This window comes from Blautia faecis (assembly GCF_020554845.1).
Lineage (GTDB): Bacteria > Bacillota > Clostridia > Lachnospirales > Lachnospiraceae > Blautia_A > Blautia_A faecis.
Genome location: NZ_JAJCIA010000014.1, coordinates 1 through 57,671 on the forward strand (window position 1 = coordinate 1; position 57,671 = coordinate 57,671).

Consider the following 57,671-nt stretch of genomic DNA (forward strand, 5'->3'; position numbering starts at 1 on the left):
CTATCCCCTCAAGATTGAGGGGCAGGGGAGTTGAAGTGTCGAAGACACTTTTTTATGGACTTGGAAGATTATAAATCGGAACTGGAAGAGAGGGAATGAATTCAAGCCAGAGTGCAGTATAGCAGGTGAAAGATGAGAAGCGAAGGAAAAAGTGTCAGCATTGAGAAGTGTTAACAGGTATATATTGGAAGAATTCAGCCAGGGGAACTCTGGCTGATATAAAAACACATCTGCAGAAATAGTGACTGAAGAAATTTTGAGTAGTGGAATTGGGAAGAAGTATTTAGATACTATAATAAAGAGATTAGCTGGCTTGTATACTAACAGAGAGGACATAGTAAACAGATTTGCGTTATTATCAGGGATTGTAGGGAGATTCCGAAGAGCTTTTGTTCAGATGATGAAACAATAGGATTGGTACAGGAAATATATGGAACAAAAGTTAATAAAGGGATTTGTTGCGTTTTCTGCTATAATAATCTGCCAGCAAAGAATGTGTTGTCTGAATATGTTTGTGATTATAAGAAACGAGCAGGGTTATTTCAAAGATCTGCAGATTTAGAGTAGTTCTTTTTTTCTGAGAGAAAAATTAAAAATCGTTTTTGGTTCTTCTGGAGAGTGATTATAGCGTTTGGGAAACATCCGGAGAAACCATTACCTCAGGGTGTCGGTAAAGTTCTTTATCAAAGAGGGCTTTGAGATGCCCTTTCTTTTTTATGCAAATCTTTTCTCTTGTCTACATATATAAACCTAAGAAAAAGCTTGACGTTTAAATGTTACAAGTGTAATATTTAAGAAAATATGAAAAAAAGGAGAAATAAAACTATATGAGAAAAAAGAAAAGAAAAAAACACACGAAGATTATTACAAAAATAGTTTTATTTAGCGGTATATTGATTGGTGGTGGAATCGGTATTGTAACAATAATGAATTGTAATGTTCCTGAAAAAAGACTAATGGAATATATGAAATATATTGAAAAAGGGGAATATGAGCAAATGTATGCCATGCTGGATCAGAAAAAAAGCAGCATGAACAGTAAGGAAGAATTTATAGAACGAAATTCTAAAATATATGAAGGCATTGAGATGTCTGATCTGTCCATAACCGATATTACAGTAAAAAGACAAGAAAACGGAAATGCGGCAGTTTCCTATACAACAAATATGCAGACTGCTGCAGGAAATGTAGAATTTACCAACGATGCGGTATTTTCACATGATTGGACAGGATATCATTTAATCTGGCAGGATCAGTTGATTTTTCCAGAGTTATCTGCAACGGATAAAGTTCAGGTAACGTCAGAAGAGGCAAAGAGAGGAGATATTTTAGACAGAAATGGTCGTCAGTTGGCTGGAGAGGGAACTGCATCTTCGGTAGGAATTGTTCCGGGCAGGATGGAGAACAGAGAAGATACAATAAAAAAACTGGCAGAGTATCTTGGAATTGGAGCAGACGAAATTGAGGATAAGTTAAAAGCCGGTTGGGTAAAAGCAGATTCTTTTGTACCAGTAGCAACAATTCCTAAAATACAAGAGGTCGATCTTTTGACAGCGAATCCGGATAAAACTGTTCTGGAAGAAAAAGAAAAGCAGGACACATTATTGAAGATTCCAGGTATTATGTTATCTGATGTAAAAGTACGAACTTATTATCTAAAAGAAGCTGCCTCTCATCTGGTAGGGTATGTACAGGCGGTTACAGCCGAAGATTTGCAGGAACATAAAGGGGAAGGGTATCGTACAAACAGTGTGATTGGAAAGACTGGACTGGAAACGCTTTATGAAAAAGAACTAAAAGGAACAGATGGGTGTGAAATCTGTATTGTAGATGCAAATGGAAATAAAAAAAGTGTTATTGCATATGAGCCTAGAAAAGATGGAGAAGATATCCATACTACGATTGATGGTGATCTTCAAAGTACTCTTTATGAACAATTTAAAGAAGACAGAGGATGTTCTGTAGCTTTGAATCCTTATACAGGGGAAGTATTGGCGTTGGTAAGTACGCCATCTTATGATAATAATGATTTTGTACGTGGAATGGACAACAGCCAGTGGAGTGCATTAAATGAAAATGAAGACAGGCCTTTATACAATCGCTTTCGCCAGACATGGTGTCCTGGCTCAACTTTTAAACCTGTAATTGCTGCAATTGGATTAAAAGTGGGGGCATTTACTGCAAATGACGATTTTGGAAATGAGGGTCTGGCGTGGCAGAAAGATTCCTCGTGGGGAGATTATACAGTGACTACACTTCATGATTATGAACCTGTGATCTTGAAAAATGCGCTTATTTATTCAGATAATATTTATTTTGCAAAAGCAGCATTAAAAATTGGTGCGGATCAACTGATGCAGTCTCTAAATCAAATAGGATTTAATCAGGAACTTCCATTTGATATTAAAATGTCAGAGTCCCAATATTCTAATATGGACAAGATAGAAACAGAAATCCAGCTTGCTGACAGTGGGTATGGACAGGGACAGATTCTGGTAAATCCTTTGCATCTTGCAAGCATTTATACGGCTTTTCTAAATGATGGAAATATGATAAAGCCATATCTTCACGCGGATGGTGGAAGCACTTCCAGTGAAATCTGGATAAAAGATGCTTTTTCACCACAAATTGTTTCGGAGGTTATGGAGGGGTTAGAGGGTGTAGTGAATAACCCGGAAGGAACTGGTTATGGAGCATGCCGGGAAGACATTAGATTAGCAGGAAAAACCGGAACAGCGGAACTGAAAGCTACAAAAGAAGATACATCTGGAACAGAAATTGGCTGGTTTACAGTTTTTACTACAGATAGAGATACAAAGAATCCTATTTTGCTCATCAGTATGGTAGAGAATGTGAAAGATATTGGAGGAAGCGGTTATGTGGTGGAAAAGGATAAGGCGATACTGGATGAATATCTTGGTAATGAATAATTTTTACCTTTAAATATTACAAATGTAAGAGGAAAATGATATGAAAAAAATTTGGAAAATATTTGTGGGAGTTATTTTTCTTGCTGTCTGTAGTGGATGTGGCATAAAGAAAGAGCAGAAAAAGACAATTGAAGATACGAAAGAAAAAATTTACAGAGAGTGTGAAATGCTAGCAGAAGGCTATCGGAACATATATGAGAATGCTGTGAAAGAAAATGCACTATATGAGCTGAGTACAATACAAAAAAGTATGGATTATTTTGGAAAATATGGATATGCAGTAATTGATTCCTACAATCAGCTGGATATGGTTCAAAGTATTAAAGTAGATGATTTTTTGAAAAAAGCAGAAAAAGAGAAGAATGGAAAAACTACTATATTTCAAGTTATAGCAGGGGATCATTTTATCCGGTATGATCTGAAAACCAAACAGGGGAAAATAGACGTTGAAGTAAGCTCTTTTAAATGGAAAGAGGACACTTGGCAGGAAACATATTATCATGAGTTTAGAGCTAATTCATGGAAATATACAGAAAACGGGCATTTCTTTATAGAAGAATATCATCCGGCAGGATATGATGGACCGTCTGGATATCGGGACTTTCGGGTAGCACCGTTAAATAAAAAATGTCGGGAGTTGAATCGAAAATATATACTTCCTTTTGGATATACACTTAATAAATTGTTTACTTCTAATTGGAGTGAAAAAAATTATGATGGAATAAATTTTTATGATGTTTTTGATCGTTTACTTTCAATGGAAGAAAAAACTGATGAATTTAAGGAAGGAAAGACTTATGAAATCCCAAAAGAATCATTTGAAACGATATTTCAAAAATATTTTAATATAAGCGCAGAGATACTGCAGACAGGAACGGTATTTCACACAGAAATACAGACATATCGGTATCGAACCAGAGGAATCGTATATGATTTTGCTCCCACACCATATATTCCATATCCGGAAGTTGTTTCCTACATAGAAAATCAAGATGGAACAATAACACTGGAAGTAAATGCGGTATGGCCACAAAAAGAATTAGATCAGGCGTTTTGTCATAGCGTAACCATTCGGCTGTTAGATAAAGATAGATTTCAATATGTATCCAATTATGTATCAAGGTCAGAAATAGAGGTTACCTGGTATACAGAAAGATTATCAGACGAAAAGTGGGAGGAATGTTATGGAGATAATTGATATGATTACAAAAAGAAAACTGAAAAAGATGATGAGCGTTTTATTTATTTCGGGATGCTTTTTCATAGGAAATACAAAATGTAAAGGGGCTGATTTAGAATATATTTCACAGGAAACTGCGAATTATGCTGTACAAGAAAGAGGATATGATTTGCCAGTAGATGAAGTCGTGAAAGAAGAAGCTATTGAAGATTGTAAGAATGTTATGAATCAGATGAAAGTCATTTATCAAAAGGCGGATAAAGGGACTTCATCGAATATAGTAGTTTCTGAGACAGTAATGGAAGAAATGCAGGAAGTATTAAAGGAAAAAAATGTCCCCGTTATTACATCAGCACCGTATTCAAATATGGCTAATTATTCTAAAATGGAAGAATTTCTTTTCAGGGCAGAACAGGATCTGACAGGAGATATCGTCTTATATAGGATTAACAGGGATGGTGGGATAGAAAGACTCAAATTCAATTATGATGGGACAGATATGTATTTGCTGGCTGTGAAAGCTGTTTGGGGTATGAATGACAATCCATCTATTGTATATGTTTCGTATACAAGGATAGAAGAATGGAAATATACAGAAAAAGGCTGGTTTGGTTATACGCTATGCGTTCCAAAGTATCCGGAAGTATCAGAAGCGGTTGATGGCAGTTCTATGATAAGAATTAAACCTTTAAGTGATGAATGCAGGGAAGTTTCAAAGAGGTGTGTGTATTTGCTTGGATATCAGGGGAATAATCTTTTATGTTCTGATTGGGATAGATCTGATATGGAAGGGTTAGATTATAATGGTTTATATGAATATTTATATCGAATGAAATACGGGGAGAGATATGAGTTTTCAGGTAACTCAAGTGGAATTCCGGCAGAAGAGTTTGAAAATCTGATAATGGAGTTTTTGCCGATAACAGCAGATCAAATTAAAAAATGGGCAGTATTTGATTCGGAACATCAAACTTATGACTGGGAACGATTAGGCTGTTTAAATTATAGCCCTACTCATTTTGGAACATCTTTACCGGAGGTCGTTGAAATAAGAGATAGCGGAGAGGGAAACAGTGTGTTGGTTGTTGATGCTGTATGTGATACATTTATATGTAATGATGCCGTTATTACAAGTGAGCTGACTGTTAAGTTCAACGATGATAAGAGTTTTAAATATATGGGGAATAAAATTCTGAATAATGGTACGAAAGAAGTTCCCAAATATCAATATAGAATAAAAAGAAAGAACTGATAACAACTATCAGCCCTTTCATATTTGTTAATTCCATATATGTAATTTTTTTAAGATATCAGAAGTGATTTCAAATGCTTTTTTGCCAGTTGCATTAGAATCACTTTGGATATTGGTTGCAAAATAATAGCTGTTATCGGAAGTTTCTACATATCCGATAAACCAGCCGTTGATATCCTGTCCGTTGACACGACCGGTTCCAGTTTTTCCGTAGAAATTACCATTAGGTGTACTGGCAATTTTTATAGCATTTTTAACAGAAAATACATTTTGAGAATTTAGATGGAATTCATTTGTGTTAAATTTTTTTAATAATGTTACTTGCTCTAAAGGCGAGATTTTTAATGAAAAATCGGACCAGTATAAATCCAGATTTGAACTGGTTGTTTGGTTTCCATATTCTATTTTATTCAAAAATTCCTGGACTCTGTTAATTCCGAGCTGCGAATCAATTGCCTGGAAATACCAGTTAACGGAATTTTGCATAGCAGAGTTTAAATCCTGATCAGCTTCCCAGGATGGAAAAGGAAAGGCATCACCATTCCATGTCATGGAAGAGTGTTCTGGTGTGATGATTCCGGATTCCAACCCTAATAATGCATCGTATATTTTGTAGGTAGACTCTGGCGGAATACGTTTGGTGGCTTCTTCAAGATCGTATATTTTCCAGGAATCCAAATTATTGTCATACAAAACAAATGATCCATCATATGTTCCAAATGTTTCGGATATATCTAACAGGGAGATATTTTTGTCTGTATCACTAAAATGATATACGCTTTGAGTAGAGGCATCAACGGATAAAATGGGTGTACATCCAATAAAAACAGCACTAATGACCAGATAAATTATCAATGCTCTCATTTTTTGATAAAGAGTTTCTTTCCTAAAAACGGCGATGTTGAGAATACGTCGTTTCATCTGCCTGAAATTTCCGGACATTCCAACTGCCAGTGGAGAGGAAAAAGAGGATATTTTTTCTGCAAAATTAATCAGTGTAGTTCCATAAGCTTGGTATTCATCAGCAGAAATCATCTGCAATACAGCAGAATCACAGGCTATTTCACGGTCACAGAGAATTTCTTTTAAAGTGTACCAAACAAAAGGGTTAAACCAGTAGAGTATATTACTTATGACCATGAGGAAGCCAATAAATGTATCTTTGTGACGGTAATGCTGTAATTCGTGTAGCAGCATAAAACGCATATCATCAGGATTCAGTTCGGAAATTAAATGGATGGGAATGTAAATTCTGGGATGTATTATTCCGATTAAAACTGGTGATTTTAAAAATGCAGTACTGTAGACTGATACTGGGTGAGAGATTTTAAGTTCCTTTAAACAATTGTAATAAATAGTTTTTACCTGCTGATTTTGAAGCGGGAGAGCAGATCTTTTTATGGAACGTACATAGTTTAATGAATGAAGGGTGAGGACTGACATAATCATAACACCCGTTATCCATATTAGAAAGAGTATGGTATTCAAGCCTCCCAAAAATTGACTACTGATGGAAACTGAAAAATCATTCACCTGGTTTAACAAAATATTTTGTGTATTACTGGTAAGTTCGGATAGCGTGTCGGTACCAGAGTTAAGTCTTGAGTCAGTTTGAAAAAAATGTAACCATGAAAAAAGTTGTGAGCCATGAATCTGTACAGGAAAAAATGGCACGGCAAGTAGTAAAAATAAAAGAAAACAGAGATGGTACTGTGTAGCCGCAGATAAATATTTTTTCAGAAGTTTTTTTGTTCCGATTATTACAAGTGTAAAAATACATATGAAGATATTACTGATTAAAAAGTGGATGATCCAGTTGCTCATTCAAAACCTCCTATTTCTGATGTTTTGATAATAAATGGCGTAAGTTATCAATTTCTGTTGAAGAGAGCTTATCGTCTTCAAGGTAAGAAGCCAGCATAGAAGAAAGATTTCCATTATAATATCGCTTTAAAAAAGAATTGCTTTCCTGGCGTATATATTCATCTTCTTGGACTAATGGAGTATAGACAAATACCCGGCTTTGTTTTTCGTAGGAAAGAGCTTTTTTGGAAACAAGTCTCTTGATAAGAGTTTGAATTGTTTTTGGACTCCAGCTGGTAGTTAGAGTAAGTTTTTCTGTAATTTCATTTGTATTGATGGGAGCATATTTCCATACAATTTTCATAACTTCAAATTCGGCTTCTGAAATTTGGGGTAGTGACATAATAAAATCCTCCTGCTAAATCCTACATATGTAATAAATATATTATATTACTTGTAGAAGAAAAAAGTCAAATGGCAGATGATATATAGAATATAAAATTAATAATGTAGAGGCAATAAAGGTGAAAAAGATAGAAATTATTGAGAGAATCACAGATGCTAATGGAAGCATAAGTGAAAACATATTGACTAGCTGGGAACATAAAAACCAATTCATACCGGAAATTATAAGGTTTGGAGAATTAAAAATATATCTACAGGAACGAATTGTTAAAAAGAATGATAGTGATGTTCATCTTTCAAAATATGAATATGATATTTTACTTCTTTTAGCGAAAAGTCCAGGTAGAATATTTGGAAAAGAAATGGTTTATGATCTGGTATGGAATGAACCTTATTCCGGTGATTATAATGTGGTTATGCGACATATCTGCAATATCAGAGAAAAAATAGAAGATGATCCTGGACAACCATTATATATACAAACAGTACGAGGTGTAGGATATCGGTTTAATGGGAATTTAGGCAGCGAGTGAAATCGCTGCCTATTATTATGGTTTTACAAAGAAGGGAGTTGGTTATGAGAAGATCTTTGTATTTCAGGAGCATCCTGTTTGAGATATTTGGACAGGTTTTGCTGTATCAATTCCAACTCTTTTATTTCTTGCTTAAAGGAAACGTATTGAGTATTTAGTGCTTTCTTTCTGGAAATAAGATCTGAAATTTGCTTTTGTAACTTATTGGAATTAAGATGCTTCAGATCCATGCCATTTTCCTGTAAAATATGTTCAGCACCCGCGAAAAGAATAATTTGAGATTCATATTTACGGAAATAACGATCTGGATCTTTGGAGCTTTTATAATGGTCGTCATAAATTTTATTTTTTTGATATTGTTCGGCATATTTTAGCATTTCTCGAAGATGGTGTATCTGAGACTCGAGAGAAACAACAGAGGTATTTACCTCTTTTTGCTGCATATGTAACAAGGCTATGCGGTCTTCAAGTTCTGAAAAATTATGTAGATTATGTGTGAGCATCTTGTTATATTCAGCAGAGACAATTTTTAAATTTTCTTTATTTGCCCATTTCTGAAGCCCAATGTTTCCTGCTATATTGGGAGCATTGGTATCTATTAATTTGTTATGAACAGAAGGAAAAATAGCTTTCTGACGTTTATTTTCAATGCGTTCTTTGATACGTTCTTTAGTAAAATTTTTTCCTAAAGATTTAGCACTTCCACGCACTGGACGGGACATATCGGGAGAACGAAAGGTAATGTATTTTCTGCTGTTTTCGCCAAATTCTGCGTTTTTTATTTCATATCCTTTAGCTTCCATAAATGCAAGAAATTCTGAGTAAGTGGAAACGATTCGGATTGTCTGGTTGATATCTTTTCGCAGCTGCGCTTTTTTACTGGATTCAGATTTATTTGCAGCCCATTCATTGTATTTCATTCCTTTTTTACCATCTGGCATAATTGTGGACAGGTTATGTTCCTGGCATAAAGTGTCGCTGAGATTTCGTATTTTCCAGTAATTCTTTTTACAGTCATGATAATGAGAAAAAGTGATGTTATCTGCAGAACAGAAAATTAAATGGTTATGTACATGACCTTTATCAGTGTGTGTTGTCAGAACATAGGAGTATTTTCCCTCCAGTAAGCGATCCGCAAGTTCTTTGCCAATTTGATGGGCTTCTTCATAGGAAACTTCACCAGGGGAAAATGCCTGAATCAGATGAAATGCCTTATTTGTATTGTGCGGATCTCTGCAGTCATGTGTATGATCCAAAGTGTATTTAAAGTCAAGAACGGCTGTTTCGGGAGAGCAGGCAAAGGAAGAAATATATAGATTCTGGTCAGTTTTATCTGGATTGCAGATGTATTCTATTGCTTTATCAACGGTTGTTTTGATACCATGGATTTTTGTAACTGCCATATTTTTTCCATTAACTCCTTTATATCGTCCAGGTCCTTTGGGTAAACTGTATTGGTACTGTTTATACGATGGGTGATCTGATTCAAATTGCTGCTGATATTGCCCAGCAGGGTATTCATTTTTCGGATATGAGAGTAGTCTACTTCATATACAAATCCATATAAGATCATTTTCCGTAGAAAGGCAGATTTGCTTTTCATCCTGGAAAGACGATATTTTTCTTCTAAAATGTATTGTTCGTCATCATTCAAATAAAATTGTACGGGATGAATTCTGGTACGTTTGCTCATTGAAATCCTCCAATTCGTTTTTTTCTATAAAAAAGAGTACAAAAAAACTGTCTAACCAGTTCGGCTATGACAGTTATGGTACTTGGTTTTATGTTGGTTTGGACAGATGTATCTGTAAGTTATTTTAACAGGACTGGGTGAAAGCGTCAAATTAAGAAATTATAAAATATGAGAGGGCCAGGGATACTCCCTGATACATTTTGGTAGAATGAACCGGAAAGGGAATTTGACAAAATGAGCCAGTTGTCATGACACTGGCAGTGCTTGCTTCTTTTGGGGTGTAGCCTGCAAAGCAGGCTATGCAAAAGCTATAAAACATAAATGGAACTGTGAGAAGTGGTTGAGAATATAATCCTGATAGCGTATAATCAGAGCAAGAAATCGTAAGTGAGGGATAAATTTGAAACGTGAGGAAATTTTTCAATATGTGAAAGAGCAATATGGAACGGAACCGGAATATTTATGGAAAAAAGATCCTGATTCTGCGGTGCTTCGACATAAAAATGGAAAATGGTATGCTATAATTATGGCAGTGGAAAAGAAAACACTGGGATTAGAAGAAGATGGAAAAATTAATATCCTGGATGTAAAATGTGACCCTGATCTGGTTGGGATGTTAATTCAAACGTATGGATTTTTACCGGGGTATCATATGAATAAGCGACACTGGATTACGATTCTTCTGGATGAATCTGTCAGTGAAGCTAAGACGCTGGATTTTCTGGATATGAGTTATGATTTAATTGAAAGTGGGAAGTAATTAAAATTAAAAAGGAAGCCTTTCAGAAAAATCTCTGATCGGCTCCCAGGTATTCATTCTGGATATGTATAAGTTGATCTTTGCAACAGGATATTTTCCCAATCTCGTTCATGGCGCAGCACTCGGAGAATATGAATCTCTTTTGTTTCTTCCATTATAATATAAAAAATAATAGAGGGCGGAAAAGATCTTTTATGTATGGAATATCCTCTGTACAGAATTTGAGTTCGGGGAAAGGCAGTACTGAACTGGCTTAAATTCTGCATTTGTTCTTTCAGATCAGATTGAAAACGGTCAGCATGTTGCTGGCCGTTTTCTTCTTCAATATAATCTGCAATGTCGGTGACATCGTAAATTGCTTCCCAGGTTAAAATAATTTTATATTCTTGCATTTCTTCGTGCATCCCTTAATTCTGTGATTTTGCGAAAAGCATCTTCCAGTGGCAATTCACGACCAGCTTCCATATCATCAATTCCCCGGTCTAACATGCGGAGAAGATGATTGTTTTCCTGGTTATTATCGGTTGTAGGGACTTTTTTTGTTAATTCCATGAAATCACTCCAATCATACGGTTTATAAATAGTGTATGTTGTTCAGAAGTATCTATCCATAGTTTAGCATAGAATGGGCAGCAATACAATTGAATTATTTTGCAGGAGCGTCCGTCAGACCAAGAAGATTTTCGCAGGAAACATTAAATACTTCGGCCAGTGCGACAACTTCGTAGTCGGGAACGAAACGGTTCAGGAGGAACATTTAAAGCGCGTACCAGTTTTCTGATTTTATGAAAACTGGGAACTCGGCCCCCATTTTCAATTTCCTTTAAATATCGGCTGGACATTTCTGCTTTTTCAGCTAATTCCTTATAAGTCAATTTTTGCTCGTGTCGGGCGTTCTTAAAAAACAATTCCAGTTCTTTATCTGTTTGTTTTGGCATATGATACACCTCCATGTTTAGTGTATAGTTCCCTTTCTTGAAAGAAAATGAACTAATATTTCACTAAAAAAGAGGGTGATATTTCACTTTTTAAAAGACATATAAAATTCTAAATTTCCGTAAAACAGATCCGGAGTATTGGAAAGATTAAGAATTATATTGTCTGGTATCATATCCGTCATTACGTGACGGATTGATTGCTGAAGCACTGCAGACACTTACTGAAAAGAAAAGGAATGTTGTGTTATTATCATATTTTATGGATATGAGTGATGCAGACATTGCCAGAGAAATGAATCTTGTACGCAGCACAATTAATGAGCATCGTAGACGATCACTGGAACTGATGAGAAAAAATATGGAGGAATCTGCAAATGAAAAAAGTAAAAAACAGAAATGCGCATTTGATTTGCTGCCATTCCATGTTATTGAGGCAGCATCAACTGGTGATACTGAGGCAATCCGGGCAGTGTTGAAGCATTATGAAGGGTACATAACAGTTTTGGCTACCAGAAAAATGTTTGACGAATTTGGACAGGTGCATTACTGTGTAGATGAAACTCTGCGTCAACACTTGGAAGCAAAACTGATTACTAAGACCTTGGGATTTGATACGAAATCATATGTAAGGAAAAGTAATCAGTAAAGGGAGTATTTAATATAGATTCCTTTTCCCCTTCAGGAATTTTTGTACCTTGAAAATTGTATATTGTTTTACATACAGGACGTGAAGATATGTAGAGCCACTAGGTAAATCCGCCATGATATATCTGCTCTGTTAATGGAGTAAATACGAGGAAATGCTGAAATATAACATTGAAGTAAAGGTATGGAGCGAGAAGAATTTGACAAAATGTGCAGCAGCTGCACAGGGCGACGAAGCATATCTGTAATAATGATACTTCCAGAAAAGATCTGGTCATATTTAATGACGGTGCAAAACCGATGTGGGCAGAGTACTGAACTGCCACCTGTATTGTAATTTTATCTGCCGATGACAGTATATAAAATTGTAAATTGTCATGGGCAGATAAAAATGTTTTGTCCAAAGAGAAAAGGAGGAGAGAAGAGTGGCGATTAAAATTGAAAAAGGTAAGATTCCAATTTGGGAAAAATATATGCTTACGGTGGATGAAGCAGTGCAATATTTCGGAATAGGTGAAAAGAAAATAAGGATGCTTATTTCGGAACATCTAAATTCAGAATGTTGCTTTACAGTCCAGGTGGGGTGTAAGTCGTTGATTAACCGTAAGAAATTTGAGGCCTTTCTGGATCAGACTACGTCTTTGTAAAAAATATACGAACAATTTAGTGCTTTAAAGTGGAAATGTTAGCCCTGGTATGATATAATTCCTATATCGTGCTAGAGCCTGTTTGAAAAATCATTCCCGCAATCTGCACGCCCCACTTTGCGGGAGATTTCACCCGAATTCGGTTGCCGTAGCCCGCTACGGCGCCCTCATCCGAGCGAAATCTCCCACAAATTGTGACGCACATCTTGCAGAAAGCCTTTTTCAAACACGCTCTAGGAAGAGATGAATAGGAGTGCAAAACCGGCATAGTATGATAAAATAATAGAAAAAAATTAAAAATAATCTGATTATAAGGTTCTTAGGAAGCCTGTTTTCCAGGCTGGTTATTACTAAGAAGTTACTAAATTTGGATAAGAAAATATACGAATTTATGCTGTGATATACAGGAAAATGACAGGATTGAAGATTATCGGAAAATGCCTGTAAACAGCGTAAATACAGCATTTCAAGGAGTTTTAAGCAATGATAAGAGTGTTATTTGTCTGCCACGGCAATATCTGCCGCAGCCCAATTTCTGAATTCGTTATGAAGGATATGGTTACGAAACGAGGTATCAAGGCTAAATTTTACATTGCGTCTGCAGCCACTAGTACAGAGGAAATCTGGAATGGAATCGGGAATCCGGTTTATCCGCCGGCAAAGCGGGAATTGGCAAAGCATGGGATTTCCTGCGAGGGGAAAAGAGCGGTACAGATCACCAAAGCAGATTATGGAAAATATGATTATATTCTGGGAATGGAAGAGAGAAACATTCGGAATATCTTGCGAATTGTAGGAAAGGATCCGGAAGGGAAAGTGAAGCTCTTACTGGATTATTCAGATAATTCCAGAGATATTGCTGATCCGTGGTATACGGGGGATTTTGAATCTACTTATAGAGATGTAGTAGAAGGCTGCGAAGGATTTCTTGCGTATCTGGAGAAAAATGAGAAGATATAGGTTGGAAGAGTATACGCAATATGATAAACGTAATGATGAAATAAAAATAGTAAAAACAAAAAAACAATGCAAAAATGTGCATTTTGAACATTTTCTATTCCCTATTCTAGTGACAATTTTATTCAACAGGGCTACAATAACCTCAATCTAAGAATTTCGCAATGACGATCTAATGCAATAAAAATATCATTAGAAACACGTCTCATAAAATGTCAGAGGCGTGTTTTCTATATGATAAAACTTTAACAAAAATACAAAAAAACGGAAAATTGTGTTGATTTTATCCCTCAGATATGTATAATATAGGATAAGGAAAAGAGGAATCAATCCGGTTCCATTCCTTTGGTTTTGTACCATAGAGGCTGTGACCGCAGGTAATATTCTTTGATATGTATTACGGTGAGATGCGGACTGAAGCTATAAATCTGCATTCGCAGATGAATTCCATTTTAGAGAAAAGAGGTTAAGTGTAAGATGGCAAAAATCGATTTAACAAAGTATGGTATTACCGGAACTACAGAAATTGTTTACAACCCCTCTTATGAAATGTTATTTGAAGAGGAGACCAAACCAGGTCTTGAGGGCTTTGAAAAAGGACGGGTCAGCGAGCTTGGCGCTGTTAACGTTATGACAGGTATTTATACCGGACGTTCTCCTAAAGACAAATATATCGTAATGGATGAGAATTCTAAAGACACCGTATGGTGGACATCTGACGAATATAAGAATGATAACCATCCTGCATCACAGGAAGCATGGGAAGCAGTGAAAGAGATCGCTAAGAAAGAGCTCTCCGACAAGAGACTTTTCGTAGTTGATGCATTCTGCGGTGCTAACAAAGATACCCGTATGGCAATCCGTTTCATCGTTGAGGTTGCTTGGCAGGCACACTTTGTAACAAACATGTTCATCCAGCCTACAGAAGAAGAACTGAAAGACTTCGAGCCAGATTTCGTTGTTTACAACGCTTCCAAGGCTAAAGTAGAGAACTACAAAGAATTAGGTCTTAACTCTGAGACAGCTGTAATGTTCAATATTACAAGCCGCGAGCAGGTTATTGTCAATACATGGTATGGCGGAGAGATGAAGAAAGGTATGTTCTCCATGATGAACTACTATCTACCGCTTAAGGGCATCGCTTCCATGCACTGCTCTGCAAATACAGATATGAATGGTGAGAACACCGCTATCTTCTTCGGCCTTTCAGGAACAGGTAAGACTACACTTTCCACAGATCCTAAGAGACTCCTTATCGGTGACGATGAGCACGGCTGGGACGACAACGGAGTGTTCAACTTCGAGGGCGGTTGCTATGCTAAGGTTATCAACCTTGACAAGGATTCTGAGCCGGATATTTACAATGCAATCAAGAGAAATGCTCTTCTTGAGAACGTTACACTTGACGCAGAAGGAAAGATTGATTTCGCTGATAAGAGCGTTACAGAGAACACTCGTGTATCTTATCCGATCAACCACATTGAGAAAATCGTTCGCCCGATTTCTTCCGCACCGGCTGCTAAGAATGTTATCTTCCTTTCCGCAGATGCATTCGGAGTACTTCCTCCAGTATCTATCCTGACACCAGAGCAGACTCAGTACTACTTCCTGTCTGGATTCACAGCTAAACTTGCTGGTACAGAGCGTGGAATCACAGAGCCTACACCTACATTCTCAGCTTGCTTCGGACAGGCATTCCTTGAACTGCATCCGACAAAATACGCTGAAGAGCTGGTTAAGAAAATGGAGAAGAGCGGAGCAAAAGCATACCTGGTTAATACAGGATGGAATGGAACCGGAAAACGTATCTCCATCAAAGATACTCGTGGTATTATCGATGCAATCCTCAGCGGCGCTATCTTAACAGCACCGACTAAGAAGATTCCATTCTTTAACTTTGAGGTTCCTACAGAGCTTACAGGCGTTGACACAGGTATCCTTGATCCTCGTGACACATACGCTGATGCTTCTGAGTGGGAAGTTAAAGCAAAAGATCTTGCAGATCGTTTCGTTAAGAACTTCAAGAAATATGAAGGAAATGCAGCTGGTAAAGCACTTGTTGCAGCTGGTCCTCAGGCATAATCATTTAAGATTATTTATGGGTCTGCCGTATTTACGGCAGGCCCTTTGTTGTTTATACTGGCAATATTTATAAAATGTTTTCTGTGAATGAAGAAAACAACCACCACAGCTTGTTGCTATTCACGTCCCGCGAGGCGTTTTTTTGGTGAACAAAGTTTAAAGCAAATACGAGAATTACAGCGCGAAATCATGTGAACATGATTTCTGTGCATCGCGAAGCGTGCTGCTGTGAAGGTCGTGAACAGTAATAACAGCTTTTATTGCAAGGGAAAATTGTCGATAGAAAATCCTTTACAAACACATTCATATCTTATATACTATCCATACAGCAACTCAAATGGAAGCCTTATCTATTTCTAAATATCTGCTTCCATCTTTTATTTCAAATACGGATCATTTGCAGTGCACAGCAAGGTCAGTATTCGTTAGGGCATTTCGCCCGTTTTTATCAAGAAAGGAATTATATATGAGCAGAGAGTATGAGGTATTTGTGGAGAGTCTGCGCCAATCTCTAATGGAACGGCTTGGACTTAATGAGAAACAGATTTACTTTGAAGAACGGGACGAAAATGGCATGACACCAAACGGCGACCGGCTGTTTGTAGAGTGCAATGCGTCTTCAGTGGGAAAAGAAGTCTGCGGAATTCACACGGAAGAGCTTTTTGAGGACTATGAGGATGGTGTTTCACTGGAACAGATTGCAAAAACAGTGGAAAGTGAAATACGTAAATTAAAAACAGCTGGATTTTTTGAGAAAACCAAAAATCTGAATAACTACGAAAAGGTGAAAAATGATCTTTTTATCCGGGCACTTAATGTAGAACGCCATGAACGGGAACTGTCGAAGGCAGTATACCGTGTAGTGGGCGATATTGCACTTGTGCTATACATGCAGGTGGGAAATTTGGATGGCCGGATCAGCAGCATGAAAATACGCACGGATAACATAAAAGAATGGGGAAAGGATGAAAAGACAGTTTTTGACGCAGCTCTTCTAAACACGTATTTTATTTCGCCGCCCAGAATTTTTTATTGGGAAAAACTGGTCTACAATCCAGATTATGATGGAGAATGCTTCATGGATCTGAACCATGAATTCTATCTGACAAGGGACAGCATCGGAAGCTGTCTGAGCACTGCAAGAAGGACAAACGGAGCCGTTGCAATATTCTTGCCAGGCGTGGCCAAAAGGCTTGCAGATCTGATGGATGCAGATTTCTATATGGTTTTTACGAGCATTCATGAGGTGATGATCCACAACGCTGATCATTCCTATCCGGAGGATCTTGAAAATGTTTTGAGAGAAACTTTGCGGGAGGCAACTCCGGAAGAAGATTTTCTCACGGACAAAATATACAGATATTGTAGAGAGACCGGAGATTTTCTGATGTATAAAGGCACCGTATTTATTGATTTAAACAAGTTGAAATCTGACAGTGAAGAGAACGGATAAACAGATAGAAACAAGTGTAGTTACGTCATTTTCGGACTTTTTGTACAATGGGTGTTTTCGGCAGAAATTTTGATTGCAAAAAAGAACTGCAGTCAGACTGTAAACCAATCTGCTGCAGTTTCTAAAAACCAAATTATGAATTTCTATCCGAGAATTGCGGAGTCGTTGGAGAACTCTTCTCCGCTGGCTTCCTCAAATTTATCAAGAAGCTGTTTTACGGTAAGCTTTTTCTTTTCTTCTCCTTGGATATCAAGAATGATTTTTCCGTTCATCATCATGATCAGGCGGTTGCCGTGAGCAATGGCGTCCTTCATGTTATGTGTGATCATCAGTGTAGTAAGGTGATCGCGGTTGACAATCCTGTCTGTGATATCCAGCACCTTGGCAGCTGTTTTGGGGTCAAGGGCTGCGGTATGCTCATCAAGAAGGAGAAGCTTTGGCTTCTGAAGGGTTGCCATGAGAAGCGTAAGTGCCTGTCTCTGACCTCCGGAAAGAAGACCCACCTTAGAGGTAAGACGATCTTCAAGACCAAGATTCAGAATCTTCAGAAGCTCTTTGTACTCTTCTCGTTCGGCTTTTGTAATACCAGAACGAAGAAATCTTGTTTTTCCGCGGCGTTTTGCAAGGGCAAGATTTTCTTCAATACCCATGGTAGCAGCAGTTCCGGTCATGGGATCCTGGAATACACGTCCCAGATAAGCTGCTCGCTTGTACTCGGAAAGTTTGGTGACATCTGTTCCGTCAATGATGATCTGTCCCTCGTCTACTGGCCATACACCGGCAACTGCGTTCAGCATTGTGGATTTTCCGGCACCGTTGCCGCCGATGACAGTAACAAAGTCGCCTTCATTTAATTTCAGGGAAAGTCCGTTCAGAGCCACCTTTTCGTTGATGGTTCCTGGATTAAAGGTTTTATATATGTTTTTGATCTCAAGCATTGTTCTTACCTCCGCGTTTTGCTGGTTTTGCGAAATATTTTCCCTTCCAGTAAGGTACTGCCAGGAATACAGCTACTACAAGTGCAGACAGCATTTTCAGAAGGTCAGTGTCGATACCCATCCAGATAACAGTCTGGAGAACCAGATAGTAGAGAATGGAACCAAATGCTACGGCCAGAAGACGGAGCGCGAAATTGCGGAAAATACGGCTGAAAATCGCTTCGCCGATAATAACAGCAGCAAGTCCGATTACGATAGCACCACGTCCCATATTGACGTCTGCAAATCCCTGATACTGTGCAAGCAAGGCGCTGGAAAGAGCAACAAGTCCGTTGGAAATCATAAGTCCAAGTACTTTGCAAAAATCAGTGTTGATACCCTGTGCACGGGACATGTTTGGATTGCATCCGGTAGCCCGGAGGGAACATCCAAGCTCTGTTCCGAAAAACCAGTAAAGAACTGCGATGATCACAACAATAAATAAAGCGACGATAAGAATTGTGTTCTGAGTGATCGGTACATTTTTTATACGGCGTAAGGAAATCAGGATCGGGTATTTATCAACGTTGATAGCCTGGTTTGCTTTTCCCATGATTTTCAGGTTAACAGAGTACAGGGAAAGCTGTGTCAGGATTCCAGCAAGGATGGCCGGGATTCCCATAAAGGTATGGAAAATACCGGTAACAAGACCAGCTGTCATACCAGCCAAAGTGGCAACTAAAAGAGATACCCATACGTTATGTCCGCTGGTCATCATCATGACGCAGACAGCACCTCCGGTACACATGGTACCGTCTACGGTCAGATCGGCGATGTCAAGGACACGGAATGTAAGATATACGCCAATAGCCATAATACCCCAGATCAGACCCTGGGCAGCGGCACCCGGAAGTGCCATGATTAAGTTTGCAATTTGCATGTCTTTATCCTCCTGCATGCGTGATTTGTTTGCTGGAGCGTGTTTGAAAAAACATTTTCGCAATTTGTACGCCCCACTGTGCGGTATATTTTGCCTGAATTCGGTTGTCGTAGCCCGTTACGACGACCTCACCCGGACAAAATCTCCCACAAATTGTGACACACATCTTGCAGAAAGCCTTTTACAAATACACTCTGGTGTTCACTGTGTGAACATCAACATTTGTTTTGTGGACAAATGTTTGAAAAAGACAGTTACTGGAATCTTTATAGTGTTTTGTATGTGGAGTAACTGGCTTTTTGTTATTTGCGTAAACAGAAATATTCATTTTGGAAGAAATGCTATTTTATGCATAATTATGCATAAAATATACTTAAAAATACATTCCTTCAGAAACGACACAAACAGCGAGAGAGGCTTCCCTTCCCGCTGTCTGTGTTGATTACTGTCAGAGTCTTTTGACAAGCTCTAAAAGCAACTGAATGTCTAAATTAACTGTCAAACAAATATGAAAATTTTTATTGTGCATTACTGCATATGTTATAAACCAGTAATTATTCTGCGTCAGCACCGATTGCAACATAGTCATCCGGAACTTCAATTCCCAGCTCAGCACAGATGTCTGCATTGTATTCTTTTGTGAAGTTTGGTGCATATTCGATTGGCATTGTAGAGATATCTTCACCATCTTTCAGAATTTTAACTGCCATTTCACCAGTTGCTTTTCCAAGATCATAGTAGCTGATGGAAAGTGTAGCAACACCGCATCCGGAGCAGATTCCTTCTTCACCTGCGATTACCGGAACCTTTGCCGGAAGGCAGATGTTGTTGATCAGCTCTGTGTTGGAAGCTGCTGTGTTATCGGTAGGAACATAGATAACGTCACTGTCTGCAACTGCATTTGTTACAACAGAAGAAATATCGTTGGAGTCAGAGAATGCGTAATATTCGCAAGTGTATCCAAGATCTTCAAGAGCTGCCTTCACCGTATCAACCTGATACTGGGAGTTTGGTTCTGCGGAGCAGTACAGAAGTCCTACAGTCTTAGCATCCGGGAAAAGTTCATTCAGCATTGCTGCCTGCTGGTCGAGAGGAGCAAGGTCTGAAGTACCGGAAATGTTGCCGCCTACAGTACCATCAAAATCTGTAAGGTCAAGAGCTACGCCATACTCTGTAACTGCAGTTCCAAGAATCGGGATATCGCTTGTTCCGGCAGCTGCTGCCTGAAGAGAAGCAGTAGCATTTGCAAGGATAAGGTCTACGTTACTGGATACGAAATTGTTGATGATCGTACTACATGTTGCGGAATCACCCTGTGCATTCTGCTCATCAAATGTTACGTTTTCTTCGCCAAGACCTTCTTTTACTGCATCTTCAAATCCCTGTGTTGCTGCATCCAGTGCTTCGTGCTGAACTAACTGGCAGATACCAATGTTGTATGTTTTCTGCTCTTCAGCGTGTACGGTTACTGTACCTGCAAGACCTGCTACCATAGCTCCGGTCAGAATTACTGACAAAACCTTTCTTTTCATATTTTATTTCCTCCTTAAAAAGTGTTTTCGTGTTTTAAAGTGCTTTTTCTGCTTTAAAGTATTGCCTGCACAAAATAATACCGCTTTAAAGCGTAAAAGTCAAGTCGCTTTTGTAATTTTTTCACATATCCTAATAGAGAAATAGTATTTGAAAAGGAAATTTTGACATGCCATATTCTATTATGATTGACGCCGGGCATGGAGGTTGTAGATAACGCAAGTGATGAAAACAACGAAAATACAAGGAGAAAGGCAACTGTTGTACCTATTAAAATAGAATATGTGTGAGAGGACAAGCCTTTCAATAATGTAGACGTTCAGAAATGAGCGTCTATTTTTATACCCAAAATGAAAGGAGCATTAGATTTATGAAAAAGATGTTAAAACGATTGTGTACGGGCTTCTTAGCTCTTGCAACTGTCGTTACTGCTTTACCGACTACACCCGTTCATGCAGAAAGTAAGCAATACTGGACGGAAAGTGCAGAGCGTGTCGGTATCATTGAAAAAGTAATGAATGACGGTTCTATCGGTTCGACATTCAATGAGGGCTATATGAAAGTCGAGGGCGAAACTGCCTATTGTATCGACATCAACACAGATTTTAAGAATGGCTACAAGACCAGAGCTGACGCAAGCTCACGCATGAGTGCCGACCAGATTTCAGATGTGGCGTTATCCTTAGAGTATGTCAAACAGTATGGCGAAGCTCACAAGGAACTGAACTACAAGCAAGTCTATCTGCTGGAACAATGTGTCGTCTGGCAGAGATTGAGCGTACATCTTGGCTGGCAATGTGATAACGTGCGAGCTTCTTATGATGAAATTCCAAAGGCAACGCAGGACGAAGTTTTCGCTGGTGCAAAAGCCTTTGTCAAAGAGAATAAAGGACGCTATGAATGTGGCGGTTATATCTACTCTGGCGAGGGGCAGGAATTGGGACAATTTTGGGCGAAGCTGAATGTCGGAAATGCAAAACTGCAAAAGGTTTCCAGTAATACCAGCATTACAGACGGTAACGGGAATTACTCTGTCGCTGGTGCGACATACGGTGTCTTTGCTGATAAGGACTGCACGAAACAGCTTGCCACCCTTACGACTGATGAAAACGGAAATACAGATGTTGCAGAGGTAAAGGCTGGCACAGTCTATATCAAGGAACTTTCTGCACCAGCAGGATATAAAGTAGATAAAACTGTATATTCCTTAAAGGTTGAAGCTGGAAAAACAGCGACCTTGAACGTATCAGATACACCGAAAGTAACAGACACTTTGATTGAGCTTTTCAAGATTGATATGGAAACACAGAAAGACAATCCGCAAGGGAACGTTTCTCTAGCAGGTGCAGAATTTACATGGAAGTATTATGCAGGCTTCTATAACAAAGACAATCTCCCTGCCGAAGCTACTCGTACATGGGTTACAAAGACAATCGCTGAAACAGACAGCGACGGGACAACCCACTACATCACAAAATTAGTGGACGCATACAAGGTATCTGGCGACAGCTTCTATATGCAGGACGGTAAAGCGGTTCTTCCACTTGGAACACTAACCGTTGAGGAAACAAAAGCTCCCAACGGCTACTTGTTAGAGGGTCCATATATGCAGGCTGGCGATAAGTCCGAACAGATTAAGGGCTTATATGTAACACAGATTGCCGAGGATGGCGACCTTGCCGTACTATCTGGAAGTAACCAGTTTTCCGTATTAGACAAGGTTATCCGTGGCGGTGTGAAAATTCAGAAACGAGATTTAGAAACGGGCGATACAAAGCCACAAGGAAGTGCCACATTAAAAGATACTGCTTTTGACATCATTTCCTTAAATGATAATTCTGTATTGGTTGAGGGTAAGCTATACAAGAAAAATGAAGTGGTAAAGACAATCCGTACCGATATTGAGGGTATCGCTTCTACTTCTTCTGACCTCTTACCTTATGGAAAATTCCGTATCGTTGAGAGTGAAGCTCCAAACGGATATTTGACAGACGGAGCAAAACCGATTGATTTTACAATCACAGAAAATGGAAAAATCGTGGACTTAACCGACAAAGCCCATTCTATCTACAATCAGATTAAGCGTGGGGATATTGAGGGCGTAAAAATCGGTGCAGGCACACACAATCGTCTTGCTGATGTTCCCTTTAGGATCACAAGCAAGACGACGGGCGAAAATCATGTAGTGGTAACTGATGATAACGGGCAATTCTCCACTTGCCGTCCTAACATAACGATTTTCTTTAACTGGCTAAGTAGGCTCACGCTTTCTTTCGTCCCCAGCATTTCAAAAAATGCCACATATTCATCAAAGATAAGAAAGCAGGGTGGCAGTCCCAGATATGCGTAGTTTTCGCCCGTCTTATAGTTCGGGTGTTGCTTCATTTCCTCACTTCGCTGTACCATGCCCTCATAAAAGGCATTGACGCAATCAATCATTTCTTCTTTGGTGTGGTACACATTTCCCATAACTGTCCCTAAGTCTGCAAGGTCAGCGTTCTTCGGGTCTAAGATGTAAAGGACAGCGTTGGTATGCAGTAGGGCTTCAATGAGTGTCAGCAGAAAATAGGTTTTACCGCCACCCGTTCCACCAGCGATAAGGGCGTGAGGAAGTGCGTCATATTCCCAGATAAGATTTTTCATCAGCTTTAGACAGCCGTTTTCTGCCCGTACTTCATCAATGGTAATGCGGTTCGCTATCATATCATAAAGCAGGGTATATTCGATATAGCCGTCATGCAGGGTCTTGTCGGTCAGCTCACAATACAAGCCACTTTCCAATTTATCCTCTAACCGTAAAAGCTGGTCTTGATATTTTCCTAATGTGATTTCACAGCGGATATGAAGCAGTCCCTTTTCCATTTGATAATAAATCTTTGGAAACCAGACGATTTTTTCCCTTGATCTGCTTTGCAGGTCAGTAAAAAAAACGCTGTCTTGTACGGTATCGGCTTCATACCACTTATTTTCCAGTACCATTCGTGCCAGCTTTTGACGGTGCAGGAGCTTCTTGAAACTATCGTAACAGAAGCGGTAATACAGAAAAGCGACCAATGCACAAACACCAGTCGCTATCAGTATGGTTATGAAGTTGTAAGGGGAAAGCGTCAAGCCGTTCTCTAACAAGCTGAAATGCTCCCAATCGGTACGCATAAATCAATCACTCCTTTCTGGGTATGAAAAAAGCAGTTAATCCTAAGACTAACTGCTTATAAAATAAAAATCATCATTTATTTTGATTTCTTCATATTTTTGTAACCATCATCTAAAGCTGTTATGCTTTCAAATATTGCTAGTGATAACGTAAAGCCTAATGCAAGTTCAGCAACATTTGCAGTTGTAAAAAAAACTTGAATTATTGAAATGATAGTCAACCCAACATAGTAAATACCTTTTGTAAATGTCATAACTCCTTTCAAATAATCCGAATTAAAAAAAATCATGTGAAGTGCAATAAGTAGTGGAATGAGTATATAAAGAGCAAGAAAAATAGATAATTCCTTAATTATTATACCTATCAGCATCAAAATACTCCCCCATTTAAATATTTCTGTTATTATCCATCGAATTATCAACATTTTTGCATTATTTTCATACTTGACTGCATATTTCTCATTTTCTTGATACCTATACTTTGATAAACGCACACACAAAAATGCTATTCCTAGAGATAATAACGCTTCTAATGTTTGAATAATTTCACTACTCATAAAAGATACCTCCGCAAAGTGTATTATTATTCTTAAAACGGATTATAACTTTCTTTTATCACCTATACAATATTTTTTTGCTAATATAATTATTTCTTCGGCTGTCCCTGCGGTACATGGTTCTGTGGACTGCCTGCGTTTTGGTTGCTTTTATTCTTCAATACAATATCCTCTGCTTTTACATACCAGTCCACATCTGCACCCGTATAGGTTTTTCGTGATACAGTATCGGCTACGGGATTGACAAGTTCCACGACTGCATTGTACGGAAATTCCCTTAACGGTACTTCTGGCGGTACAGACACGGGGATAATTCCACCATGCAGACTGCACTTCAAATCATAGATACGCTTTTTAAGCTGGCTATTCGGTGTCCCGTCCTCGTTCTGCAAGAACACATCACGCACCGCTGTAAATTTTAATTCTCCAAATGTTTTCTCTTTGTCAATAACAAACCCGTTTGATAATCTCATAAATTCTTCACTCCTTTACTTTTCTTCAACTGCTACAATATCATCAGCAACTAACACATAATCGGTATGTCCCATATCCCCGATTGCATAACCTCTGCCGTATAACTTCGGATTGACAAGTTTTACTTTCTGCTCATACTTGAAATGCTTTTCGCCAGCCTGCACGGGAATTTCTACCACAACATTTTCGCCTTTCTGTACGTCAGAATAAAGGTTATAGCTTCGTCTGGCTAAGACCCTGCGGTTATTTTTATCTCTTTCAAAGACTGGCTCGCTTTCGCCTGCAAATTCAAGAGTTACGGTATCTCACAAGGCAGGCTGGCGGTGGCTTCTGGTATCACAAGAGAATATCTCAATAAGATAGAAAGCGGAAAAATGAAGCCGTCAAAAGAACTTCTGGAAACTCTGCATAAAGAACTGGCAAGGTTCAATCCAGAAGCACCGCTTACCATGCTGTTTGATTATGTGAAAATTCGTTTTCCCACGCTGGATATACAGCACATCATCAAAGATATATTAAAACTGAATATCAATTATATGCTCCATGAAGATTACGGACATTACAGTTATACGGAGCATTATTCATTAGGGGACATCTTTATCTATACGTCAGCTGACGAAGAAAAAGGTGTCCTTTTAGAGTTAAAGGGGCGTGGTTGCAGGCAGTTTGAAAGTTACCTGCTGGCACAACAAAGAAGCTGGTATGACTTTCTCATGGACGCACTCGTAGACGGTGGTGTGATGAAGCGTATCGACCTTGCTATCAACGACCATACGGGCATTTTGGATATTCCAGAGCTTGCAGAAAAATGCAGGAAACGGGAATATATCGGAAAGTCCAGAAGCTACAAGTTTTATCAGTCGGGCGAGCTTATAAAGCACAGAGAGGACGACAGAGAATATATGGGACGTACCCTTTATCTTGGGTCGCTGAAATCAGATGTGTATTTTTGTATCTATGAAAAGGACTATGAGCAGTACGTCAAGCTGGGTACACCGCTTGATGAAGCCGACATTATCAACCGTTTTGAGATACGGCTTCGTAATGAACGTGCTTATTATGCAGTACGAGATTTGCTGACCTATTATGACGCAGAACAGACCGCATTTTCTATCATCAATCAGTATGTGCGGTTTGTTGATGAAGAACCAGACAAGCGAAAAAATGACTGGAAGCTCAATGACCGCTGGGCTTGGTTTATCGGCGATAACAGACAGAGCTTGAAGCTGACGACAAAGCCAGAGCCTTACACCTTAGACCGTACATTGCGGTGGGTACAACGGCAGGTAGCACCGACCTTGAAAATGCTGAAAAAGATTGATAAAGGAAACGGTACAGACTACATGGAAACAATCGAACAGCAGGCAAAGCTCACAGAAAAACATGAAATGATAATCAAACAGCAGACGACCCCTGCAAAAGATTTAGTAGAAAGTTAGGAGTGATGAAAAATGTGGATATTATTAAAAGACTTCCTGCTGGTATCTAAGGGAATGGGTATCGGCATAGTCTTGATGTGTATTTTGAATGTCGGCAAAGAAGCTGACTATGAAATGAAACAATTAGAAGAAAGCGAGGACAATTAAATGAATTTCGGACAAAATTTATGCACTTGGTTTTTAAGCAATGCACAAAGCTTAGTGCTTATGGCGATTGTGGTTATCGGTATCTACTTAGGGTTCAAGCGTGAGTTTTCAAAGCTCATTGGCTTCTTGGTAGTTGCATTGATTGCTGTCGGTTTGGTGTTCAACGCTGGCGGTGTGAAAGATGTACTGTTAGAGCTATTCAATAAAATTATCGGTGCTTAAAATTTTATTGTGGTGCTGATATGAGAATGGTATAATATGGATATGAAGAAAACGGCAAATTAGAATTTTTAAGGAGGAATACTTATGGATCGTTTTAAGAAGATTTATCAACAAGGTACGATTGATGTAGTGGAAATTTGGGTTGATACACAAACAGGTGTAAATTATGTTTTCCATAGGAACGGAAATGCAGCGGGATTTACACCATTACTTGATAAAGACGGCAAACCAGTAGTAAGTCAATAGTGCTACAATTCCCAGTTTGACAATTTCATATCCATACACACAAAGCAGTTAGTCTTAGGATTGACTGCTTTTTTCTTACCTACATTTCAGATTGGAGTGATGAAATGAACGATATTTTTTAGGATATGCAGGCAAAAGTCGGCTGTGAATACATTTCCGACCTGCCCTCTTACAAGCGTAAGGCGTGGCAGGAAATGAAACGACTGAACCCTGCCTACTATGAAGAAAGACAGTTAGAAGATTTTTCAAAGTATGTGTTTGGTATGTCGTACCAAACCTTAAAAGATGTGATGAAACAACAGAAAGGACGTGAGGAACAATGCAGGAAACAAGGGTGCTGGTGGAAACGAAAGGAACAACTGGCGAAGAAACAATATCATACTGGTTCGACCTGCCGATAGATGTTGCCGAGTTTGAAGAAAAGTTATCTTTAAAGGGACTTATCAGAGAAGCACTTATTAAAATGATTTTAGGGTTTGATATTGCCTTAGAAATCGAAGAAGAATAACAAGCAATAACCGCAGAGCATGATTTGTTCAATCCCCTCTTTCTTGCTCTGCCCATGCTTTAACATGAAAGCAACACGCTTTCGCCACAGCTCTTTGACAACTGAATAAAGCAGACAGATACGTTTGTGAGATAGCGAGCCACGGGGACTGTACGCCACGACCTTTTCAAAAGAAAGCGAGCGACCCACGCAGTGATCCGAGAGCGACTGTTGGAAAAGTCGTTTTGCCACGACCTATCCTCACAGAATAATGATACGTCCGCATGGTGCGGTTTTGCCCACAGGAATGGGAATAGTTGAGATACTAATGGAGCTTTCCAAAGCCGTCTGTCTGCTTCTGTAACATTGTGAAAAATACGCATATTGGATAAGCCTATGTGCGTATGTTGAGAATAGATAGCTGACTAAGGGGGCTGATAACTTGGCTAAAAAAGAACCTGCACAATATATCGTAGAACGGGAATTTTTAGGTAAATTTTCCGTAGAGGAATTGCTTGTCCGTATCGTGAAATCTCATGTAAAAAAAGGACTATCAAGAGGGTAAAACCCTTGAAAACAATGGAAAGAAGCCGTACTTTATGATATAATATTATCATAGGTACGGCAGTTGAATAGGTGGAAAAATGCTTTATCAAAAAGGTTCAAACTTATTTAACGTAGCTATTTATATCAGATTATCACGAGAGGACGGAGATAAGGAAGAAAGCGATAGTGTAGGAAATCAGAGAAAACTTTTAACAGAATATGTGAATAAGCATGATGACTTTATCTTATATGATGTTTATATTGATGACGGTTTTACGGGAACGAATTTTAATAGACCAGACTTCCATAGAATGATTGCTGACATTGAAGATAACAAGGTAAATTGTGTTGTTGTAAAAGACCTTTCCCGTTTCGGACGAGATTACATTGATACGGGGCGATATTTGGAAAGAATATTTCCAGAGCTTAATGTTCGTTTTATTTCTGTAACAGATAATATTGATAGTATGAAGCAGGCATACGATATGTTACTTCCTATTAAAAATATATTCAACGAACAGTATGCCAGAGATATTTCTAATAAAGTTCAAGCGACTGTAAAATCAAAGCAGAAAGCAGGAGAATTTATCGGAGCTTTTACAAGCTATGGTTATAAGAAATCTCCTGCAAATAAAAATAAACTTGTGATTGATGAATATGCGTCCGAAGTTGTAAAAAGAGTATTTACTATGTATGCACAAGGAATAGGGAAACAAAGCATTGCAAAAATACTAAATGCAGAGGGTATCCTTTGTCCGTCGGAATATAAAAAGCTCAATGGAGAAAATTACAAAAATTGTAATCGGTTAGAAAAAACTTCTTATTGGACTTATTCTACAATTAAAGTGATGTTGCAAAATGAGATTTATATTGGAAACATGGTACAAGGAAAGAAACATCAACGTATGAGAAGCAAACAGCGTCTAGTTGAGAAAGAAAACTGGATAAGGGTTGAAAATACACATGAACCGATTATAGACCGTCAACTGTGGGATAAGGTACAAAAACTGCTGACAAAAAAGCATAGGGATATTGATTTAGAAACAGATAAAAATATCTTTGCAGGTTTTATTAAGTGTGGCGATTGTGGTCGGGCAATGATGAAAAATTTCTGGCGACGTGCTGACGGAAGTAAGTCCTATTCATTCTATTGTGGAACTTACAAAAGAAGCGGAAAAGATTATTGCACTCCGCACACGCTCCCGTTTCAAGTATTGAATGATATTGTGCTGGGAGATTTAAAACAGATTATCCGCAATGTAGAGAACTTGCAGGAACTTGTAAAATCACAATCTTTCACAGCAACAAAAATCAGAAAATCAACAGACATAGAACTGATAAAGTTAAAAGCAGAGCTTGAAAGAGTGAAGAAGTTGAAAAAGTCAATTTATGAAGATTACAAAGACGAACTGATTTCTAAAGAAGAATTTCTTTCTTATCGAGAGGACTATCAACAAAAAGAAACGCTTTACTCCAAACAGATTGAAACGCTGGAAGAAAAGAAAAAGGAAAGTGTAACAGAAGATGTTTTTGAAACACCGTGGTTAAGGCGGTTGTTGGAACTGAAAGACATTGAAGAATTAGACAGAGATATTATTGTGGAAATGATAGACCAGATAACAGTTTATGAAAACCGCAAACTTAAAATCTCATACAACTTCGGAAATGAGCTGGAACATTTATTTTCAAGCGTTTACTGTGAGGACTTGGAGAAAAAGGCTATCTAATCTCAATACATTTCTAACTCCCCATATATACTGGGGAATACATATCAAAATTTGCGTAAACTACAATCAGCACATGGCGGCAACGACCCGGGAGCGGTATATAAAGGGCGCAGAGAGAAAGATGACAATTTTGCTCTGGCTATGGAGGTTGGAAGAATTCTGTCTGAAAACGGAGTTGATGTTTTATATACAAGAACTACAGATGATTACATTTCTCCTTTTGAGCGGGCAAGGCTGGCAAATGAGGCAAAAGTGGATTTTTTTATCTCTTTTCACAGGAACAGCAGCCCTGAGGTGAATCAGTATAATGGTGTAGAAGTGCTGGTTTATGATAAAAACGGAATTAAGTATGAAATGGCACAGAATATTGTAGGTGCTCTGGGCGAATTGGGATTCCGTGAAATTGGAGTTCAGGCAAGACCGGGCCTTGTTGTGCTGCGAAAAACAAAAATGCCGGCGTTGCTTATTGAAACCGGATTTTTAAATTCTGACAAAGATAATCAGCTTTATGATGAAAAAAATGCTGAGATCGCGCAGGCTATTGCCGGGGCGATTCTTGGAACTCTGGATCAGCAGCAGGGTGAAGAACCTTTGTATTACCGTGTACAGACTGGAGCTTTTCGCAAACGGGAAAATGCGGATCGAATGCTTTACTTGCTTCAGGAAAAAGGTTATCCGGCATATATTTTGCAGGATGGAGAACTTTATAAGGTTCAGGTAGGTGCATTTTTACAGCTGGATAATGCTATCCGTATGGAACAGAAATTGCGGGAGGATGGGTACTGTACGTTGATTGTGACGAAGTGAAAAGAAAGTAGAAAAAAGCAGGAAAAAAAGTTATAATGGAAAATCATAAGTGCAGGGGAAAGTCCTCTGGCAGAAAGAAGGAACAAAAGCGTGAATTATAATGAATTTATGAAAAATGTGGAGGAGTTTGTTTTTGCCGAGAGCCAGCCGGAAAAAGCAGATATCATTTTCGTGCCGGGAAATGGTTTCCCGGATATGGCAGAAAAAGCAGCTTCTTTATATAGAGAAGGATATGCCCCCTATATTTTGCCAAGCGGAAGATACAGTATTACACTTGGCAAATTTGCAGGTGTGCAGTCAAAAAAAGAAATATATGGTGGAGATTATGAGACGGAATGGGAATTCCTGAAAAATGTACTTTTGAAAAACGGAGTTCCGGAAGAGGCTATTCTGAGAGAGGATCAGGCTACCTTTACCTATGAAAATGCAATTTTTTCCAGGCAGGTGACAGACCTTCACAAAATTCAGGTGAAAAAAGCGATTCTGTGCTGCAAAACTTACCATGCCAGAAGATCATTGATGTATTATCAGCTTTTATATCCGGAGACGGTAATTATGGTATGTCCGGCCTGCCCGGATGGAATTACCAGGGAGAACTGGAGAGAAACAGAAACTGGTGTGGAGGCTGTTACCGGCGAAATAGACAGGATTGTCAAGCAGTTTTGTTTAATGCTGGGAAATCGGTGAGATAAGAAAAATCCGAATGATCCGCTTTGGAAACATTCGGATTTTTACAATTGAAATCTACCGGAAATACCGGCATTTGCAGGCTTGCAGATTATGAAAAAATCAGCAGTATGACAGATTCATTTATGCGTCAGCAGCTTCTGGATTTTCTTTATGCTCTGGCAGCCAGATATGCACCAGTTCAATACGGTTCTTATCCAGTTCATCTACAACAAGATGCATGCCGTCTTCCAAAGTGACAGATTCGCCCTCGCGTGGGAGGCAGTCAAGCTGTTCAATAATATATCCGCCTACAGAATCGTAGTCCTCTGATTCAAGTTTGGTACCCAGTGCTTCGTTGACATCATCCAGTTTGGCAGAACCAAGAACTTCATACTCCCGGCCAGGCTGAATCTCACGGATCGGTTCTTCCTCATCTTCGTCATATTCATCACGGATTTCACCTACGATTTCCTCCAAAAGATCCTCAAGAGTGACAAGACCGGCAGTGGAGCCGTATTCGTCGAGAACGATTGCAAGGTTTACGGAAGCTTTTCTCATTTCCATCATAAGATCTGTGGTACGCTTATATTCATAAGTGAAATAAGGCTCACGGAGAATCTTACGGATAGAAAACGGTTCATTTTCCGGATAGAGAAGAAGATCTTTAATATTGATAATTCCAATCACATTGTCTGTGTTATCCTCATAAACAGGAAAACGGGTGTGCATATCTTCTTTGAAAATATCCATAAGTTCCTGATAAGTGGAATCCACGTCAATAAAAGTCATGTCAATTCTGGGAATCATTACATCTTTGGCAGCAGAATCACCGAAATCAAACACATTGTAGATCATCTGCTTTTCTTCCCGCTCAATAACACCGTTTTCCTGCCCTACATTTACCATAGAACGAAGCTCATGTTCTGTGATGGTGTCTTTCTTCGCATTGGGGTCAACACGAAGGAGAAAAAGAATGCCGTTAGCCAGTTTTCCCACAATGTAAATAACCGGGGTCAGTACTGTCATAAGCGCATATATAGGTCTGGCATAGGTGAGCGCCAGATCATCCGCTTTCAGTGTGGCAATGGTCTTCGGGGTGATCTCGCCAAACAGAAGTACCAGCAATGTCATAACGCCGGTAGCCACGCCGATATACATGCTTCCAAATACTTTCATGGTAAAAGTGGTAGCAAGGGAAGAGGCTGCAATGTTTACAATGTTGTTTCCGATTAAAATTGTACTGAGCATTTTTCCAGAATTGGAAATTATTTTCTCCAGGATAATGGCTCGCTTGTTTCCCTGTTCAGCCAGGGAATGGATCCGAATGCGGTTGGCAGCCGTCATGGATGTCTCCGCAGAGGAAAAGAAGGCGGACAACAGCACCAGAATCAGTATGGTGACCGCCTGTATAGGAACACTTGAATCCAAACTATATTCACTCCTTTTTTTATGTATTAAAAAGAATATACATGATTCAGGCTTAAAATGCAAGGAAAAAGCATTTGAATTGTTACTGTTCCTGGTAACGTTCCGCGAGGTGTTTTTTTGTGAACAAAGTTCACAGAAAACCTGAAAATTAAGTTTGCGCAGCAAACGCTACTTCTTGTGCTTGTCACAAGAAGGTTCGTTTTTCTGTGCATCGCGAAGCGCGTTACTGGTCACGGAATGAACAGTACTTTGAGTTTATGGATTGCGAAAAGTAACGAAAAAAGTGGAATTAGGGGTGTCGAAAAAAGAAGAACTGTGTTATAATTCAGTTCGGTAAAAAAATAAATTATTACAAAATATTTACAAAAGAGTAAAGATTTGATATAGTGTAGGTTAAGGGCTGAATAACTACTGTGAATCACAGTGTGAAAATTCACCTGTTTATAATTTTAGATTGATTTTGGACAGTTGTACTGCCTTTGGATTATATAGATTTTATGATTGATGTGGATTTGGCTAGAGCGTGTTTGAAAAAGGCTTTCTGCAAGATGTGCGTCACAATTTGTGGGAGATTTCGCTCGGATGAGGGCGCCGTAGCGGGCTACGGCAACCGAATTCGGGTGAAATCTCCCGCAAAGTGGGGCGTGCAGATTGCGGGAATGATTTTTCAAACAGGCTCTAGGGATGTGGGCAGTTACATTTAATATACATATTACGACAGAGGTGCCAGGATGAAAAAGAAGAAAAACGTTATGTACAGAAAAAGCGTATCATTACTTGCGGCAGCTGCGATGACAGCAGTACTTATGACTGGACAGGTTTATCCAGTAGCTGCATGGGGGCAGAATACAGAGACCAGACTTGAGAAATCCAGTCTGATTCCGGATAATATCACAATCGATCAGCCAGTTGCTCTTTCGGAAGTGGCATTGCCCAAGAGTGATTATGGAACGCTTTCCTGGGCAGATGATTCATATATACCGGATAAAAGAGTGCAGACCTGCGAAGTAGTATTTAAACCAGCAGCAGACGTGGATCTTTCTTATATTTCCGGATGGGATTCTGAGAAAAAAGTTGTGAAAGGTAAGATCACAGTTGTTGTCAGCAGCATAGAAGAGAGTTCTGAAGATCAGCCTTCTGATACTGCTGCAGATGTGGAAACAGGTGATGAGAGCAGTGAAGCATCTGTCCCGGATGACACAACTTCTGACAATAAAGATACAGATATAAAATCTGATGATGAGGCAGTTCCAGGTGAGAATCAGCAGAATGATTCAGAAACTTCAGGAAAGACAGAAGATCAGACTGAGAATGCGGAAAACAAGCAGAACAGTGAAGCAGATAAAAAAGAAGAAACCATCGAGAGCACTCCTGCTTCTAATGAAGCAAAATCTGAAGACAACACCGAAGCTGCTGCGGGAATTACAACCCCGGCAGAAAAAACAGAAGTAGCGGCTCCTGCAATGGAAGAAACTGTAGATTTTGAAGATATTCAGGAGGAAGCAGCAGAAGAGTCAAAAGCTGATACAAGTTCAGATACAGCTGCAGAAGAGTCAAAAGCTGATACAGGTTCAGATACAGCCGCAGATAGCATAGAGAGTACAAATTCTGATAATGTGCAGACCGCAGATTCTTCAGATGATACTGGAAAACTGAACGAAACTTTTGGTGAGGTGATGCCTGGTGCTACCATTCTTGATGGTACAGGGGATTCTGGAAAAAATGAGAACACAGAAGAGAAAAAAGATACCACAGATACAACAGACACCACGGATGTAAAAGACACAACAGACCCTACAGAGGATGACCAGAAAAATATATTTGATAATCCTCTTGACTTTACCACAGCGGATACAAGACCGGCAACTGCTGAGGACGATCTCACAGAAGAAGAGCAGGCTGCAAGGGCTGCTCAGAATCATAGTTGTGAGGGAATTTCTGTATCAGGCATAGATCTTCCCTGGTATGTCCAGTTCCAGGTGACCAGTGGTGAAAATTACGAATTTAAAAATGAAGATAATGCTACGATCTTCCAATCCTATGAATTTAAATTATGGGATCTGAAGAATAATACAGAGTATGAAATTCCGGATGGACAGTATGTAAGCGTAACGATTCCTGTCAAAGAAGGATATAAATATTCGATTGAGCATCTTCTTGATAATGGTGCGACAGAGACCATTATTCCCAGTGTAAACGGAAGCACCATGGTATTCAGCACACATTCTTTCAGCCCGTTTGGAATTGCAGGTTTTCGTCCAATCGTAGGAGAGGACATTGCAAATGGAGCGTATGGCGATGGAAGTACACCAACTCCTACACCTACTGTGACGATCAGTGGAACACCTACCCCGTCTCCATCTGTGACCGGAGCTGGTACGAATGGAACAAATGGATCCGGAACGGGTAAAACGGATAGCAATAGCGGAAATGAAACTGGTGGAAATACAGGTGATTCAAATGGAATCAGCAATGGAAATACAAATGGCTCTTCCAATGGGACTTCAGGAACCGGAAATGGTGGTTCTTCATCTGGTACCGGAAGCTCTGACGGCAGTGACAATTCCGGAACCAGCAATACACCAGGTGTGGCATCTGATGGAACTATAAATTCTGGCACAACAGATGGCAGTTCTTCAAATGGAACAGGTTCCAGTACAAATGCGGGACAGACTGCAGGAAACACTACAGGCAACACTGCAGGAAATACGGCTGCTACCTCAAACGGAAATAACGGTCAGAGTCAGACCTCAAATGCAGTAAAAACTGGTGACAACACCATGATCCTTCCCTTTGTGATCCTTGTGATCGCTGCAGCCGCTGTGATCATTATTGTGATTATTGTCCGCAAAAAGAAAAGATAAAGCAGACAGGATAATTAAAACGGACATTCATAATCCATGAATAACGAAGCCAGCCCTTCCATATATTACATATGGGAGGGCTGTTTTTATGAAAGTAAAAGTCATTTTAAAATCTTTACTTTTTTCCTATGCAGTTACCGGAGCGTTTCTTTTGCTTCTGGCATTCCTTTTATTCCAGTTTGACCTGGGAGAAAAGCCTGTGTCAGCAGGAATTGTAGCTGTGTATATTTTGTCCTGTTTTTCAGGAGGCTTCATGTCAGGAAAAATTCTGCGCAAAGATAAGTATTTATGGGGAATTCTGGTAGGGGCTTTTTACTATTTGCTTTTGATTACAGTATCTTTTGTAGTGCAGGGAAAATGGGAAATGAGTCTGGTACATGCAGTAACTACTTTTTTTATGTGTCTGGGTGGTGGTGCTCTTGGTGGGATGTTGTCTTAGAGCGTGTTTGAGAAATCATTCCCGCATTTTTTGAAAAGATTCGCACTCTGTCCAATAAAAAATGCTTTAAAAATAAAAAAAAATATGATATACTAGGCAAAGATTATATACATAAGGAGGCTAATACTATGCAGCATATCAAAACATTAAATACAAAGAACCTGCAGAACACTGTAAAGAAAGGCGGCTGCGGCGAGTGCCAGACATCATGTCAGTCCGCATGCAAGACATCCTGTACAGTAGGAAACCAGAGCTGCGAGAACAAATAAGTCGGGCAACTGGAAACGTATGTAAGCAGCGGTGTAAAAGCCGCTGCTTATTCATGCAATAGGAAAGAATGAAAGGATATACTAACATGAGTCTGATTCACCGTTATCAGAACAATGGCTACAACATCGTGCTGGACATCAACAGCGGATGTATCCATGTTGTGGATGAAGTGACCTACGAAGTACTTCCTTATATGGAAGAAGGTCTGGACACAGCTGCCATTGTAGGAAAACTGGGAGATCAGTTTTCAGAAGAAGATATTAAGACATCAGTGGCAGAGTGTGAGAAGCTGAAAGCCGATGGCATGCTTTTCACCAGAGATGTATATGAGAATGCTATTGATACATTTACCAAGAACCGTCAGACAGTGGTAAAAGCGCTCTGTCTGCACATCGCCCATGATTGTAACCTTGCCTGTCGCTACTGCTTTGCAGAAGAAGGAGAGTACCACGGAAGACGAGCTCTCATGTCTTTTGAGGTAGGGAAGAAGGCACTGGATTTCCTGATCGCTAATTCAGGCTCCAGACACAATCTGGAGGTGGATTTCTTTGGCGGCGAGCCGCTTATGAACTGGCAGGTTGTTAAGGACCTGGTAGCATACGGCCGTGAGCAGGAGAAAATCCACAATAAAAAATTCCGTTTTACCCTTACTACCAACGGTGTTCTGCTGAACGATGAGGTAATGGAATTCTGCAACAAAGAGATGGGAAATGTGGTCCTCAGTATTGATGGCCGTAAGGAAGTTCACGATTTTATGCGCCCATTCCGCAAAGGGGCAGGAAGCTATGATCTGATTCTTCCGAAGTTTCAGAAATTTGCAGAGTCCCGTAACCAGGACAAGTATTATGTAAGAGGAACCTTCACTCATCATAATCTTGATTTCTCCCAGGATGTTCTTCATCTTGCAGACCTTGGATTCAAGCAGATTTCTGTAGAGCCTGTAGTGGCAGATCCATCTGAGGAGTACGCACTTCGGGAGGAAGACCTGCCGAAGATCATGGAAGAATACGACCTTCTTGCGAAAGAGATGATAAAACGCGAGAAAGAAGGCAAAGGTTTTAATTTCTTCCATTTCATGATCGACCTTACCGGTGGCCCTTGTGTATACAAGAGACTTTCCGGATGCGGAAGCGGCACAGAATATCTTGCCGTAACTCCATGGGGGGATTTCTACCCATGCCACCAGTTTGTTGGGGAAGAAGAATATCTGATGGGAAATGTGGATGAAGGGATTACGAGACCTGACATCCAGAAGGATTTCGGATGCTGCAATGTTTACACCAAGCCAGCCTGCAAGGATTGTTTTGCAAGATTCTACTGCAGTGGCGGATGCGCAGCAAACGGATATCATGCCCATAAGGATATCAGAAGCAATTATGAAATCGGATGCGAGCTCCAGAGGAAGCGTGTGGAGTGCGCCATCATGATAAAAGCTGCACTGGCAGAAGACTGATAGCACTTCGCCAGCTGCGAAGATTTCTGTCAGTCCCTGCTTTTGCGAAAAACAAAAAAGAAGGGACAGAACAATGAAAAAATCAAGAGGTATCTTAGTCCTGATCCTGACTGCCATCGTTACCGTGTTCTTCTGCTATACGGCTGCTGTAGGCATTGGCCCTACAGGAACCGGTGCTATGAAGAATATCAAGACCGGACTTGATCTGGCTGGTGGTGTCAGCATTACATATCAGGCAAAGGACAGTAACCCAAGCAGTGAAGACATGAGTGATACTGTGTACAAGCTGCAGAAACGTGTTGAGCAGTACAGTACAGAGGCTCAGGTATATCAGGAAGGATCTGACCGTATCAATGTAGAGATTCCTGGTGTAACAGATGCAAATGCTATTCTGGAAGAACTTGGCCAGCCAGGTTCCCTGTGCTTTATCACACAGCAGGATGAGGATGGAAACGCAAATTTCCAGGCAGATTCCAGCAGCGAGACCGGATACTCTCTGGCAAGAAGTCTTGACGAGATCCGTGCAGCCGGCTCTGTGGTTTTGGAAGGTACAGATGTGGCAGATGCTACAGGCGGTGCAATCCAGCAGCAGAATTCCAGCAGCAGAGAGTACGTGGTAGATCTGACTCTTACAGACGAGGGAAAAACAAAATTCGCAGAGGCAACTCAGAACAATGTTGGAAAACAGATCGCGATTATCTATGACAACGGCGTATTAAGCGCTCCAAGAGTAAATGAAGCCATCACAGGCGGTAAGGCACAGATCAGTGGTATGGAAAGTGTTGAGAGAGCACAGGAGCTTGCTTCCTATATCCGTATCGGATCCCTGAGCCTTGAACTGACAGAGCTTCGTTCCAGCGTTGTAGCTGCACAGCTCGGTGAAGAAGCAATCTCCACCAGCCTTATTGCAGGTCTGATCGGTCTGATCATCGTAATTCTGTTTATGATCATCGCTTACCGTGTACCTGGTGCAGTTGCAGGCCTTTCCCTGATTTTCTACACAGCGACCATTCTGCTTACCTTAAATGCATTTGACATTACCCTTACGCTTCCGGGTATTGCAGGTATCATCCTTGGCATTGGTATGGCAGTAGATGCGAATGTTATTATTTATGCACGTATCCGTGAGGAAATCGGTACAGGCTCTACCGTAAGATCCGCGATCAAAGCTGGTTTCTCCAAGGCTTTTTCCGCAATCTTTGACGGAAACATCACAACCCTGATCGCAGCATTCGTTCTGATGTGGCTGGGTACTGGTTCTGTTAAAGGATTTGCATATACACTGGCACTTGGTATTGTGATTTCCATGTTTACAGCTCTGGTATTTTCCAGACTTGTGATCAATGCATTATATGCAGTTGGCGTTCGCGATGAGAAATTCTATGGAAAGACTGAAGAGAAGAAAGTCATTAACTTTGTTGGAAAGAGAAGATTATGCTTCACCCTTTCCATTATCCTAATCCTTGCCGGACCAGCCACTATGCTGATCCACAAGGCTACAGGCGGAAAAGCCCTGAACTACAGCCTTGAGTTTTCAGGTGGTACTTCTACCAATGTCACCTTTAACGAAGATATGGACATTAAGACCATTGATTCTGAGGTTACACCTGTAGTGGAAGAGGTTACAGGAGATAAGAATGTACAGCCTACTAAGGTTGTTGGAACAAATCAGGTTATCATCAAGACACGTTCCCTGAATCTTGACGAACGTGAGGCACTGAATAAGGCACTTGTTGACAAGTTTGGTGTAGATGAATCTCTGATCCAGGCAGAGAGTATTTCCTCCACTGTCAGCAACGAAATGAGAAGAGATGCTGTAGTAGCCGTTTTTGTTGCCACTATTTTCATGCTTCTTTACATCTGGTTCCGTTTCAAGGATATCCGTTTTGCAGGCAGCGCAGTACTTGCACTTCTTCATGATGTTCTTGTTGTCCTTACATTCTATGCGATTTCCAGAATTTCCGTAGGAAATACTTTTATCGCTTGTATGTTGACTATCGTTGGTTATTCTATCAACGCCACGATCGTTATCTTCGACCGTATCCGTGAGAATCTTCACGGAAGCAAGCGCGTAGATGAGCTCGAAGAAGTGGTAAATAAGAGTATTACACAGACACTTACCAGAAGTATTTATACTTCCCTTACTACCTTTATCATGGTAGCTGTTCTTTATATCATGGGTGTATCTTCCATCCGTGAGTTCGCAGCTCCGCTGATGGTTGGTATTATCTGCGGTGCTTATTCTTCTGTATGCATTACCGGAGCCCTCTGGCTGGTAATGAAAAAGAAAATTGGCGGCGGACAGGCTCAGACTGTAAAAGCTACAGCTGGTGCTGCTCCGGTTAAACAGTCTGTTTCAAGTGCAAAGGCACCAAGTGCTCCAGCTGCAAATGGACAGACCCAGCCGAAGAAGAAAAATCGTAAGAGAGTTCAGGAGCGTCTTGCAGCCCAGGAGGCGGCTAAGAATACTGAGAATGGTTCTTCTGAGGAAGACAGATAATTAAATAAACTTAAGCCAGGACAGGTGGAAACATCTGTCCTGGCTTGCTTTTTATGTAAAATTCTATTACTATTTAGTGGGTTGAAAAGTTCTTTAGGAGGGACGCATTTGGACAATGTGTATTACTCACTCGCCGGCGCAACGCTCCGATGAACTAATCGCTAACTGCGACTAATGCGTTCGGGAGAGCCCTCACGCATAAGTCTCCGTAAGCGCTGGATTTCATCTGCGCTAAAAACGCGCCTGAAATGGCTCGCTGGAGTAATACACATTGCCCAAATGCTGTGTACTGGCTGGGACTGATGTTATATAAGAACTTTTTACGAAGGGGGAGGATGAGTGACTGGCTTCCCTATACTTTTTTGACAACGATAGATTGACAAAAAATAATAAAGTTGCGGGATACCAATTACTTCCCCCACCCTCGTTGTTGTCGTTACTGTTTCTTTCTTCCCTTTCCAGCATCCAGCGATTTTGCAATGTATATTCGCAAGCCGCGCATTTCAGGAGCGGTTTTAGTGGAGGCGAGATCCATGACTTACGGAGACTTAGGCGCGAAGGCTCTCCTGAGCGTCTTAGTCGCAGTTAGTCATTAGCTTGCCGGAACGTTGCGACGCGCGGCGGTGAATATACATTGTGAAATCGCGTCCGGGATAACGACCAACCAATTAAATAGCAATACAATTTACAACAGGAGACAAAGCATGGAAAAATGGGTATTAGCGGCGAAAAGAGCTGATTTTCAGGAGATTGGCCGGAAGTATGGAATAGATCCGGTGATCGCCAGGATTATTCGGAACAGGGATATTACAGAAGATGCAGAAATTAATCAGTATCTGAACGGAACCCTGGATGACATTCCATCCTGGAAAAGTCTGAAGGATATTGACAAAGCTGTGGAAATTATTTCGCAAAAAATAGATCTGGGAACCAGGATGAGAATTATAGGAGATTATGATATTGACGGTGTAACTGCAACTTATATTCTGTTAAAAGGATTTAAACGCCTGGGGGCGAATGTAGATACTTATATTCCGGACCGCATTGCAGATGGATATGGAATTCATAATCATCTTATAGAGAAAGCAAAAGAGGATGGAGTAGATACGATCGTGACCTGTGACAATGGAATTTCGGCTGCAGATCAGATTGCATTTGCAAAAAAAATGGGCATGACAGTGGTAGTGACGGATCACCACGAGGTCCCTTTTGAAGATACAGAAGAAGGGCGAAAATACAAGCTTCCTCTGGCAGATGCAATTATCAATCCAAAACAGTCTGACTGTACGTATCCAAATAAAAATATCTGTGGCGCAGTGGTTGCAATGAAACTGGTTTTTGCATTGTATGAAAAATATGGAATCCCGGAGAGCGAGAAAGAAGATTATCTGGAACCTGCGGCTATCGCTACAGTTGGAGATATTATGGACCTTCAGGGAGAAAACCGTATTCTTGTAAAAGAGGGACTTTTACGTCTGCCTCATACAAAAAATAAGGGACTGAAAGCTTTGATAAGAGCAATTGGTCTGGAAAATCAGAAAATCAGTTCCTATGATATTGGTTTCCGCCTTGGTCCGTGCATTAATGCCAGCGGAAGACTGGATACAGCCATGCGCTCCCTGTCCCTTTTGCAGTGTGAAGATGAAGAAGAGGCTGCAAAGCTTGCAAACGATCTGAAAGCATTGAATGACAGCCGTAAGGCACTGACGGAACAGGGCACAGAAGCTGCTTACAAGCTGATTAATGGCAGTGATCTGAAAAATGACAGAGTAATGGTTGTATTTTTGCCGGATTGTCATGAGAGTCTTGCAGGAATCATAGCAGGAAGAATCCGTGAAAAATATCACAAGCCTGCTTTTGTTCTTACAAGAGGGGAAAAATCGGTGAAAGGCAGCGGCAGATCTACAGAAAATTATTCCATGTATGAGGAACTTGTAAAATGTGACAGTCTGTTGCTCCAGTATGGCGGCCATCCTATGGCAGCAGGTCTTTCTATAGAAGAAGCAAACGTGGAAGCATTTCGCCGTCAGCTCAATGAAAACTGCACCTTGACAGAAGAAGATATGATCCCAAAAATCGTGATCGATGTACCAATGCCCATTTCTTACATAAACGAGAATCTGATCCGTCAGCTCTCTGTTCTGGAACCCTTTGGAAAAGGAAATGCGAAGCCTGTTTTTGCCCAGAAAAATCTCCGCGTTTTAAAAACCGGAATATATGGAAAGACTCAGAATACAGTGAAATTGCAGCTGATGGACGAATCCGGCACGGTGATGGATGGGGTTTACTGGGGCGAGGCAAAGGAGTTTGCAGAGTTTGCAAGGTCTCATGGAACTATTTCTGTAACCTATTATCCGAAGATCAACTCCTATATGGGAAGAGACTCTTTGCAAATTGTCATACAAAATTATTGCTAAAAAGGGGATAATCATGTAAAACCACGAAAAATGCAGTATTTCCAGTGAGCCTGTCGGTTTTGCGTTGATTCCCGATTTAAAAAGTGTTATACTAAAAAATATTTATGATGCTAGAGCATGTGTGAAAAAGGCTTTCTTTTTTTAAACACGCTCTGGGGTGGCTGAGGCTTTCCCCACAACATCCATTAATCTGAGGAGGCTATTATGAAAAAAATAGAAGAATATATAAGAAGTATACCTGATTTTCCAGAACCAGGCATTATTTTCAGAGATGTTACCAGTATCCTTCAGGACGCAGACGGACTGAAGCTTGCAATTGATTCCATGCAGGATTGTCTGAAGGATGTGGATGTGGATGTAATAGTGGGAACAGAATCCCGTGGATTCATTTTTGGAATGCCAATTGCTTATAATCTTCATAAGTCTTTTGTACCAGTACGTAAGAAAGGAAAACTCCCATGTGAGACCGTTTCTGCAAGCTATGATCTGGAATATGGCAAAGCTGAGATTGAGATTCACAAGGATGCCATTAAGCCAGGACAGAAGGTAGTTATCATTGATGATCTGATCGCAACAGGCGGTACAGTTGAAGCTGCAGCGAAACTGGTAGAGCAGCTTGGTGGAGTGGTAGTGAAGATCGTATTTCTGATGGAACTTGCAGGTCTTGAGGGGCGTAAGAAACTGGAGAAATATGACGTTGCTTCTGTAATCCGTTATGAAGGTAAATAAAGGATGTGTCTGTTTCGCCAGATTCCCCCGGGGAAACAGGTGGGCGGATGCTGACGCAGATAGTATTTAAACAGGCAGGTGTGAAATATGGCTGATATTGTTAACGAGCAGGGCAAGGAGCCTGAAGTATCAAAAGAGGATATGGAGAAGCTGGAGTCTGTGAAGAAAGCAGATGCAGCTGTAAAATCCATGCACGACTTTACAAGCCCTGAAGTATTATATAATGAGCTGATTGCCAGCATAAAGAAATATCATCCTTCTACGGACATAACCATGATCCAGAAGGCATACGAGACTGCAAGGGAAGCCCACAAGGATCAGAAGAGAAAGTCCGGGGAACCCTACATTATTCATCCTTTATGTGTTGCCATTATTCTGGCGGATCTGGAACTGGACAAGGAGACCATTGTAGCAGGCCTTCTTCACGATGCTGTTGAAGATACCTGGATGACCTGTGATGAGATCACCAGAGAATTTGGTCCTGAGGTTGCGCTTCTGGTAGATGGGGTAACTAAGATCGGTCAGCTGTCCTATTCCAAGGATAAAGTAGAGCTACAGGCAGAGAGCCTTCGCAAGATGTTCCTTGCCATGGCAAAGGATATCCGTGTTATTCTGATCAAGCTTGCAGACCGTCTTCATAATATGCGTACTCTTCAGTACATGACTCCTGAGAAACAGAAGGAGAAGGCAAGAGAGACGATGGACATCTATGCGCCTATCGCACAGCGTCTTGGTATTTCCAAGATCAAAGTAGAGCTGGATGACCTTTCCCTGAAATATCTGAAACCAGATGTTTATTATGATCTGGTTGAGAAAGTAGCACTTCGTAAAAGCGTCCGTGAGGAATTCGTAGGGAATATTGTCAAGACTGTGCATCAGCATATGGTAGAAGCCGGAATTAAGGCACAGGTTGACGGCCGTGTAAAACACTTTTTCAGTATCTATAAAAAGATGGTAAATCAGAATAAGACGATTGATCAGATTTACGATTTGTTTGCAGTGCGTATCCTGGTAGATACAGTGAAGGACTGTTATGCGGCACTTGGTGTGATCCATGAGATGTATAAGCCAATTCCAGGACGTTTCAAGGACTATATTGCAATGCCCAAACCAAATATGTACCAGTCTTTGCATACCACGCTGATCGGACCGAATGGACAGCCTTTTGAAATTCAGATTAGAACCTTTGAGATGCATAAGACTGCCGAGTACGGTATTGCTGCACATTGGAAGTATAAAGAGGCTTCTGACGGTAAGGCTTCCTCAGGCAATCGTGAGGAGGAGAAGCTGAACTGGCTGCGCCAGATCCTGGAATGGCAGAGAGACATGTCTGATAATAAAGAGTTCATGAGTCTTCTGAAAAATGATCTGGATCTGTTTGCAGACAGTGTATACTGCTTTACTCCACAGGGAGATGTGAAAACCCTTCCTAACGGCTCCACCCCCATTGATTTTGCATACAGCGTGCACAGTGCTGTAGGAAACAAAATGGTAGGTGCCAGGGTAAATGGCAAACTGGTGCCCATTGAGTACCGGATCCAGAATGGTGACCGTATTGAAATCATTACTTCCCAGAATTCCCAGGGACCAAGTCGTGACTGGCTGAAGGTGGTCAAGAGTACACAGGCCAGAAATAAGATCAATCAGTGGTTCAAGAAAGAACTGAAGGAAGATAATATTCTGAAGGGCAAGGAAATGCTTGCCCAGTATGCCAAGAGTAAGGGCTTTAAATTCGCTAATTACACCAAGACTCAGTATCTGGACGCAGTCCTTCGTAAATATGGTTTCCGTGACTGGGATTCTGTACTTGCCGCCATCGGACATGGCGGACTGAAAGAGGGACAGGTATTTAATAAGCTTGTAGAAGCTTATGATAAAGAGAATAAAAAGAATCTCACAGATGAAGAAGTTCTGGAGGCAGCAGCCGCAGAGAATCAGGATAAGAAGCATCATATCAAGAGCAAGAGCGGCATTGTAGTACGGGGCATTCATGACGTTGCAGTACGCTTCTCCAAATGCTGTAATCCGATTCCCGGTGATGAGATTGTTGGATATGTTACAAGAGGCCGTGGTGTTACCATTCATCGAACTGACTGTGTAAATGTGATGAATATGTCTGAAATGGACAGAAGCCGTCTTTTGGAAGCTGAGTGGCAGGATCCGGAGATCAAGCCGGATGAGCATTACATGGCTGAGATCAATGTATATGCTAATAATCGTACCGGTCTTCTGGTTGATATTTCCAAGATCTTTACAGAGCGTAAGATTGACATCCGAAATATTAACTGCCGAACAAACAAGCAGGAGAAGGCCACTATTTCTGTAAGCTTTAACGTCAGCTGTAAGGATGAACTGAATTCCCTTATCGAGAAGATACGTCAGCTGGAAAGTGTTTTGGATGTAGAAAGAACTACAGGCTGAGAAACAATGGAAATGTGAACTGGCTGGAGATATACAGTACGTTGAGCATTGGATGGTATGTTACCGGTCAGGACACGGACAATAACGGAATAATAACATAAATGGCATATCAGCTGCCATGAAAGGATAATCTATGGGAAAACTTGAATTACAGCAGATGGTTCTTGGCCCTGTATATACCAATTGCTACTTTTTAAAAAATAAAGAAACTGGTGAAACACTGATTGTTGATCCGGCAGATTCACCGAAGAGAATCTTTCAGAAGGTGGAAGATATGGGGGCAAAGCCGGTAGGAATCCTTCTGACTCATGGCCATTTTGACCACATTATGGCAGTACAGGCTGTGAAAGCTGAGTATCAGATTCCGGTTTATGCCTGTCGTCAGGAAGAGGAAATGCTTCGGGAGCCTTCTGTGAATATGACTGACCGGATGCATAAACCATGTTCTGTGCGTCCTGATGTTTTTCTGGAGGACCTGCAGGTATTTGAAGCTGCTGGATTTTCTATTCAGATGCTCCACACTCCAGGACACACGAAAGGAAGCTGTTGCTACTATCTGAAAGACGAAAGGGTTCTGTTCAGCGGGGACACATTATTCTGTGGTTCTGTTGGAAGAACGGATTTTCCTGGCGGCAGTTCCCGTGAAATCCGGGAGAGCCTTCATAAGCTGTTAAATGCCCTTCCAGATGAAACAAATGTTTATCCGGGGCATGATACATCTACAACTATCGGTTACGAAAAGAGGTACAATCCATTTGTGTAAAATAGGAATCCTGCTGCTTGACAGGGATTTCGAGCATGATATATATGAATTAATAAAAGCATTTTATCCGGAAGGAGATATCCACAGCCTCTACGAAAAAGACGAAGCGGTATACGATATCTTCTTTACTGTGAAAAAAGATAATGACAATTTTGTTATAAAATATGAGACGAAGGATCAAAAAGGTGTTGCCAGCGCAGAGGTGATCCGGGGGGCAGACGGGGATTCCAGTCAGGAAACTCATGAGAAACTCATGGATGCCCATGAGCTTCGTAAAGCCAACAAGGACAGTCTGAAATATGCACTGTACAATGTTCTGGTGAAGCTTACCGGCAGAACCCTTCCATGGGGGAATCTTACGGGAATCCGTCCGGCCAAGCTTGCCATGGGGATGATCGAGAGTGGTATGAAAAATACCGAGATCGCACAGGAAATGCGGGAGCGTTATCTGGTAAGCGCAAAGAAAACTGCTCTTGCCATCACCATAGCAAACAGGGAGCGGGCACTTCTTCAGGATATTGATTATGAGCATGGTTACAGCTTATATGTAGGTATTCCCTTTTGTCCAAGTATCTGTTTGTATTGTTCCTTCAGCTCCTACCCTTTGAAGCTCTGGGCAAAAAGAGTAGATGAATATCTGGATGCTTTATGTCTGGAAATTCGCGAAACGGCCAGGATGATGAAGAACTACAAGCTGGATACGATTTATATCGGCGGAGGCACACCTACCACGTTAGAGCCGTATCAGTTGAAAAGGCTTCTTGATCAGCTGGGAGAGTCCTTTGGCTTTGATGGACTTGTAGAATTTACCATTGAAGCTGGCAGACCAGATAGTATTACAAGGGAGAAGCTTGAGACGATCAAAGAATTTCCTGTGACCAGAATTTCTGTTAACCCCCAGACCATGAATCAGGATACTCTGGAAATCATTGGAAGACGTCATACTGTGGCACAGACCATAGAAGCTTTCCATCTTGCCAGAGAACTGAATTATAACAATATTAACATGGATCTCATTGTAGGACTGCCTGGAGAAGATATTTCTAAGGTGAAATACACATTGGAGAAAGTAAAAGAACTTTCCCCGGATAGTCTTACCGTACATTCTCTGGCTGTGAAGCGTGCAGCACGCCTGAATATGTTCAAGGACAAATATCAGGAGATGACATTTGAAAATAACCAGGAGATCATGGATCTGACACAGCAGACTGCATATTCCATGGAAATGGGACCTTACTATCTGTACCGTCAGAAGAACATGAAGGGAAATTTTGAAAATGTAGGCTATGCAAAGGTTGACAAAGCTGGGATTTACAATATACTGATTATGGAAGAAAAACAACCGATCATTGCTCTTGGAGCAGGCGGTTCTTCCAAACTGGTCTTTGACCATGGCAAACGTATTGAGCGGGTGGAGAATGTGAAAGATGTCACAAGCTATCTTGCCCGTATTGATGAGATGATTGAAAGAAAGCGAACAGGAATTGGAACCTGGTTGTAGGAGGGAGGGAAAATTCTTGGAAAAGCTTTCCAGTGAACAGTCAGAAACATCCGACAGAGTTTTGGAATTTGATTTATCAGCAGAGTTAAGGCATGGAATCGCAGTGAGTAATCTGGCGTACGCGTTAAGTCAGGAGCTGGGGCTTCCTCATGAGCAGTGTTACGATTTTGCAATTGCAGGAATGCTTCACGACATAGGAAAGCTGAAACTGAGAAGCTATATCAACGGGCAGGAAAGTAATCCCATGGTAATTGAGGAATTGAAATATGTCCGCATGCATTCCACACTTGGCTATGAGGAACTGAAAGACCAGGGCTATTCGGATTTTGTTCTTGAGAGTATTCTTTATCATCATGAAAATTACGATGGAAGCGGTTATCCGTCCAATCTGGCAGGGAAGGAGATTCCCATCGGTGCCCGGATCCTTCGTGTGTGCGATGTATTCTGTGCATTGAGTCAGGATCGGTCTTACCGCAAGGCTTTTGATAAGCATACTGTGATGGAATTGATGATAGATGAAATAAAAAACTTTGATCTGGAAGTATTTCTTGCATTTCAAAGAGTAGTACACGCCAGCCAGGCTGGTAAATAAGGAGGACACATGGCATTAAAGAAGAAGCCGGTTACCGGCATGAAAGATATTTTACCAAAGGAGATGGAAGTCCGTAACTACGTTACAGGACTGATCCGTGAGACATATGGTTCCTTTGGATTTACTTCAATTGAGACTCCGGGAGTGGAGCACATTGAGAACCTGTGCAGCAAACAGGGCGGTGATAATGAGAAGCTGATTTTCAAAATCTTAAAAAGAGGTGAGAAGCTGAAGCTTGATCAGGCAAAAGAAGAAGCTGATCTTGTGGATTCAGGTCTTCGCTATGATCTGACAGTACCTCTTTCCAGATATTATTCAAATAACTCTAATGAACTGCCTGGACCATTTAAGGCACTTCAGATGGGATATGTATGGAGAGCTGATCGTCCGCAGAGAGGACGTTTCCGTCAGTTTATGCAGTGTGACATTGACATTTTAGGTGAGCCTACTTATATGGCAGAAATCGAGCTGGTACTTGCGACTACTACACTTCTTGGCAAGCTTGACTTCCATAATTTCACTATCCGTATCAATGACCGTCGTATTCTGAAGGCTATGGCTGAGTATAGCGGATTTCCGAAGGAAAGCTTTGATACTGTATTTATCATTCTTGACAAGATGGATAAGATTGGTCTTGAGGGCGTAGCGAAAGAACTGGAAGAGGAAGGCTTTGCAAAAGAAAGCATTGATACTTATCTTGCGATGTTTAAAGAAATCAGCTCAGATATCCAGGGCGTAAGATATTGCAAGGAGAAGCTGGCAGATGTTCTTGACGAACAGATTGCAGCAGATCTCGAGACGATCATTTCCACTGTGGAAGCTGTGAAGACTGCTGACTTTAAGATGGCATTTGATCCTACACTGGTTCGCGGCATGTCTTATTACACCGGTCCGATCTTCGAAATTTCCATGGATGAGTTTGGCGGCAGCGTTGGCGGCGGCGGACGTTATGATGAGATGATTGGTAAATTTACAGGAAACAATACAAGTGCATGCGGATTCTCTATTGGATTTGAGCGTATTGTTATGCTCCTTCTTGAAAGAGGATATCAGATTCCTACAGCGAAGACTAAGAAGGCATATCTTATTGAGAAAAATATGCCGTCAGACAAGCTGATTGAGATTTTCCGTCAGGCAGAAGAAGAGAGAAAGACCGGAGTTCAGGTCAATATCTCTATTATGAAGAAGAATAAGAAATTCCAGAAAGATCAGATGACAGCTGAAGGCTATACGGAATTTGTGGAATTCTTTAAACGCTGATAAAGAGATTTAACGTGTTGTTTTTGAAAAACAGCCGTCAATGATATTTTATGGAGCATTCAAAGCAATACAGCTGAATGGTTCATAATCAGAGAAAGCTGGGGGAAACCCCATAGAATAAGGAGGCGCCTTAAAATGGCTGAGAGTATGCAGGGACTGCACAGAACCTGTCGATGTGCAGAAGTGACCACACAGATGGTAGGCAGCGAAGTAACACTTATGGGATGGGTTCAGAAAGCAAGAGATAAAGGAGGAATCATTTTCGTAGATTTACGTGACCGCAGTGGTATTATGCAGCTGATCTTTGAAAATGGTTCCATTGATGAAGAAGGCTTTGCCAAAGCCGGCAAGCTGAGAAGTGAGTTTGTGATCGCAGTTACCGGAACCGTTGAGAAACGTGGTGGTGCAGTAAATGAGAATCTTGCAACAGGTGAGATCGAAGTGAGAGCAAAATCTCTCCGTGTTCTTTCCGAGGCAGAAGTTCCACCATTCCCGGTTGAGGAGAACAGCAAAACAAAAGAGGATGTACGTCTGAAATACCGTTACCTTGACTTAAGACGTCCGGATCTCCAGAGAAACCTGATCCTGAAGAGCCGTGTAATGCAGCTGACAAGATCCTTCTTTACAAACGAGGGATTCCTGGAGATTGAGACTCCTATGCTTGGAAAGAGTACTCCTGAAGGCGCAAGAGATTATCTGGTGCCATCCCGTGTACATCCTGGCTGCTTCTATGGTTTGCCGCAGTCACCGCAGCTGTACAAACAGCTTCTGATGTGTTCCGGATATGACAGATACATCCAGATTGCAAGATGCTTCCGTGATGAGGATCTTCGTGCTGACCGTCAGCCGGAGTTCACACAGATCGATATGGAACTTTCTTTCGTAGATGTAGATGATGTAATCGATGTAAATGAGAGATATCTTTCCTACCTGTTCAAAGAGGTTCTTGGTATCGATGTGAAACTTCCAATCGAGAGAATCACATGGCAAGAAGCAATGGATCGTTTCGGTTCTGATAAACCGGATATGAGATTTGGCATGGAGCTTCATGATGTAAGCGATATTGTGAAGAACTGTGGATTCTCCGTATTCACAGGTGCTCTTGAAGCTGGTGGAAGCGTTCGTGGTATCAACGCAGAAGGCCAGGGCAGCATGCCTCGTAAGAAAATTGACAAGTTAGTAGAGTTTGCCAAGGGATATGGTGCAAAAGGTCTTGCATACATTGCAATCGCAGAAGATGGCACCAGAAAGTCTTCCTTTGCCAAGTTTATGACAGATGAGGAGATGGATGCTCTTGTAGCTGCTATGGACGGTAAAGCAGGTGACCTGCTTCTGTTTGCAGCGGATAAGAAGAAACTGGTTTATGATGTTCTTGGCGCACTTCGTCTGGAGCTTGCAAAACAGATGGATCTTCTTGACAAGAACGAATACCGCTTCGTATGGGTAACGGAGTTCCCGCTTCTTGAGTGGAGCGAGGAAGAAAACCGTTTCACAGCTATGCACCATCCATTTACAATGCCGATGGATGAGGATATCCCGCTTCTCGACACAGATCCGGGCGCTGTTCGTGCGAAGGCTTACGATATTGTACTGAATGGTAACGAGATCGGCGGCGGCAGTGTTCGTATCCATCAGGATGATATTCAGGAGAGAATGTTTAAAGAGCTTGGATTTACCCCGGAAGCTGCCCATGAGCAGTTCGGATTCCTTCTGGATGCATTCAAATACGGAGTTCCGCCTCACGCCGGACTGGCTTATGGTCTTGACCGTCTGGTTATGCTCATTGCCAAGGTTGACAGTATTCGTGACGTAATTGCATTCCCGAAGGTAAAAGATGCATCCTGTCTGATGACTCAGGCACCGCAGCGCGTAAGCGAAGCACAGTTGGACGAGCTGGGACTTGAAGTTGAGAAAGAAGCTGCTCCAGAGACTGAGGAATAAGAAAAGAAATACAACAAGAGATAACTTAGCTTATAACTTGGAATAAGCTGACTGAAAAATCCTGCCTGCAAAAATGGGTGGGATTTTTCTTATGGAAGAATGTTGTCACGCTCTGGCAGGCATGGACTTTGGGTTCGCTGTCAGCACAAATAAAAACGCCCCTGCACAAGTTTGCAGAGGCGTAAATTTTAACTATATCATCCGTTGGTTTCCTGCTTGTCTTCTACCGGGCTGGAACTTAAAGTTCCAAACAATGCCTGTCCAAACACCGTTCCTGCGTCTTCCAGTTTCCAGGAAGCACCGTCGTTGATCAGTGTGAAAGTTGTTTCCACTGTTTTAGTAGCTGTATTTTCTTCAATATATTCAAGAAGCAGACTGTAGGACTTTTCATATCGTTTTTGGGCACCGTCGATAACAGCATCCACAGAGGCAAGATAGGAATCCAGCTCCTTCTGATAATTTTCCAGAATAGCATCGCTGTCAAAGGTGGTAATATTGGCTGTAACTGTGGCTGTATAGCCGGAAACAGTGGTTTCCCCAATAGAATAATCAAAGGTGGAGTGAACCTGTTTTACCAGTGCTTCTGCAAGGCTGATCTTTGCAGGGTCTTCTGTGCTGATAATGGAATCTGCATTTAAATAATTGCCCAGTTCCTCTGCAGACATATTTTTCAGGGTATTCAGATAAACTAAGATTGTGTCTTCCGGTGATAAAATATCCGGGTCTGTGAGATCGTTCATAAGACCGCCGACAAGGTCATTTTCCAGTGTATTGGTGCGCCGGATCTCCCAACTGGTTTCGCCGTCTTTATTTGAGGCGTCTAAGGAGATGGTGCAGTTACGCTCCACAGTCTGGTAGTCATTACTCTTAAGCAATTCATTCAGAAGCGTGTAGCGCTCTTCAAGGGAAATGGTCTGTTCCGTGGCTTCTTCAGAGGAAGCGGACTGGGAAATTTCATGCTTCAGCTGCGCCTTGGAAAAATCTTCAGCAAGCGCATGGGCATCCAGAGTGACCAGCCTGAGATTCGCCTGTGCGGATTGTTTGTCCTTGTCTACGTTAACATCCAGAATTTTATAATCAAAATCCTGGAAAAAGAGAGAAAAGACTTCTTCAATATCAGAAGAAATAGTGATATCTTCGGGTTCACCGGGGAAAAGCTTCTGGTAGGAGATGTATTTCTGTGTGGTAATGGAATCCAGATCCTTTAGCTGATCCAGTTCCTGTTTTACTGCGTCCTCGATTTTTTTCTCCTCCTTGCTGGTACAGCCGCATAGTGAAAAAGTGCAGAGAAGCAAAAGAAGAGGAAGCAGAAATCTGACTGACTTCATACAGAGTTCTTTCCTTTCAAATTATTACGTAAAATGTTTATAAAACTTTTTTATTATACCATTTTTTTTCATAAAAGTCAAAAATGCCTAAAATTTAGACGATATTTCTAAAAAAAGAGTGAATAAATTGTGAAAAATGCATTATCAGCTTAGAATGCTTTTCTTTTGAGGCTGAATCTGTTATTATAAACAGGGTAAATGCAGATGACAGATGTGGAGATATATCTGTTATAATTGCAAAAGATATTGAAAAACCATTGAGTTATCGTATAGGAGGTAACCATGAAGAAAAAAGGTTTTGTCATCGGAGGGCTGATCATTCTTGCTGGAGCAGCTGGTGCCGGTGGCTGGTATTACTATAAAGAAAATTATGGGGATTCTGCAGCGGCTTCTGGTGAAGTTGCATATGTGACTAAGATCAGCACTCTTCTTGGAGAAGATTCCGGAGTGCTGAACCGGTTCGCAGGCGTGGTAGAGCCTCAGGAGACGGTAAAGGTAAATATTGAGAACAATCGAACTGTTACCGAAGTAAAGGTGAAGGTTGGAGATGAGGTAAAGAAGGGACAGCTGCTTTTTGAATACGACCTGAGCAGTATCCAGGACAGCCTGAAGGAAGCCCAGCTGGCTCTTGACCGGTTGAAGAATGAAGCGCTCAGCCTTAATGAACAGATTTCCACTCTTGAGAAAGAGAAAAAGAAAGCCAATAAGAACAGCCAGCTTTCTTATACCATTGAGATTGAGACGAATAAGATGAATCTGAAGAAGAACGAATATGACCAGGTGAGCAAGCAGGCAGAGATTGATAAGCTGCAGGCAGCTACCACCAATACAGAAGTACGAAGCGAAATCGACGGAGTCATCCAGAAAATTGATACCAGTAAGCTGGGAAGCGATGATGGAGATACTCTGGATGACAGCATGGGAGCTGATTCCGGAAGTGATTCTTCTGATAATTCTTTTATCACCATTCTCAGTACAGGTGCTTACCGTATTAAGGGGCAGGTAAATGAGCAGAATCGTAATACGGTTGTTCCAGGCTCTGCAGTTATTGTGCGTTCCAGAGTGGATGAGAATCAGATCTGGCATGGAACTATGGGGGCTGTGGACGAGCAGAATTCTACGAACAGCAGTAGCAGTAATTCCTATTTTGGAATGTCCAGCGGTGATGATACTACAAGTTCCAGTACCTATCCTTTCTATGTAACTCTGGATTCATCAGAGGGACTTATGTTAGGACAGCATGTATACATAGAAATGGATGAGGGACAGGAAGAGCAGAAGAAGGGTATCTGGCTGGGAGATTATTATATTGTGGATGCGGATACAGAAAACCCATATGTGTGGGCTGTAGATTCCAAGGGAAGGCTGGAGAAGCGCTCCGTTGTTCTTGGACAGCATGATGATGATCTTTCAGAATATGAGATCGCAGATGGCCTTACAGAAGATGACAGTATTGCGTTCCCATCAGACAGCCTGGCAGAGGGAATGCGGACAAAGGACGTATCTGAGATGACAGATGAGGAGCTGGAGGCTGTTGATATGGAAAGTAATCTGGATGGCAGTGAGTACTCAGACGGGGATACCATGGAGCCTATGGATGGAGACTATTCCAGTGCGGACTTTGAGACAGGTGTTTCTGATGAAAGCATGGATGCAGCCATTGATGGTGATTATACAGACTTTTCAGAAGATTTCTCAGATGAAGATTTTACAGAGGATGATTCAGAAGATTTTACTGATGAGAGCATTGATGAGCCTGGACAGTATGGTTCTGATGATACGGAGGCCGCAGGATGATACTTGAACTGAAGGGGATTTATAAAGATTACCAGCAGGGAAAAATGATTGTCCCCGTATTGAAGGACGTAAACTTTTCCATGGAAGAGGGCGAATATGTAGCCATCATGGGCCCTTCTGGTTCTGGTAAATCTACATTGATGAATATAATCGGTTGTCTGGATCAGGCAACCAAGGGAACTTTTTTCCTGGATGGGCAGGACATCAGCAAATGTTCTGAGAATGAGATGTCAGATATCCGTCTGAACAAGATTGGATTTGTATTTCAGAGTTTTCATCTTCTTCCGAGGCAGTCTGCTATTTCCAATGTGGAAATGCCGCTGAACTATGCTCATGTGCCGAAGAAGGAGCGACGCGAGCGCGCTTTTGCAGCACTTGACCGGGTGGGGCTTGCAGACCGTGTGGATTTCAGACCCAATCAGCTCTCAGGGGGACAGATGCAGCGAGTTGCCATCGCCCGTGCCATTGTAAATAATCCAAGACTTCTTTTGGCTGATGAGCCTACTGGTGCACTGGACAGTAAGTCTGGCAGACAGGTTATGGAGCTTTTCCAGAAGCTGAATGATGAAGGTGTTTCTGTTCTTATGATCACTCATGATCCGGATATTGCAGCACATGCCAAGCGGGTAGTTATGATCCGTGACGGTGAGCTTCAGGAAAAGAGGTGATCCTATGGGAAAAGCGAAGAAAATTATAATAGGTGTGGTAGTCACAGCCCTTGTAGGAACCGGTATTGGCGGCGGACTGCTGTATGTACGGAAAGGAAGCCAGAAGGAAGTGCTGGTGGCAAGCGTCAGTGATCTGGCAGGTGAGAGATATGATTCCGATGCTACATTGAGTGGAACTGTATATGCCAATGCAACACAGAGGATTTCCGTAGAGAAAGACATGATCATCCAGGAAGTTTATGTGAGCAAAGGGGATAAGGTAAAGCCGGGAGACAAGCTGATATCCTTTGATATGACTCTTGTGGAAATGGAACTGAATATTGCCAAGCTGAAGCTTCAGAAGCAGCAGCAGGATCTTGCTGCTGCAAAGAAAAGACTTGCCAGCCTGCAAAATGGCGGACCGATTCTTGATTCCGATTCTTCCTCCGCAGACAATCTGATTGATTCAGGAAAGGATTCTACAGAAGATGACAGCTCAGATTCTATGGGAGATGATGAACTGTCTTCCGCAGTAACTGCTTCTGATCATTATCTGGCAGCTGTTTTGCAGCCAATGCTTCTGGCTGCTGTGACAGATGGATTTGCAGACGATCAGGCAGGTGGAAATGGGGAAATTACTTCTGCAGATACCCAGGAAACGGGAAGCGGAGATATTGGTTCTGCAGATGAAATGACAAGCGGTGACACAGGAGATATTTCTGTTGATACAGAAGCTGATTCCGGAGATGATTCAGAGGATAGCACCGGCGATCCGGGTACTGCTTCCGGATTTTATGATGAACCTTCCAGTGATGGGTTTAGCAGTGATATTTCAGACACGAATCAGGGAGGATTTTCAGATGGAAGCAATTCTGGTTCCTCACAGAATAATGCTACCATTGGAAATGACGGATTTGTAGATGGAGAGGAACCTTTTTACCTGACTTTGGATTATGATACAGAACCTTACCAAGGAACAGGAACCGAAGAAGATCCTTATCTGTATCTTTGTTCCAGTGCAAAAGGCAAGGTAAATGTAACCGGGGCTTTTCTGAACAAGATGGCTGGCTATAATGCTGACGGAACCATTCTTCTTCATCCGGGCGGATACTGGTATCTGCTGGAATTCCATCAGAAGGATACCATTGCTGATTATACCAACAGAAAAGGATCCTGTACCGGATACTATCTGGTCGATGGAAATATGCTCAGCAATCCGGTTGACCGTTTTGCGGAAATGGATTTTACCCTTGACGGGGCTATGCAGTATGATAATGGAGATGACGAGCCGGATATTCCTGGTGATGGAGGCAGTGGTGGCGGAAGCTCTTCCCTGTCCCGTTCAGAGGCCATTAAGATCCAGAAGAACCGGATTGCCAGTCTGGAACTGGATGTGCAGGAGAGTGAGATCAGTATCAGTAAGCTTCAGAAGAAAGCTGACAGACAGATGATCACCAGTAAGCTGGATGGTATTGTAACCACTGTGGGAGATGCAGCTACAGGTACCAATTCAGAATCTGATTCCTTTATGATTGTTAAGAGCAAAGACGGCTATTACGTACAGGGAACTGTAGGGGAACTTATGCTTGACCAGGTGAAGGAAGGCACAATTTTGAACTGCAATTCTTATGGTGAGAATGGATATATGAATTTTGAGGCTGAGGTGATCCAGGTTTCCGATTATGCAGTTGATGGAGACAGCTCCTATTATTACTATGGAGACAGCAATCCAAATGTTTCTTCTTATAATTTTACTGCCAAGATCACAGATGACACCGTGCAGGTAAGTGTTGGAGACTGGGTGGATATCCAGCTGGAACAGCAGGCGCAGAGTACTGACGGCATTGTTCTTTCCAAGGCTTTTGTCCGTACGGAAGACGGCGTAAGCTATGTGTATAAGGATGACAATGGCGTGCTGAAGAAACAGATCGTTAAGGTAAAAGAGAATGTAAACGGTGGTGCTTATGTATTGGTAAGCGGCGGCTTGTCCATGGATGACAAGATTGCATTCCCTTATTCGAAATCCATCAAAGAAGGTATGAAGACAAAGGAAGGATCGCTGGATACGTTTATGGGATATGATTCCACATCATATGGCGGTCTTGGTTAAGGAGGGATTTCATGTTTGAAAATATACGTCTGGCATTCCAGGGAATCTGGTCACACAAGATGAGATCTTTCC

At 41.1% G+C, this 57,671-nt stretch carries 54 protein-coding genes and 7 pseudogenes (1 of these 61 running past the window's edge); 42 read left to right on the top strand and 19 right to left on the bottom strand.

Annotation, left to right across the window (positions count from 1 at the left end; genetic code table 11):
* Nucleotides 1–827 precede the first annotated feature (827 nt).
* Genes LIZ66_RS08560 through LIZ66_RS08570 form a run of 3 tightly spaced genes read left to right on the top strand, consistent with a single transcriptional unit; the run spans nucleotide 828 to nucleotide 5,362 of the window.
* Nucleotides 828–2,930, top strand: coding sequence for a penicillin-binding transpeptidase domain-containing protein (locus tag LIZ66_RS08560; RefSeq protein WP_195983060.1), 2,103 nt, complete (start codon nucleotides 828–830; stop codon nucleotides 2,928–2,930).
* A 40-nt stretch (nucleotides 2,931–2,970) separates the two neighbouring features.
* Nucleotides 2,971–4,128 carry a DUF6070 family protein gene (locus LIZ66_RS08565; RefSeq protein ID WP_062807810.1) on the top strand — a complete coding sequence of 386 codons (1,158 nt, stop codon included), beginning with the start codon at nucleotides 2,971–2,973 and terminating at the stop codon, nucleotides 4,126–4,128.
* Nucleotides 4,115–5,362, top strand: coding sequence for a DUF6070 family protein (locus LIZ66_RS08570; protein ID WP_059085548.1), 1,248 nt, complete (start codon nucleotides 4,115–4,117; stop codon nucleotides 5,360–5,362). The genes LIZ66_RS08565 and LIZ66_RS08570 overlap by 14 nt, the downstream gene beginning before the upstream one ends.
* Nucleotides 5,363–5,389: 27 nt before the next feature.
* Here the strand turns inward: LIZ66_RS08570 and LIZ66_RS08575 are convergent, their stop codons facing one another.
* On the bottom strand, nucleotides 5,390–7,186 hold the full coding sequence (locus tag LIZ66_RS08575; protein ID WP_227201022.1) for a BlaR1 family beta-lactam sensor/signal transducer: 1,797 nt from the start codon (nucleotides 7,184–7,186) through the stop codon (nucleotides 5,390–5,392).
* A 10-nt stretch (nucleotides 7,187–7,196) separates the two neighbouring features.
* Nucleotides 7,197–7,571 (bottom strand): BlaI/MecI/CopY family transcriptional regulator, encoded by a 375-nt coding sequence (locus LIZ66_RS08580; protein WP_092073165.1) that lies wholly within the window; start codon nucleotides 7,569–7,571, stop codon nucleotides 7,197–7,199.
* 118 nt (nucleotides 7,572–7,689) lie between these two features.
* On the opposite strand from LIZ66_RS08580, the gene LIZ66_RS08585 reads away from it, so the two are divergent.
* Nucleotides 7,690–8,103 (top strand): winged helix-turn-helix domain-containing protein, encoded by a 414-nt coding sequence (locus tag LIZ66_RS08585; protein ID WP_005426519.1) that lies wholly within the window; start codon nucleotides 7,690–7,692, stop codon nucleotides 8,101–8,103.
* A 23-nt stretch (nucleotides 8,104–8,126) separates the two neighbouring features.
* Here LIZ66_RS08585 and LIZ66_RS08590 read toward each other — a convergent pair whose 3' ends face one another.
* Complete coding sequence (locus LIZ66_RS08590) at nucleotides 8,127–9,506, bottom strand: relaxase/mobilization nuclease domain-containing protein (protein ID WP_195983063.1); 1,380 nt, start codon at nucleotides 9,504–9,506, stop codon at nucleotides 8,127–8,129.
* The gene (locus LIZ66_RS08595) at nucleotides 9,455–9,796 is read right to left on the bottom strand and encodes a plasmid mobilization protein (RefSeq protein WP_005426517.1); all 342 of its coding nucleotides are present in this window, start codon (nucleotides 9,794–9,796) and stop codon (nucleotides 9,455–9,457) included. Before LIZ66_RS08595 ends, LIZ66_RS08590 begins: the two co-directional genes overlap by 52 nt.
* Nucleotides 9,797–10,196: 400 nt before the next feature.
* Between LIZ66_RS08595 and LIZ66_RS08600 the strand changes: the two genes are divergently transcribed.
* Nucleotides 10,197–10,556, top strand: coding sequence for an MmcQ/YjbR family DNA-binding protein (locus LIZ66_RS08600; protein WP_195983064.1), 360 nt, complete (start codon nucleotides 10,197–10,199; stop codon nucleotides 10,554–10,556).
* 53 nt (nucleotides 10,557–10,609) lie between these two features.
* Here LIZ66_RS08600 and LIZ66_RS08605 read toward each other — a convergent pair whose 3' ends face one another.
* The 3 genes from LIZ66_RS08605 to LIZ66_RS08615 all read right to left on the bottom strand — a co-directional run bounded on the left by LIZ66_RS08605 (nucleotide 10,610) and on the right by LIZ66_RS08615 (nucleotide 11,494).
* A complete protein-coding gene (locus tag LIZ66_RS08605) occupies nucleotides 10,610–10,948 on the bottom strand; it encodes a type II toxin-antitoxin system RelE/ParE family toxin (protein ID WP_173736013.1) in 339 nt (112 codons plus the stop codon).
* The gene (locus LIZ66_RS08610; protein WP_173719209.1) at nucleotides 10,935–11,108 is read right to left on the bottom strand and encodes a hypothetical protein; all 174 of its coding nucleotides are present in this window, start codon (nucleotides 11,106–11,108) and stop codon (nucleotides 10,935–10,937) included. The genes LIZ66_RS08605 and LIZ66_RS08610 overlap by 14 nt, the downstream gene beginning before the upstream one ends.
* Nucleotides 11,109–11,251: 143 nt before the next feature.
* Entirely contained in the window at nucleotides 11,252–11,494 is a 243-nt protein-coding gene (locus tag LIZ66_RS08615; RefSeq protein ID WP_227201021.1) for a helix-turn-helix domain-containing protein, read from the bottom strand.
* Nucleotides 11,495–11,687: 193 nt separating this feature from the next.
* Here LIZ66_RS08615 and LIZ66_RS19235 point away from each other — a divergent pair.
* From LIZ66_RS19235 to LIZ66_RS08630, 3 genes and pseudogenes are all read left to right on the top strand, one after another.
* Nucleotides 11,688–11,837: pseudogene (locus LIZ66_RS19235) on the top strand (sigma factor-like helix-turn-helix DNA-binding protein); the annotation flags it as partial.
* Nucleotides 11,838–11,852: 15 nt separating this feature from the next.
* The gene (locus LIZ66_RS19240; RefSeq protein ID WP_227201023.1) at nucleotides 11,853–12,140 is read left to right on the top strand and encodes a helix-turn-helix domain-containing protein; all 288 of its coding nucleotides are present in this window, start codon (nucleotides 11,853–11,855) and stop codon (nucleotides 12,138–12,140) included.
* A gap of 424 nt (nucleotides 12,141–12,564) precedes the next feature.
* A complete protein-coding gene (locus LIZ66_RS08630; RefSeq protein ID WP_021650362.1) occupies nucleotides 12,565–12,786 on the top strand; it encodes an excisionase in 222 nt (73 codons plus the stop codon).
* A gap of 61 nt (nucleotides 12,787–12,847) precedes the next feature.
* Here LIZ66_RS08630 and LIZ66_RS19245 read toward each other — a convergent pair.
* Nucleotides 12,848–12,952, bottom strand: a pseudogene (locus LIZ66_RS19245) (DUF6783 domain-containing protein); the annotation flags it as partial.
* Here LIZ66_RS19245 and LIZ66_RS19250 point away from each other — a divergent pair.
* From LIZ66_RS19250 to LIZ66_RS08645, 4 genes and pseudogenes are all read left to right on the top strand, one after another.
* Nucleotides 12,929–13,033, top strand: a pseudogene (locus LIZ66_RS19250) (DUF6783 domain-containing protein); the annotation flags it as partial. The pseudogenes LIZ66_RS19245 and LIZ66_RS19250 sit on opposite strands and share 24 nt — an antisense overlap.
* Before the next feature lie 236 nt (nucleotides 13,034–13,269).
* Entirely contained in the window at nucleotides 13,270–13,746 is a 477-nt protein-coding gene (locus tag LIZ66_RS08635) for a low molecular weight protein-tyrosine-phosphatase (protein ID WP_227201020.1), read from the top strand.
* A 474-nt stretch (nucleotides 13,747–14,220) separates the two neighbouring features.
* Nucleotides 14,221–15,825 carry a phosphoenolpyruvate carboxykinase (ATP) gene (gene pckA, locus LIZ66_RS08640; protein ID WP_148461930.1) on the top strand — a complete coding sequence of 535 codons (1,605 nt, stop codon included), beginning with the start codon at nucleotides 14,221–14,223 and terminating at the stop codon, nucleotides 15,823–15,825.
* Nucleotides 15,826–16,291: 466 nt separating this feature from the next.
* A complete protein-coding gene (locus tag LIZ66_RS08645; RefSeq protein WP_118578494.1) occupies nucleotides 16,292–17,278 on the top strand; it encodes a DUF5688 family protein in 987 nt (328 codons plus the stop codon).
* 143 nt (nucleotides 17,279–17,421) lie between these two features.
* Here LIZ66_RS08645 and LIZ66_RS08650 read toward each other — a convergent pair whose 3' ends face one another.
* The 3 genes from LIZ66_RS08650 to LIZ66_RS19255 are packed head-to-tail and all read right to left on the bottom strand — an operon-like array spanning nucleotide 17,422 to nucleotide 19,301.
* Nucleotides 17,422–18,216: an ABC transporter ATP-binding protein gene (locus LIZ66_RS08650; RefSeq protein WP_118578495.1), complete on the bottom strand. Its 795-nt coding sequence runs from the start codon at nucleotides 18,214–18,216 to the stop codon at nucleotides 17,422–17,424.
* On the bottom strand, nucleotides 18,209–19,135 hold the full coding sequence (locus LIZ66_RS08655; RefSeq protein WP_118578496.1) for an ABC transporter permease: 927 nt from the start codon (nucleotides 19,133–19,135) through the stop codon (nucleotides 18,209–18,211). Before LIZ66_RS08655 ends, LIZ66_RS08650 begins: the two co-directional genes overlap by 8 nt.
* Before the next feature lie 4 nt (nucleotides 19,136–19,139).
* Complete coding sequence (locus LIZ66_RS19255; RefSeq protein ID WP_306467811.1) at nucleotides 19,140–19,301, bottom strand: DUF6783 domain-containing protein; 162 nt, start codon at nucleotides 19,299–19,301, stop codon at nucleotides 19,140–19,142.
* Between LIZ66_RS19255 and LIZ66_RS19260 the strand changes: the two genes are divergently transcribed.
* On the top strand, nucleotides 19,230–19,577 hold the full coding sequence (locus tag LIZ66_RS19260) for a DUF6783 domain-containing protein (RefSeq protein ID WP_306467812.1): 348 nt from the start codon (nucleotides 19,230–19,232) through the stop codon (nucleotides 19,575–19,577). The two genes, LIZ66_RS19255 and LIZ66_RS19260, sit on opposite strands and share 72 nt — an antisense overlap.
* A gap of 112 nt (nucleotides 19,578–19,689) precedes the next feature.
* Here LIZ66_RS19260 and LIZ66_RS08660 read toward each other — a convergent pair whose 3' ends face one another.
* Nucleotides 19,690–20,667: an ABC transporter substrate-binding protein gene (locus tag LIZ66_RS08660; RefSeq protein WP_173715881.1), complete on the bottom strand. Its 978-nt coding sequence runs from the start codon at nucleotides 20,665–20,667 to the stop codon at nucleotides 19,690–19,692.
* 368 nt (nucleotides 20,668–21,035) lie between these two features.
* On the opposite strand from LIZ66_RS08660, the pseudogene LIZ66_RS08665 reads away from it, so the two are divergent.
* Nucleotides 21,036–22,883: pseudogene (locus LIZ66_RS08665) on the top strand (SrtB-anchored collagen-binding adhesin); the annotation flags it as partial.
* Here LIZ66_RS08665 and LIZ66_RS08670 read toward each other — a convergent pair.
* The 4 genes and pseudogenes from LIZ66_RS08670 to LIZ66_RS08685 all read right to left on the bottom strand — a co-directional run.
* Nucleotides 22,883–23,818: pseudogene (locus LIZ66_RS08670) on the bottom strand (FtsK/SpoIIIE domain-containing protein); the annotation flags it as partial. The pseudogenes LIZ66_RS08665 and LIZ66_RS08670 sit on opposite strands and share 1 nt — an antisense overlap.
* 77 nt (nucleotides 23,819–23,895) lie before the next feature.
* Entirely contained in the window at nucleotides 23,896–24,375 is a 480-nt protein-coding gene (locus tag LIZ66_RS08675) for a hypothetical protein (RefSeq protein ID WP_195983098.1), read from the bottom strand.
* A gap of 89 nt (nucleotides 24,376–24,464) precedes the next feature.
* Nucleotides 24,465–24,848 carry a YdcP family protein gene (locus tag LIZ66_RS08680; RefSeq protein ID WP_195983099.1) on the bottom strand — a complete coding sequence of 128 codons (384 nt, stop codon included), beginning with the start codon at nucleotides 24,846–24,848 and terminating at the stop codon, nucleotides 24,465–24,467.
* A gap of 15 nt (nucleotides 24,849–24,863) precedes the next feature.
* Nucleotides 24,864–25,145, bottom strand: a pseudogene (locus tag LIZ66_RS08685) (YdcP family protein); the annotation flags it as partial.
* Here LIZ66_RS08685 and mobT point away from each other — a divergent pair.
* The 10 genes from mobT (at nucleotide 25,095) to LIZ66_RS08730 (ending at nucleotide 31,157) form a co-directional block, all read left to right on the top strand.
* Complete coding sequence (mobT, locus tag LIZ66_RS08690) at nucleotides 25,095–26,288, top strand: MobT family relaxase (RefSeq protein ID WP_195983104.1); 1,194 nt, start codon at nucleotides 25,095–25,097, stop codon at nucleotides 26,286–26,288. The pseudogene LIZ66_RS08685 and the gene mobT overlap by 51 nt on opposite strands.
* A 12-nt stretch (nucleotides 26,289–26,300) precedes the next feature.
* Nucleotides 26,301–26,435, top strand: a complete 135-nt coding sequence (locus LIZ66_RS08695) for a DUF3789 domain-containing protein (RefSeq protein WP_195983100.1) — start codon at nucleotides 26,301–26,303, stop codon at nucleotides 26,433–26,435.
* On the top strand, nucleotides 26,436–26,657 hold the full coding sequence (locus LIZ66_RS08700) for a hypothetical protein (RefSeq protein ID WP_195983101.1): 222 nt from the start codon (nucleotides 26,436–26,438) through the stop codon (nucleotides 26,655–26,657).
* An 84-nt stretch (nucleotides 26,658–26,741) separates the two neighbouring features.
* Nucleotides 26,742–26,903, top strand: a complete 162-nt coding sequence (locus tag LIZ66_RS08705) for a DUF6440 family protein (RefSeq protein WP_022615845.1) — start codon at nucleotides 26,742–26,744, stop codon at nucleotides 26,901–26,903.
* Between the two features lie 125 nt (nucleotides 26,904–27,028).
* Entirely contained in the window at nucleotides 27,029–27,304 is a 276-nt protein-coding gene (locus LIZ66_RS08710; protein ID WP_226837645.1) for a conjugal transfer protein, read from the top strand.
* The gene (locus LIZ66_RS20340; RefSeq protein WP_442861028.1) at nucleotides 27,223–27,411 is read left to right on the top strand and encodes a hypothetical protein; all 189 of its coding nucleotides are present in this window, start codon (nucleotides 27,223–27,225) and stop codon (nucleotides 27,409–27,411) included. Before LIZ66_RS08710 ends, LIZ66_RS20340 begins: the two co-directional genes overlap by 82 nt.
* A gap of 421 nt (nucleotides 27,412–27,832) precedes the next feature.
* Nucleotides 27,833–27,955 (top strand): hypothetical protein, encoded by a 123-nt coding sequence (locus tag LIZ66_RS18560; protein WP_002323371.1) that lies wholly within the window; start codon nucleotides 27,833–27,835, stop codon nucleotides 27,953–27,955.
* A 79-nt stretch (nucleotides 27,956–28,034) separates the two neighbouring features.
* Nucleotides 28,035–29,663 (top strand): recombinase family protein, encoded by a 1,629-nt coding sequence (locus LIZ66_RS08720; RefSeq protein ID WP_227201019.1) that lies wholly within the window; start codon nucleotides 28,035–28,037, stop codon nucleotides 29,661–29,663.
* A 51-nt stretch (nucleotides 29,664–29,714) separates the two neighbouring features.
* Nucleotides 29,715–30,470: an N-acetylmuramoyl-L-alanine amidase gene (locus LIZ66_RS08725; RefSeq protein WP_173718299.1), complete on the top strand. Its 756-nt coding sequence runs from the start codon at nucleotides 29,715–29,717 to the stop codon at nucleotides 30,468–30,470.
* A gap of 90 nt (nucleotides 30,471–30,560) precedes the next feature.
* Complete coding sequence (locus LIZ66_RS08730; protein WP_330386275.1) at nucleotides 30,561–31,157, top strand: YdcF family protein; 597 nt, start codon at nucleotides 30,561–30,563, stop codon at nucleotides 31,155–31,157.
* 123 nt (nucleotides 31,158–31,280) lie between these two features.
* Here the strand turns inward: LIZ66_RS08730 and LIZ66_RS08735 are convergent, their stop codons facing one another.
* Both LIZ66_RS08735 and LIZ66_RS19265 read right to left on the bottom strand, forming a co-directional pair.
* Complete coding sequence (locus LIZ66_RS08735) at nucleotides 31,281–32,567, bottom strand: HlyC/CorC family transporter (RefSeq protein WP_173715882.1); 1,287 nt, start codon at nucleotides 32,565–32,567, stop codon at nucleotides 31,281–31,283.
* Between the two features lie 449 nt (nucleotides 32,568–33,016).
* Nucleotides 33,017–33,178 (bottom strand): annotated as a pseudogene (locus LIZ66_RS19265) (DUF6783 domain-containing protein); the annotation flags it as partial.
* Between LIZ66_RS19265 and LIZ66_RS19270 the strand changes: the two are divergent.
* The 14 genes from LIZ66_RS19270 (at nucleotide 33,116) to aspS (ending at nucleotide 51,717) form a co-directional block, all read left to right on the top strand.
* Nucleotides 33,116–33,271, top strand: coding sequence for a DUF6783 domain-containing protein (locus tag LIZ66_RS19270; protein ID WP_313722043.1), 156 nt, complete (start codon nucleotides 33,116–33,118; stop codon nucleotides 33,269–33,271). The pseudogene LIZ66_RS19265 and the gene LIZ66_RS19270 overlap by 63 nt on opposite strands.
* A 27-nt stretch (nucleotides 33,272–33,298) precedes the next feature.
* The gene (locus tag LIZ66_RS08740) at nucleotides 33,299–35,431 is read left to right on the top strand and encodes a prolipoprotein diacylglyceryl transferase (protein ID WP_173771914.1); all 2,133 of its coding nucleotides are present in this window, start codon (nucleotides 33,299–33,301) and stop codon (nucleotides 35,429–35,431) included.
* An 88-nt stretch (nucleotides 35,432–35,519) separates the two neighbouring features.
* Nucleotides 35,520–35,870, top strand: coding sequence for a TIGR04086 family membrane protein (locus LIZ66_RS08745; RefSeq protein ID WP_118584282.1), 351 nt, complete (start codon nucleotides 35,520–35,522; stop codon nucleotides 35,868–35,870).
* Between the two features lie 128 nt (nucleotides 35,871–35,998).
* Nucleotides 35,999–36,139, top strand: coding sequence for a six-cysteine ranthipeptide SCIFF (gene scfA / locus LIZ66_RS08750; protein WP_021926839.1), 141 nt, complete (start codon nucleotides 35,999–36,001; stop codon nucleotides 36,137–36,139).
* Between the two features lie 86 nt (nucleotides 36,140–36,225).
* Complete coding sequence (scfB, locus tag LIZ66_RS08755) at nucleotides 36,226–37,593, top strand: thioether cross-link-forming SCIFF peptide maturase (RefSeq protein WP_173715884.1); 1,368 nt, start codon at nucleotides 36,226–36,228, stop codon at nucleotides 37,591–37,593.
* Nucleotides 37,594–37,666: 73 nt separating this feature from the next.
* The gene (secD, locus tag LIZ66_RS08760) at nucleotides 37,667–40,093 is read left to right on the top strand and encodes a protein translocase subunit SecD (RefSeq protein ID WP_173769922.1); all 2,427 of its coding nucleotides are present in this window, start codon (nucleotides 37,667–37,669) and stop codon (nucleotides 40,091–40,093) included.
* Nucleotides 40,094–40,797: 704 nt separating this feature from the next.
* Complete coding sequence (recJ, locus tag LIZ66_RS08765; protein WP_173770070.1) at nucleotides 40,798–42,510, top strand: single-stranded-DNA-specific exonuclease RecJ; 1,713 nt, start codon at nucleotides 40,798–40,800, stop codon at nucleotides 42,508–42,510.
* Nucleotides 42,511–42,714: 204 nt separating this feature from the next.
* Entirely contained in the window at nucleotides 42,715–43,239 is a 525-nt protein-coding gene (locus LIZ66_RS08770) for an adenine phosphoribosyltransferase (protein WP_118579390.1), read from the top strand.
* Between the two features lie 87 nt (nucleotides 43,240–43,326).
* Complete coding sequence (locus LIZ66_RS08775) at nucleotides 43,327–45,660, top strand: RelA/SpoT family protein (protein ID WP_173770071.1); 2,334 nt, start codon at nucleotides 43,327–43,329, stop codon at nucleotides 45,658–45,660.
* 133 nt (nucleotides 45,661–45,793) lie between these two features.
* A complete protein-coding gene (locus LIZ66_RS08780) occupies nucleotides 45,794–46,423 on the top strand; it encodes an MBL fold metallo-hydrolase (protein ID WP_173735053.1) in 630 nt (209 codons plus the stop codon).
* The gene (gene hemZ, locus LIZ66_RS08785) at nucleotides 46,371–47,924 is read left to right on the top strand and encodes a coproporphyrinogen dehydrogenase HemZ (protein WP_227200871.1); all 1,554 of its coding nucleotides are present in this window, start codon (nucleotides 46,371–46,373) and stop codon (nucleotides 47,922–47,924) included. The genes LIZ66_RS08780 and hemZ overlap by 53 nt, the downstream gene beginning before the upstream one ends.
* A 16-nt stretch (nucleotides 47,925–47,940) precedes the next feature.
* A complete protein-coding gene (locus LIZ66_RS08790) occupies nucleotides 47,941–48,516 on the top strand; it encodes an HD-GYP domain-containing protein (protein ID WP_227200872.1) in 576 nt (191 codons plus the stop codon).
* A 9-nt stretch (nucleotides 48,517–48,525) separates the two neighbouring features.
* Nucleotides 48,526–49,776 (top strand): histidine--tRNA ligase, encoded by a 1,251-nt coding sequence (hisS, locus tag LIZ66_RS08795; RefSeq protein ID WP_118579399.1) that lies wholly within the window; start codon nucleotides 48,526–48,528, stop codon nucleotides 49,774–49,776.
* Between the two features lie 135 nt (nucleotides 49,777–49,911).
* The gene (aspS, locus tag LIZ66_RS08800; protein ID WP_148461918.1) at nucleotides 49,912–51,717 is read left to right on the top strand and encodes an aspartate--tRNA ligase; all 1,806 of its coding nucleotides are present in this window, start codon (nucleotides 49,912–49,914) and stop codon (nucleotides 51,715–51,717) included.
* A gap of 197 nt (nucleotides 51,718–51,914) precedes the next feature.
* Here aspS and LIZ66_RS08805 read toward each other — a convergent pair whose 3' ends face one another.
* The gene (locus LIZ66_RS08805) at nucleotides 51,915–53,045 is read right to left on the bottom strand and encodes a hypothetical protein (protein WP_226837641.1); all 1,131 of its coding nucleotides are present in this window, start codon (nucleotides 53,043–53,045) and stop codon (nucleotides 51,915–51,917) included.
* Nucleotides 53,046–53,327: 282 nt separating this feature from the next.
* Between LIZ66_RS08805 and LIZ66_RS08810 the strand changes: the two genes are divergently transcribed.
* The 4 genes in view from LIZ66_RS08810 to LIZ66_RS08825 are tightly spaced (at most 11 nt apart) and all read left to right on the top strand, a layout consistent with a single transcriptional unit that may run on beyond the window.
* Complete coding sequence (locus LIZ66_RS08810; RefSeq protein ID WP_173770074.1) at nucleotides 53,328–54,842, top strand: efflux RND transporter periplasmic adaptor subunit; 1,515 nt, start codon at nucleotides 53,328–53,330, stop codon at nucleotides 54,840–54,842.
* The gene (locus LIZ66_RS08815) at nucleotides 54,839–55,510 is read left to right on the top strand and encodes an ABC transporter ATP-binding protein (RefSeq protein ID WP_148461915.1); all 672 of its coding nucleotides are present in this window, start codon (nucleotides 54,839–54,841) and stop codon (nucleotides 55,508–55,510) included. Before LIZ66_RS08810 ends, LIZ66_RS08815 begins: the two co-directional genes overlap by 4 nt.
* Nucleotides 55,511–55,514: 4 nt before the next feature.
* The gene (locus LIZ66_RS08820) at nucleotides 55,515–57,599 is read left to right on the top strand and encodes an efflux RND transporter periplasmic adaptor subunit (protein ID WP_226837639.1); all 2,085 of its coding nucleotides are present in this window, start codon (nucleotides 55,515–55,517) and stop codon (nucleotides 57,597–57,599) included.
* Between the two features lie 11 nt (nucleotides 57,600–57,610).
* Nucleotides 57,611–57,671, top strand: partial view of an ABC transporter permease gene (locus LIZ66_RS08825; RefSeq protein WP_227200873.1) — the 5' portion only. It continues 1,211 nt past the right edge of the window; 61 of the gene's 1,272 nt are visible here — the first part of the coding sequence; the start codon lies at nucleotides 57,611–57,613; the stop codon falls past the right edge of the window.

Excerpts from the sequence above, each read along its gene's own strand:
- LIZ66_RS08605 (WP_173736013.1), bottom strand. The coding sequence starts at position 10,948 with ATGCAAGAATATAAAATTATTTTAACCTGGGAAGCAATTTACGATGTC.
- LIZ66_RS08570 (WP_059085548.1), top strand. The coding sequence starts at position 4,115 with ATGGAGATAATTGATATGATTACAAAAAGAAAACTGAAAAAGATGATG.
- LIZ66_RS08820 (WP_226837639.1), top strand. The coding sequence starts at position 55,515 with ATGGGAAAAGCGAAGAAAATTATAATAGGTGTGGTAGTCACAGCCCTT.
- LIZ66_RS08675 (WP_195983098.1), bottom strand. The coding sequence starts at position 24,375 with ATGAGTAGTGAAATTATTCAAACATTAGAAGCGTTATTATCTCTAGGA.
- LIZ66_RS20340 (WP_442861028.1), top strand. The coding sequence starts at position 27,223 with ATGCAGGAAACAAGGGTGCTGGTGGAAACGAAAGGAACAACTGGCGAA.
- hemZ (WP_227200871.1), top strand. The coding sequence starts at position 46,371 with ATGATACATCTACAACTATCGGTTACGAAAAGAGGTACAATCCATTTG.
- LIZ66_RS08635 (WP_227201020.1), top strand. The coding sequence starts at position 13,270 with ATGATAAGAGTGTTATTTGTCTGCCACGGCAATATCTGCCGCAGCCCA.
- scfA (WP_021926839.1), top strand. The coding sequence starts at position 35,999 with ATGCAGCATATCAAAACATTAAATACAAAGAACCTGCAGAACACTGTA.
- LIZ66_RS08805 (WP_226837641.1), bottom strand. The coding sequence starts at position 53,045 with ATGAAGTCAGTCAGATTTCTGCTTCCTCTTCTTTTGCTTCTCTGCACT.
- pckA (WP_148461930.1), top strand. The coding sequence starts at position 14,221 with ATGGCAAAAATCGATTTAACAAAGTATGGTATTACCGGAACTACAGAA.
- LIZ66_RS08745 (WP_118584282.1), top strand. The coding sequence starts at position 35,520 with ATGAAAGTAAAAGTCATTTTAAAATCTTTACTTTTTTCCTATGCAGTT.
- LIZ66_RS08775 (WP_173770071.1), top strand. The coding sequence starts at position 43,327 with ATGGCTGATATTGTTAACGAGCAGGGCAAGGAGCCTGAAGTATCAAAA.
- LIZ66_RS08660 (WP_173715881.1), bottom strand. The coding sequence starts at position 20,667 with ATGAAAAGAAAGGTTTTGTCAGTAATTCTGACCGGAGCTATGGTAGCA.
- LIZ66_RS08695 (WP_195983100.1), top strand. The coding sequence starts at position 26,301 with ATGTGGATATTATTAAAAGACTTCCTGCTGGTATCTAAGGGAATGGGT.
- LIZ66_RS08590 (WP_195983063.1), bottom strand. The coding sequence starts at position 9,506 with ATGGCAGTTACAAAAATCCATGGTATCAAAACAACCGTTGATAAAGCA.
- recJ (WP_173770070.1), top strand. The coding sequence starts at position 40,798 with ATGGAAAAATGGGTATTAGCGGCGAAAAGAGCTGATTTTCAGGAGATT.
- LIZ66_RS08575 (WP_227201022.1), bottom strand. The coding sequence starts at position 7,186 with ATGAGCAACTGGATCATCCACTTTTTAATCAGTAATATCTTCATATGT.
- LIZ66_RS08560 (WP_195983060.1), top strand. The coding sequence starts at position 828 with ATGAGAAAAAAGAAAAGAAAAAAACACACGAAGATTATTACAAAAATA.
- hisS (WP_118579399.1), top strand. The coding sequence starts at position 48,526 with ATGGCATTAAAGAAGAAGCCGGTTACCGGCATGAAAGATATTTTACCA.
- LIZ66_RS19270 (WP_313722043.1), top strand. The coding sequence starts at position 33,116 with ATGTGCGTCACAATTTGTGGGAGATTTCGCTCGGATGAGGGCGCCGTA.
- scfB (WP_173715884.1), top strand. The coding sequence starts at position 36,226 with ATGAGTCTGATTCACCGTTATCAGAACAATGGCTACAACATCGTGCTG.
- LIZ66_RS19255 (WP_306467811.1), bottom strand. The coding sequence starts at position 19,301 with ATGTGTGTCACAATTTGTGGGAGATTTTGTCCGGGTGAGGTCGTCGTA.
- LIZ66_RS08815 (WP_148461915.1), top strand. The coding sequence starts at position 54,839 with ATGATACTTGAACTGAAGGGGATTTATAAAGATTACCAGCAGGGAAAA.
- LIZ66_RS08770 (WP_118579390.1), top strand. The coding sequence starts at position 42,715 with ATGAAAAAAATAGAAGAATATATAAGAAGTATACCTGATTTTCCAGAA.
- LIZ66_RS08710 (WP_226837645.1), top strand. The coding sequence starts at position 27,029 with ATGCAGGCAAAAGTCGGCTGTGAATACATTTCCGACCTGCCCTCTTAC.
- LIZ66_RS08595 (WP_005426517.1), bottom strand. The coding sequence starts at position 9,796 with ATGAGCAAACGTACCAGAATTCATCCCGTACAATTTTATTTGAATGAT.
- LIZ66_RS19240 (WP_227201023.1), top strand. The coding sequence starts at position 11,853 with ATGGAGGAATCTGCAAATGAAAAAAGTAAAAAACAGAAATGCGCATTT.
- LIZ66_RS08780 (WP_173735053.1), top strand. The coding sequence starts at position 45,794 with ATGGGAAAACTTGAATTACAGCAGATGGTTCTTGGCCCTGTATATACC.
- LIZ66_RS08705 (WP_022615845.1), top strand. The coding sequence starts at position 26,742 with ATGGATCGTTTTAAGAAGATTTATCAACAAGGTACGATTGATGTAGTG.
- LIZ66_RS08615 (WP_227201021.1), bottom strand. The coding sequence starts at position 11,494 with ATGCCAAAACAAACAGATAAAGAACTGGAATTGTTTTTTAAGAACGCC.
- LIZ66_RS08720 (WP_227201019.1), top strand. The coding sequence starts at position 28,035 with ATGCTTTATCAAAAAGGTTCAAACTTATTTAACGTAGCTATTTATATC.
- LIZ66_RS08810 (WP_173770074.1), top strand. The coding sequence starts at position 53,328 with ATGAAGAAAAAAGGTTTTGTCATCGGAGGGCTGATCATTCTTGCTGGA.
- LIZ66_RS08650 (WP_118578495.1), bottom strand. The coding sequence starts at position 18,216 with ATGCTTGAGATCAAAAACATATATAAAACCTTTAATCCAGGAACCATC.
- LIZ66_RS08680 (WP_195983099.1), bottom strand. The coding sequence starts at position 24,848 with ATGAGATTATCAAACGGGTTTGTTATTGACAAAGAGAAAACATTTGGA.
- LIZ66_RS08610 (WP_173719209.1), bottom strand. The coding sequence starts at position 11,108 with ATGGAATTAACAAAAAAAGTCCCTACAACCGATAATAACCAGGAAAAC.
- LIZ66_RS08740 (WP_173771914.1), top strand. The coding sequence starts at position 33,299 with ATGAAAAAGAAGAAAAACGTTATGTACAGAAAAAGCGTATCATTACTT.
- secD (WP_173769922.1), top strand. The coding sequence starts at position 37,667 with ATGAAAAAATCAAGAGGTATCTTAGTCCTGATCCTGACTGCCATCGTT.
- LIZ66_RS08700 (WP_195983101.1), top strand. The coding sequence starts at position 26,436 with ATGAATTTCGGACAAAATTTATGCACTTGGTTTTTAAGCAATGCACAA.
- aspS (WP_148461918.1), top strand. The coding sequence starts at position 49,912 with ATGGCTGAGAGTATGCAGGGACTGCACAGAACCTGTCGATGTGCAGAA.
- LIZ66_RS08645 (WP_118578494.1), top strand. The coding sequence starts at position 16,292 with ATGAGCAGAGAGTATGAGGTATTTGTGGAGAGTCTGCGCCAATCTCTA.
- LIZ66_RS08565 (WP_062807810.1), top strand. The coding sequence starts at position 2,971 with ATGAAAAAAATTTGGAAAATATTTGTGGGAGTTATTTTTCTTGCTGTC.
- LIZ66_RS08655 (WP_118578496.1), bottom strand. The coding sequence starts at position 19,135 with ATGCAAATTGCAAACTTAATCATGGCACTTCCGGGTGCCGCTGCCCAG.